The 49,247-nt window shown below is 64.2% G+C and carries 46 protein-coding genes and 1 tRNA gene; 29 read left to right on the top strand and 18 right to left on the bottom strand.

The features are described 5' to 3' along the window. A partial coding sequence (locus tag AC1D3B_RS33385) for a tripartite tricarboxylate transporter permease (protein ID WP_478194962.1) occupies positions 1-561 on the top strand: 561 nt, incomplete at its 5' end. Positions 562-636: 75 nt separating this feature from the next. On the opposite strand, the gene AC1D3B_RS33380 is transcribed toward AC1D3B_RS33385, so the two are convergent. After that, positions 637-1,545, bottom strand: coding sequence for a LysR family transcriptional regulator (locus AC1D3B_RS33380; protein WP_478194961.1), 909 nt, complete (start codon positions 1,543-1,545; stop codon positions 637-639). A 94-nt stretch (positions 1,546-1,639) separates the two neighbouring features. On the opposite strand from AC1D3B_RS33380, the gene AC1D3B_RS33375 reads away from it, so the two are divergent. From AC1D3B_RS33375 to AC1D3B_RS33355, 5 genes are read left to right on the top strand one after another with little or no spacing between them, the layout of a single operon-like run. Then, entirely contained in the window at positions 1,640-2,617 is a 978-nt protein-coding gene (locus AC1D3B_RS33375) for a Bug family tripartite tricarboxylate transporter substrate binding protein (protein WP_478194960.1), read from the top strand. Positions 2,618-2,619: 2 nt separating this feature from the next. Further along, the gene (locus AC1D3B_RS33370; RefSeq protein ID WP_478194959.1) at positions 2,620-4,233 is read left to right on the top strand and encodes a gamma-glutamyltransferase family protein; all 1,614 of its coding nucleotides are present in this window, start codon (positions 2,620-2,622) and stop codon (positions 4,231-4,233) included. A gap of 8 nt (positions 4,234-4,241) precedes the next feature. Further along, positions 4,242-5,162: a DMT family transporter gene (locus AC1D3B_RS33365; RefSeq protein WP_478194958.1), complete on the top strand. Its 921-nt coding sequence runs from the start codon at positions 4,242-4,244 to the stop codon at positions 5,160-5,162. 17 nt (positions 5,163-5,179) lie between these two features. Then, positions 5,180-5,980 carry an SDR family oxidoreductase gene (locus AC1D3B_RS33360; RefSeq protein ID WP_478194957.1) on the top strand — a complete coding sequence of 267 codons (801 nt, stop codon included), beginning with the start codon at positions 5,180-5,182 and terminating at the stop codon, positions 5,978-5,980. Positions 5,981-5,990: 10 nt separating this feature from the next. After that, positions 5,991-6,485, top strand: a complete 495-nt coding sequence (locus tag AC1D3B_RS33355; protein WP_478194956.1) for a GNAT family N-acetyltransferase — start codon at positions 5,991-5,993, stop codon at positions 6,483-6,485. A gap of 2 nt (positions 6,486-6,487) precedes the next feature. Here the strand turns inward: AC1D3B_RS33355 and AC1D3B_RS33350 are convergent, their stop codons facing one another. Beyond that, positions 6,488-7,387, bottom strand: coding sequence for a DMT family transporter (locus tag AC1D3B_RS33350; RefSeq protein WP_478194955.1), 900 nt, complete (start codon positions 7,385-7,387; stop codon positions 6,488-6,490). 133 nt (positions 7,388-7,520) lie between these two features. On the opposite strand from AC1D3B_RS33350, the gene AC1D3B_RS33345 reads away from it, so the two are divergent. After that, on the top strand, positions 7,521-8,501 hold the full coding sequence (locus AC1D3B_RS33345; RefSeq protein WP_478194964.1) for a quinone oxidoreductase family protein: 981 nt from the start codon (positions 7,521-7,523) through the stop codon (positions 8,499-8,501). Positions 8,502-8,514: 13 nt separating this feature from the next. Here the strand turns inward: AC1D3B_RS33345 and AC1D3B_RS33340 are convergent, their stop codons facing one another. The 5 genes from AC1D3B_RS33340 to AC1D3B_RS33320 form a co-directional block, all read right to left on the bottom strand. Further along, entirely contained in the window at positions 8,515-9,390 is an 876-nt protein-coding gene (locus AC1D3B_RS33340) for an N-acetylmuramoyl-L-alanine amidase (protein ID WP_478194954.1), read from the bottom strand. Between the two features lie 103 nt (positions 9,391-9,493). Beyond that, a complete protein-coding gene (locus tag AC1D3B_RS33335; RefSeq protein ID WP_478194953.1) occupies positions 9,494-11,149 on the bottom strand; it encodes a Na/Pi cotransporter family protein in 1,656 nt (551 codons plus the stop codon). A gap of 96 nt (positions 11,150-11,245) precedes the next feature. Next, a complete protein-coding gene (lspA, locus tag AC1D3B_RS33330; RefSeq protein WP_478194952.1) occupies positions 11,246-11,743 on the bottom strand; it encodes a signal peptidase II in 498 nt (165 codons plus the stop codon). Beyond that, positions 11,743-14,586, bottom strand: a complete 2,844-nt coding sequence (ileS, locus tag AC1D3B_RS33325) for an isoleucine--tRNA ligase (protein WP_478194951.1) — start codon at positions 14,584-14,586, stop codon at positions 11,743-11,745. The genes lspA and ileS overlap by 1 nt, the downstream gene beginning before the upstream one ends. 108 nt (positions 14,587-14,694) lie before the next feature. Next, complete coding sequence (locus AC1D3B_RS33320) at positions 14,695-15,732, bottom strand: bifunctional riboflavin kinase/FAD synthetase (protein ID WP_478194950.1); 1,038 nt, start codon at positions 15,730-15,732, stop codon at positions 14,695-14,697. A 164-nt stretch (positions 15,733-15,896) separates the two neighbouring features. Between AC1D3B_RS33320 and AC1D3B_RS33315 the strand changes: the two genes are divergently transcribed. After that, entirely contained in the window at positions 15,897-16,454 is a 558-nt protein-coding gene (locus AC1D3B_RS33315; protein ID WP_435518646.1) for an HNH endonuclease, read from the top strand. Positions 16,455-16,535: 81 nt separating this feature from the next. Here the strand turns inward: AC1D3B_RS33315 and AC1D3B_RS33310 are convergent, their stop codons facing one another. Together AC1D3B_RS33310 and AC1D3B_RS33305 are read right to left on the bottom strand one after the other, a co-directional pair. Then, positions 16,536-17,651 (bottom strand): acyl-CoA dehydrogenase family protein, encoded by a 1,116-nt coding sequence (locus AC1D3B_RS33310; protein WP_478194949.1) that lies wholly within the window; start codon positions 17,649-17,651, stop codon positions 16,536-16,538. 24 nt (positions 17,652-17,675) lie between these two features. Continuing rightward, positions 17,676-18,869: an acyl-CoA dehydrogenase family protein gene (locus AC1D3B_RS33305; protein WP_478194948.1), complete on the bottom strand. Its 1,194-nt coding sequence runs from the start codon at positions 18,867-18,869 to the stop codon at positions 17,676-17,678. A gap of 143 nt (positions 18,870-19,012) precedes the next feature. Between AC1D3B_RS33305 and purN the strand changes: the two genes are divergently transcribed. After that, the gene (gene purN / locus AC1D3B_RS33300) at positions 19,013-19,597 is read left to right on the top strand and encodes a phosphoribosylglycinamide formyltransferase (RefSeq protein WP_478194947.1); all 585 of its coding nucleotides are present in this window, start codon (positions 19,013-19,015) and stop codon (positions 19,595-19,597) included. Positions 19,598-19,618: 21 nt separating this feature from the next. Here purN and AC1D3B_RS33295 read toward each other — a convergent pair whose 3' ends face one another. Next, complete coding sequence (locus AC1D3B_RS33295) at positions 19,619-19,855, bottom strand: DUF1653 domain-containing protein (RefSeq protein ID WP_478194946.1); 237 nt, start codon at positions 19,853-19,855, stop codon at positions 19,619-19,621. A gap of 35 nt (positions 19,856-19,890) precedes the next feature. Here AC1D3B_RS33295 and AC1D3B_RS33290 point away from each other — a divergent pair, with 35 nt between their 5' ends. The 3 genes from AC1D3B_RS33290 (at position 19,891) to AC1D3B_RS33280 (ending at position 24,395) form a co-directional block, all read left to right on the top strand. Next, positions 19,891-21,801, top strand: coding sequence for a M48 family metallopeptidase (locus tag AC1D3B_RS33290; RefSeq protein WP_478194945.1), 1,911 nt, complete (start codon positions 19,891-19,893; stop codon positions 21,799-21,801). Beyond that, entirely contained in the window at positions 21,779-23,050 is a 1,272-nt protein-coding gene (locus tag AC1D3B_RS33285; RefSeq protein WP_478194944.1) for an RsmB/NOP family class I SAM-dependent RNA methyltransferase, read from the top strand. The genes AC1D3B_RS33290 and AC1D3B_RS33285 overlap by 23 nt, the downstream gene beginning before the upstream one ends. 130 nt (positions 23,051-23,180) lie before the next feature. Beyond that, complete coding sequence (locus tag AC1D3B_RS33280; RefSeq protein ID WP_478194943.1) at positions 23,181-24,395, top strand: DesA family fatty acid desaturase; 1,215 nt, start codon at positions 23,181-23,183, stop codon at positions 24,393-24,395. 152 nt (positions 24,396-24,547) lie between these two features. Here the strand turns inward: AC1D3B_RS33280 and rpmG are convergent, their stop codons facing one another. From rpmG to trxB, 3 genes are all read right to left on the bottom strand, one after another. Continuing rightward, entirely contained in the window at positions 24,548-24,721 is a 174-nt protein-coding gene (gene rpmG / locus AC1D3B_RS33275) for a 50S ribosomal protein L33 (RefSeq protein WP_007830291.1), read from the bottom strand. Between the two features lie 11 nt (positions 24,722-24,732). Then, positions 24,733-24,966, bottom strand: a complete 234-nt coding sequence (gene rpmB, locus AC1D3B_RS33270) for a 50S ribosomal protein L28 (RefSeq protein WP_007830293.1) — start codon at positions 24,964-24,966, stop codon at positions 24,733-24,735. Positions 24,967-25,144: 178 nt separating this feature from the next. Beyond that, positions 25,145-26,104, bottom strand: coding sequence for a thioredoxin-disulfide reductase (gene trxB / locus AC1D3B_RS33265; protein WP_478194942.1), 960 nt, complete (start codon positions 26,102-26,104; stop codon positions 25,145-25,147). Positions 26,105-26,267: 163 nt separating this feature from the next. Here trxB and AC1D3B_RS33260 point away from each other — a divergent pair, with 163 nt between their 5' ends. From AC1D3B_RS33260 to AC1D3B_RS33225, 8 genes are all read left to right on the top strand, one after another. Next, entirely contained in the window at positions 26,268-26,942 is a 675-nt protein-coding gene (locus tag AC1D3B_RS33260; RefSeq protein WP_478194941.1) for a Crp/Fnr family transcriptional regulator, read from the top strand. Positions 26,943-27,072: 130 nt separating this feature from the next. Next, the gene (locus AC1D3B_RS33255; RefSeq protein ID WP_478194940.1) at positions 27,073-29,457 is read left to right on the top strand and encodes a DNA translocase FtsK; all 2,385 of its coding nucleotides are present in this window, start codon (positions 27,073-27,075) and stop codon (positions 29,455-29,457) included. A 126-nt stretch (positions 29,458-29,583) separates the two neighbouring features. After that, a complete protein-coding gene (lolA, locus tag AC1D3B_RS33250; RefSeq protein ID WP_478194939.1) occupies positions 29,584-30,222 on the top strand; it encodes an outer membrane lipoprotein periplasmic chaperone LolA in 639 nt (212 codons plus the stop codon). Positions 30,223-30,271: 49 nt separating this feature from the next. Beyond that, positions 30,272-31,564, top strand: a complete 1,293-nt coding sequence (locus AC1D3B_RS33245) for a replication-associated recombination protein A (protein WP_478194938.1) — start codon at positions 30,272-30,274, stop codon at positions 31,562-31,564. Positions 31,565-31,789: 225 nt separating this feature from the next. Continuing rightward, complete coding sequence (locus AC1D3B_RS33240; protein WP_286602701.1) at positions 31,790-32,719, top strand: branched-chain amino acid ABC transporter permease; 930 nt, start codon at positions 31,790-31,792, stop codon at positions 32,717-32,719. Positions 32,720-32,729: 10 nt separating this feature from the next. After that, positions 32,730-33,911, top strand: coding sequence for a branched-chain amino acid ABC transporter permease (locus tag AC1D3B_RS33235; RefSeq protein WP_478194937.1), 1,182 nt, complete (start codon positions 32,730-32,732; stop codon positions 33,909-33,911). Between the two features lie 17 nt (positions 33,912-33,928). Further along, the gene (locus AC1D3B_RS33230; protein ID WP_286602697.1) at positions 33,929-34,699 is read left to right on the top strand and encodes an ABC transporter ATP-binding protein; all 771 of its coding nucleotides are present in this window, start codon (positions 33,929-33,931) and stop codon (positions 34,697-34,699) included. A gap of 1 nt (position 34,700) precedes the next feature. Beyond that, entirely contained in the window at positions 34,701-35,417 is a 717-nt protein-coding gene (locus tag AC1D3B_RS33225; protein WP_478194936.1) for an ABC transporter ATP-binding protein, read from the top strand. Between the two features lie 109 nt (positions 35,418-35,526). Here AC1D3B_RS33225 and AC1D3B_RS33220 read toward each other — a convergent pair whose 3' ends face one another. Continuing rightward, positions 35,527-36,498: a Bug family tripartite tricarboxylate transporter substrate binding protein gene (locus AC1D3B_RS33220; RefSeq protein WP_478194935.1), complete on the bottom strand. Its 972-nt coding sequence runs from the start codon at positions 36,496-36,498 to the stop codon at positions 35,527-35,529. A gap of 64 nt (positions 36,499-36,562) precedes the next feature. Next, positions 36,563-37,627: a CDP-6-deoxy-delta-3,4-glucoseen reductase gene (locus AC1D3B_RS33215; RefSeq protein ID WP_478194934.1), complete on the bottom strand. Its 1,065-nt coding sequence runs from the start codon at positions 37,625-37,627 to the stop codon at positions 36,563-36,565. Between the two features lie 38 nt (positions 37,628-37,665). On the opposite strand from AC1D3B_RS33215, the gene AC1D3B_RS33210 reads away from it, so the two are divergent. Next, on the top strand, positions 37,666-38,610 hold the full coding sequence (locus AC1D3B_RS33210) for an SDR family oxidoreductase (RefSeq protein ID WP_478194933.1): 945 nt from the start codon (positions 37,666-37,668) through the stop codon (positions 38,608-38,610). 126 nt (positions 38,611-38,736) lie between these two features. On the opposite strand, the gene AC1D3B_RS33205 is transcribed toward AC1D3B_RS33210, so the two are convergent. Beyond that, positions 38,737-38,821: transfer RNA gene (locus AC1D3B_RS33205), tRNA-Leu, on the bottom strand. Positions 38,822-38,861: 40 nt separating this feature from the next. Between AC1D3B_RS33205 and cysM the strand changes: the two genes are divergently transcribed. The 4 genes from cysM to AC1D3B_RS33185 are packed head-to-tail and all read left to right on the top strand — an operon-like array spanning position 38,862 to position 41,699. Next, positions 38,862-39,764 carry a cysteine synthase CysM gene (gene cysM, locus AC1D3B_RS33200; protein WP_478194932.1) on the top strand — a complete coding sequence of 301 codons (903 nt, stop codon included), beginning with the start codon at positions 38,862-38,864 and terminating at the stop codon, positions 39,762-39,764. Positions 39,765-39,769: 5 nt separating this feature from the next. After that, positions 39,770-40,324, top strand: coding sequence for an NUDIX domain-containing protein (locus AC1D3B_RS33195; protein WP_478194931.1), 555 nt, complete (start codon positions 39,770-39,772; stop codon positions 40,322-40,324). Between the two features lie 25 nt (positions 40,325-40,349). Then, positions 40,350-40,577 (top strand): sulfurtransferase TusA family protein, encoded by a 228-nt coding sequence (locus AC1D3B_RS33190; protein WP_286602683.1) that lies wholly within the window; start codon positions 40,350-40,352, stop codon positions 40,575-40,577. A gap of 48 nt (positions 40,578-40,625) precedes the next feature. Then, complete coding sequence (locus AC1D3B_RS33185; RefSeq protein WP_478194930.1) at positions 40,626-41,699, top strand: SGNH/GDSL hydrolase family protein; 1,074 nt, start codon at positions 40,626-40,628, stop codon at positions 41,697-41,699. On the opposite strand, the gene galU is transcribed toward AC1D3B_RS33185, so the two are convergent. Beyond that, complete coding sequence (galU, locus tag AC1D3B_RS33180; protein ID WP_478194929.1) at positions 41,680-42,570, bottom strand: UTP--glucose-1-phosphate uridylyltransferase GalU; 891 nt, start codon at positions 42,568-42,570, stop codon at positions 41,680-41,682. The genes AC1D3B_RS33185 and galU overlap by 20 nt on opposite strands. A gap of 94 nt (positions 42,571-42,664) precedes the next feature. Next, entirely contained in the window at positions 42,665-45,535 is a 2,871-nt protein-coding gene (locus AC1D3B_RS33175; RefSeq protein ID WP_478194928.1) for a valine--tRNA ligase, read from the bottom strand. A gap of 129 nt (positions 45,536-45,664) precedes the next feature. Here AC1D3B_RS33175 and yaaA point away from each other — a divergent pair, with 129 nt between their 5' ends. From yaaA to queF, 4 genes are read left to right on the top strand one after another with little or no spacing between them, the layout of a single operon-like run. After that, a complete protein-coding gene (yaaA, locus tag AC1D3B_RS33170) occupies positions 45,665-46,474 on the top strand; it encodes a peroxide stress protein YaaA (RefSeq protein WP_478194927.1) in 810 nt (269 codons plus the stop codon). Between the two features lie 2 nt (positions 46,475-46,476). Beyond that, entirely contained in the window at positions 46,477-47,316 is an 840-nt protein-coding gene (locus AC1D3B_RS33165; protein WP_478194963.1) for a 2OG-Fe(II) oxygenase, read from the top strand. Positions 47,317-47,338: 22 nt separating this feature from the next. After that, entirely contained in the window at positions 47,339-48,241 is a 903-nt protein-coding gene (locus AC1D3B_RS33160; protein WP_478194926.1) for an alpha/beta fold hydrolase, read from the top strand. Further along, a complete protein-coding gene (queF, locus tag AC1D3B_RS33155; protein ID WP_478194925.1) occupies positions 48,228-49,085 on the top strand; it encodes an NADPH-dependent 7-cyano-7-deazaguanine reductase QueF in 858 nt (285 codons plus the stop codon). The genes AC1D3B_RS33160 and queF overlap by 14 nt, the downstream gene beginning before the upstream one ends. The last annotated feature ends 162 nt before the right edge of the window (positions 49,086-49,247 follow it).

The raw sequence follows: 49,247 nt of genomic DNA, 5'->3' as shown, positions 1-49,247 counted from the left end.
CCGCTGCTGACGCTGGGCATTCCGCCCAACGCCGTGATGGCGCTGATGGTGGGTGCGATGACCATCCACAACATCCAGCCCGGCCCGCAGGTGATGACCAGCAACCCCGAACTCTTCTGGGGCCTGATCGCCTCGATGTGGATCGGCAACGCGATGCTCATCATCCTGAACCTGCCGCTGATCGGCATGTGGATCAAGCTGCTGTCGGTGCCCTACAAGTACCTCTTCCCGGCCATCGTGCTGTTCTGTGCGATCGGCGTGTACTCGACCAACAACAACACCTTCGACATCTGGATGGTGGCGATCTTCGGTTTCATCGGCTACAGCTTCTTCAAGCTCGGCTGCGAACCGGCGCCATTGCTGCTGGGCTTCATCCTGGGGCCGATGATGGAAGAGAACCTGCGCCGCGCGCTGCTGCTGTCGCGTGGCGACTGGATCGTCTTCGTCACCCGTCCGATCTCGGCCGGCCTGCTCGCCGCGGCACTGCTGCTACTGGTGATCGTGCTGCTGCCGGCGGTGAAGTCCAAACGCGAGGAAGCCTTCCACGAGGAAGAAGCCTGATCGCGGGCCTATAGCTTTCCTCATCAGCGGCACCTTCGGGTGCCGTTTCTTATTGGGGAAGGCAGTGGGGGCGAGTCAACCCCTCATATGCTGGCGCGCCATCGCCAGGAAGGCCATGGCCGCCGGGCTGAGTGGATGCTTGGCCAAGCGCACGGCGACGACCGGGTATTCGAGCGTGGGGCGCGTCACGGCCACCGCGCGCAGATTTGCTGGCATGAGCACCTCTACGTAGCGCGGCAGCAGGGCGACTCCCGCACCCGACTGGATCAGTCCGAAGGCCGTCGACAGCATCGACACGTGGTGCACCACCCGCGGATACACATTGGCCACGCTCGACAACTGACGGCTGACGGAACGCCATACGTTGGCGTCCGGATTGACGTGGATGAAGGGCAGCGCGTCCAGGTGCCTGGCATCGATCACCACCCGCCGCGCCAGCGGATGGTCGTCGCGCACGAAGAGGCTCATGCGCTCGCTGAACAGCGGCTCGGTCGCGAGTTCCGAATGCTTCTGCCCGATGTCCGAGCCGAAGCCCAGGTCGGCCTCCTGCGAGAGGATCCGCGAGATCATCTGTTCCGCCGTGCTATCGAGCAGTTCAGTCGCCAGCGAGGGATGGTGCTGCGAGAAGCGGCTCAGCAAGGGCGGCAGCAGCGCACCGGCAGTGAGGTGGCCCACCGCCAGCACCACGCGGCCCTCGCGAAGCTGCGACTGCGAACGGCAGGCATCGACGGATTCATCGATCAGCCGGAGCGCACGCACCGCGGTGTCCACCATCATCTCGCCCGCATTGGTCATTCGGATGCGGCGCCCGCGCACGACAAGCGGCTGGCCGAGATCGTGCTCCATGCGCTTGATGAGGTGGCTGATCGCAGGCTGCGTGAGCTGCAGGGTCTCCGCCGCCAGGGTGAAACTGCCCGATTCGGCGACCGCTGCCAGGGCACGGAGCTGCTGCAGCGAGATCTCTTCCGTGCCGCTCTTTGGCATAAGAAATGCTCATAGTTGGATAAGCTGGATTATCTGGCTTGATGCGCCGCTGCTGCATAGCATTCGAATTCCTCCACGGGGACAATCCAGCTCCATGAATCGAATCCAGTTTCTTCAAGCCATCGCCGCCACGCTGTGCATGGCTGCGACCTCCGCAACCCTGGCGCAGGGCGGCGCCTATCCGACCAAGCCGATCCGGCTCATCGTGCCGTTTCCGGCCGGCGGCGCGACGGACCTGTTCGCGCGCACCCTGTCCCAGAAGATGGGCGAGAAGCTCGGCACCACGCTGGTCATCGACAACAAGCCCGGCGCCGGCGGCGCGATCGGCTCCGACATGGCGGCCAAGGCACCGCCTGACGGCTACACGCTGCTGTTGGCCACGACCAGCACCCACTCGATCGGTCCCGCGATCACCGCCAAGCTGCCTTACGACACGGTCCGCGACTTCACGCCGATCGCCCACGTCGGCGATGCGCCTAGCATCATGCTCGTGCCCAACAGCTCGCCCGCCAAGACAGTGCGTGAGTGGATCGAGTACGCGAAGAAGAACCCGGGCAAGCTCAACTATGCGTCGAGCGGCAACGGCACGATCGTCCAACTCACGGCGGAGCTCTTCAAGTCGCAGGCCGACATCTTCGTCACGCACATCCCGTACAAGGGCACGGCGCTCGCGATTCCGGACCTGATCAGCGGCAAGGTCGACGTGCTGTTCGACTCGCTGCCCACCGGCATGCCGCACGTGCGCGACGGCCGCCTGCGTGCGTTGGGCGTGACGACGCTCAAGCGCAGCCCGCTGGCGCCCGAATTGCCGCCCATCGCCGATACGCTGCCGGGCTTCGAATCCAACACCTGGTTCGGGCTGTATGGTCCGAAGGGCCTTCCGGCGGACATGGTGACGCGCATCAACATGGCCGCCAACCAGGCGCTGGCCGATCCGGAAGTGATGGACAAGCTGGCACGACTGGGAATCTTGCCGACGACAAGTACGCCTGCGCAACTCGCAAGCATGGTGGCCGAGGATGCCGCCAAGTGGAAAAAGATCATCACCGAACGAAAAATCACGGGTGACTGAACATGAAATTTGACTACGCGAACCCCTATACCTCGACCCGCATTCCGGTCTTTGCGCGCAACGTCGTTTCGACTTCGCACCCGCAAGCTGCGCAGGCTGGTCTGCGCATCCTCTACCAGGGCGGCAATGCCGTCGACGCCGCGATCGCCACTGCGGCCGCGATGACCGTGTTGGAGCCCGTCAGCAACGGCTTGGGAAGTGATGCCTTCTGCATCCTGTGGGATGGGGAGAAGCTGCACGGCCTGAATGGATCGGGCTGCGCGCCGGAGGCCTGGTCGCCGGAGTACTTCCGCCGCAAGTACGGCGACGACGCCCGCACGCCGCCGCAGCGCGGCATCGATTCGGTCACGGTGCCCGGCGCCGTCGGAACCTGGGTCGCGTTGTCCGAGCATTTCGGCAAACTCCCCTTCGAGGACCTCATGGCCCCGGCCATCGAGATCGCCGAGCGCGGCTACCTGATGCCGCCGGTGGTGCAGCAGAAGTGGGCCGCCGCCACGCCCATCCTGCAATCGCAGCCGGGCTTCGCGCAGAGCTTCCTTCCGTGGGGCCGTGCACCCGAGGTCGGTGAACTCTTCCGCTTCCAGGCCGCGGCGCGCGCGCTGAAGGCCATTGCCGCGACCAAGGGCGACGCGTTCTACAGCGGCGAGGTCGCCGAGGCGCTCGAGAAGTTCTCCAACGCCAACGGCGGCAGCCTCAAGGTGCGCGACCTCGCCAACTGGCGGCCCGAATGGGTCGAGCCCATCGCGCAGAACTACCGGGATCACACGCTGCACGAGATCCCGCCCAACGGCCAGGGCATCGCCGCGCTGATCGCGCTGGGCATCCTTGAGCACTTCGACATCGGCTCCATTCCGGTCGATTCGGTCGCTTCGCAGCATCTGCAGATCGAGGCCATGAAGCTCGCGTTCGCCGACACCTACCGCTATGTGTCGGACCCATCGTCGATGGAGGTGACGCCCTTGCAAATGCTCGATGGGGCGTACCTCGCCTCGCGTGCCAAACTCATCGATGTGAAAAAGGCGCAGGACTTCAAGGCGGGCAACCCGGTCAAGGGCGGCACCATCTATCTCACCGCCGCCGACGAGAGCGGCATGATGGTGAGCTTCATTCAGAGCAACTACATGGGCTTCGGCTCGGGTTGCGTGGAGCCCGACTTCGGCATCAGCCTGCAGAACCGCGGCCACGGCTTCAGCCTCGACGCAAAGAGCCCGAACGTGGTCGAGGCGCGCAAGCGCCCCTTCCACACCATCATCCCGGCCTTCCTCACGAGGGACGGCAAGCCGGTGATGAGCTTCGGCGTGATGGGCGGCAACATGCAGCCGCAGGGCCACATGCAGACGCTGGTGCGCATGCTCGACTACAAGCAGAACCCGCAGGCGGCGTGCGACGCGCCGCGCTGGCGCTTCAACTCCGGCCTCGAGATCAACGTCGAGGCGGCCATGGATCCGAAAACGGTCCAAGGGCTGACCGAGCTCGGCCACAAGGTCGATGTCATCAACGACTCCTACCAGGACTTCGGCGCGGGCCAGTTCATCTGGCGCGCGGGCGATCCGGCAGTCGAAGGCTATGTGGCGGCAAGCGATGCGCGCCGCGACGGCCTCGCTGCCGGGTTCTGATCCCCTGGATGCAGTTGCAGGCCACGTCGGAGCACTCCGCTCACAAGAGTCTCGCGCCGGGCCTCGTCCTTGCCACGCTGGGCGCCATCGCGTTCAGCGGCAAGGCGATCATCGTCAAGCTGGCCTACCGGCATGGCGTGGACGCGGTCACGCTCATCATGCTGCGCATGCTGTTCGCGCTGCCGCTGTTCGCGGGCATGGCCTGGTGGGCCGGGCGCGGGAAGCCGGCGCTCACGCGGCGCGACTGGATCGGCGTCTTCGGGCTGGGGTTCTCGGGCTACTACCTGTCGAGCTTTCTCGACTTCGCCGGGCTGGCCTACATCACGGCCGGCCTGGAGCGGCTCATCCTGTATCTCAACCCGACGCTGGTGCTGCTGTTCGGCTGGATCGTCTACCGGCGGCGGATCACGCGCTGGCAATTCATCGGCATGAGCATCAGCTACGCCGGCGTGCTGCTGGTGTTCGGCCATGAAGTGCAACTGGGCCAGAGCGCATCCGCCGTCTGGGGCACCTTCCTGGTCTTCCTGAGCGCGGTGAGCTATGCCGTTTATCTGCTCGCCAGCGGCGAGTTCGTCAAGCGGCTCGGATCGCTGCGACTGGTGGGGCTGGCGACCAGCGTGGCCTGCGTACTTTGCATCGTGCAGTTCCTGCTGGTGCGACCGATGAGCAGCGCCTTCGACGTGGCGCCGCAGGTCATCTGGCTGTCGGTCCTCAATGCCACGCTGTGCACTGCGCTGCCCGTCCTTGCCGTGATGATGGCGATTGAACGCATTGGCCCCGCGATGGCGGCGCAAACGGGTATGGTCGGGCCGATGTCGACCATCCTGATGGGTGTGGTGATCCTCGGCGAACCCTTCACCGCGTGGATCGCGGCCGGGACGGCGCTGGTCATCACCGGCATCTTCGTATTCACACGCATGGGGCGCTGAGGCCCTGGGGAACAAGCATGGATCTGGGAATTTCGGGCAAGACGGCCCTGGTATGCGGCGCGAGCAAGGGCCTGGGCTACGGCTGTGCGGAAGCGCTGGTGCGCGAGGGCGTGAACGTGGTGGTCGTCGCGCGCGGCGCCGAGGCCCTGGAAGCCGCGGCGAAGACGCTGCAGGCTGCCGCGGCCGGTGCGGGTGCTGCCAGGCCTTTCGTGAAGCACGTGGCGGCCGACATCACGACCCCTGAAGGGCGCGCCGCCGCCTTCGCGTTGCACAAGGACTTCGACATCGTCGTCACCAACGCGGGCGGACCGCCCCCCGGTGATTTCCGCGAGTGGGACCGCGAGGCGTGGATCAAGGCGCTCGACGCCAACATGCTGACGCCGATCGAGCTGATCAAGGCCACGGTCGACGGCATGGCCGCCCGTGGCTTCGGCCGTATCGTGAACATCACGTCGAGCTCGGTCAAGGCGCCGATCGACATCCTGGGCCTGAGCAATGGCGCGCGCAGCGGGTTGACCGGCTTCGTCGCCGGCGTGGCCCGTTCGGGCATCGCGGGCAAGGGCGTGACGATCAACAACCTGCTGCCCGGCGCCTTCGACACCGACCGGCTCAAGGGCACGCTGGCGGGCGCGGCGAAGAAGTCGGGGCAGGACATCGATGCAATCCGCGCCGTGCGCCAGAAGAGCATTCCCGCAGGCCGCTTCGGCACGCCGGCCGAGTTCGGCGCCATCTGCGCCTTCCTCTGTAGCGTGCATGCCGCCTACCTGACGGGGCAGAACGTGCTCGCCGATGGCGGGGCCTACCCGGGGACCTACTGAAACCGGTCCGGTGCTGATTCGAGAGGCGACTCCCGCCGATTTCCCTCGCATCCTCGAACTCAACGAAGCTTGGGTGCACTTCCTGGCGCCGCTCACGCGGGACCGGCTGGTGCATCTGCATGCAGAGGCCGCGTACCGCCGCGTCGTGGAATGCGATGGCGCGGTCGCTGCCTTCCTGCTGGCATTCGCGGAGGGTGCGGACTACGACAGCCCCAACTACCGCTGGTTTGCGGCGAACTGCGAGCGCTTTGTCTACATCGACCGGGTCGTGGTTGCGGCGGAAAACCGGGGCAGGGGCATCGGGGAGTTGCTCTACAAGGATCTGTTCGACTTCGCGGCGAAGATCGGTGCCGTGCAGGTGACCTGCGAATTCGATGTCGATCCGCCCAACGATGCTTCACGCCGCTTTCACGAGCGCTTCGGATTCCGGGAGATCGGCGCCCAGCGCGTCGGCGCCAGCGAAAAGCTGGTGTCCTTGCAGGCCGTGGCGCTTTCGGGCTCCTGAGCCTACTGCCGCGAGGAAACCCAGATCCCTCCGACGATCAGGACGAACGCCGCGCCGTGGTACCACTGAGGAAGGTCGCCGAGGAATGCGGCTGAGAGCAGCGCGGCGAACAAGGGCGTGAGATTGGTGAAGAAGCCGGCGATTTGCGGCCCGGCTCGCTGCACCCCCGCCCCCCAGCACCGGTAAGCGACCAGCGCCGGACCGACCGTGATGAACGCCAGTGCAGCCGCGAGCGGCCAGCCCCAATCCACATGCGCGTCGGTCAGCGCCCATTCGCCCGCGGCAAACACGCCGGACCACGCGAGCCCGAACACCATCTGCGCCATCAACAACGACGACCAGTCGCGCCGCACTTCGGAAGGCTCGTGGGTGCGCGACAACATCCAGCTGTAGAACGCCCAGGAGATCGTGGCGAGCATCATGTAGATGTCGCCGACCACGAGTCGCAGCGCCAGCAACTGAGCCCATTGGCCGCGGCTGAGCACCAGCAGCACGCCGACCATCGAGAGGGCCGCGCCCGCGAGTTCGCGACCCGTCACCTTCGCGCCGAAGAAGAGGGTGCCGGTCGCCAGCATCCACAGCGGCATGCTCGAACCCACCAGCGTGACGTTGATGGGGGTCGAAGTCTGCAGGGCCAGGTACTGGAACGCGTTGTAGCAGCCGATGCCGAGCAGCCCGAGCACGGCGAATCGCTTCCAGTAGAGCCACAACGGGCTCTCGCGGCGCAGCACGGTCACCGCGAAGGGAAGCAGCACGATGAAGGCCAGCAGCCAGCGGATGAAGTTCAGCGACATCGGCGAGACCAGATCCCGCACGACACGGCCGACGACGGCATTGCCTGCCCACAGCAGCGGAGGCACCGTCAGAAGTAGGGCTGTGCCCGGTGTGAGTCGCTGCTGCATGGGGCTGAACTGTACCGGGCGGCGCGGCGCATTTCGCGGCGTGCGGATCATGAAGCGGCAGTCCGTGGCAGCATAGGCGCCGCGATTCGATCCAGTCGAATCTCCCGATCAACACCAGGAGCAACAACTCATGATGAGCAAAGCCGTCCGCATCGACCGCCATGGCGGTCCCGAGGAATTGAAGATCGTCGACGTCGAAGTCGGCGATCCGGGGGCCGGCGAGATCCGTATTCGCCACAAGGCGGTCGGCCTCAACTTCATCGACACCTACCAGCGCAGCGGCCTGTACCCGTTTCCGATGCCGCTCCAGCTCGGCATGGAAGCCTCCGGCATCGTCGAGGCGGTGGGCGAGGGCGTCACTCATCTGAAGGTCGGCGATCGCGCGGCGTACGCAAGCCAGCCGCCCGGCGCGTACGCCGAAGCGCGGGTGATGCCGGCCAAGTTCGTCTGCAAGCTGCCAGATGCGATTTCCTTTGAATCCGGCGCCGCGATGATGCTGAAGGGCCTGACTGCGCAATACCTCCTGAAGAAAACGCTGCCTGCCGAGGGCCTACAGCCCGGCGACTTCGTGCTCTTTCATGCTGCGGCGGGTGGCGTCGGGCTGATCGCGTGCCAGTGGGCCAAGGCGCTGGGATTGCAACTCATCGGCACCGCCGGAACCGATGCCAAGTGCCAGATGGCCCTTGCGCACGGCGCCGCGCATGCCATCAACTACAGCACCGAGAACTTCGCCGAGCGTGTGAAGGAGATCACTGGTGGCAAGGGCGTGAAAGTGGCGTACGACTCCGTCGGCAAGGACACTTTCGAAGGCTCGCTGGCCTGCCTACGGCCTTTCGGCCTTCTCGCTGTCTTCGGCAACGGCTCCGGTCCGGTGCCGGCCTTCAATCTCGGCATGCTGGCCAAGGGCTCGTACTACGTGACGCGGCCGACCTTGTTCACCCACATCTCGAGCCGCGAAAGCACGCAAGCGATGGCAGACGACCTGTTCTCGGTGGTGCTGAACGGAGCGGTGAAGATTCCGATCGACCAACGGTACGCATTGGCCGACGTGCAACAGGCTCACCGTGATCTCGAAGCGAGACAGACCACGGGCTGCACCATCCTGACCGTGTGAACGGTTTGCGCGCCTATTCTCTGTATTTCTCGACCAGGGCGAGGGCCAACGACTCGGTCAGCGCGTCGGGTTTGCCGGTTACGCCGCCCGGGTTGAAATGCAATTGAAAGGCGCGAAAAACCTGGCTTGTCTCGACATCGAGCGCCCCGTGTTGAGGGACTTGATATCCGTATTTCGCGAGTGTCACCTGCAATTTCAAGGTTGAAGTCGAATCCGTCGCGCGTCTGCCGGCAAGGAATTTTTCGACCGCTGTTTCGTTTGGCCATGCGCCAATTCCCTGCGCAGCCAGCTCCTTCCACGGGAAAAGGAGCCCGGGATCTGATTTTCTGGTGGGCGCTATGTCGCTGTGTCCCAAAACGCTGTCGGGTGTGATGTCGTAGCGTTGAATGATGTCTTGTGCCATGCGTGCGAGCAGATCAATTTGTTCTTTTGCGTAGGGGTACCAGCGCAGCCCGCCCGGCTCTTCGGTGAAGCCAGGATTCACGATTTCGATGCCGATCGACGTGTCGTTGATGTTGGTTCTGCCGTTCCACGTACTTACTCCCGCATGCCACGCTCGCTTCTCCTCGGGCACGAGCTGCAGGGCAACGGGCTTGCCATTCACCACGGGAGGCAAGGACGAAACCAAATAGTGGGAGCTCGTTTCGGCTTGAGTCAGGAATCTGAGCGAATCGACGTCGTTGGAGACGGTGTAGTGGAGAACGAGAAATCGAACTCTCTCATTCTGACTCACCGCCTTGTAAGTCGTCTCGACGGCATATTCACCTCTATCGACAATCGTTGACGAGGCGGCCGGCTCGCTCACCTTTTCCTGTGGCTTGTCATTCAATGGTGCGACAGAACAGCCAGTCAGTAAAAATCCGGTGACAAGGGAGGCGATGGATTTCATTGAATTTCACGAATAAATTATTGGAAATTCATGCTACGAATCGAATCTTCCCCTTTCTATAGGAATTTTCCTAAAGCCGAATGGAATTGATCCAAGACGAAAATCAAAGGGTGCCAAGACGCGATTCGCGCATTCGCGTGGGAGCCAAAGCGCCCGCCGATTCGAGAATCGGATAGGCAATCGAACAGATGTGCGAGTTGATGCGCTTCAATTCGCTGATCAGGTCGATGTGCAGCGAACTCGTCTCGATGCTCAACGTGGTCTGCTCGGTCAGCCGTTCCAGATGGGTGTTCGCGTAGGCGTGCTCGAGGTCGCGAAAGCGCGCCTTTTCCTGAAGCAGCTTCTGGGCGTCGCGCACATTGCCGTTGAGAAACACGCTCATGCTGAGCCTCAGGTTTGCCACCAGCCGCTCATGGAGTTCGACGATCTCGCGCATGCCCGCATCCGAGAAGTTGCGCTGCGGCCTGATCTTCTTGTCCTCGATGTCGATGATCACGCGCTCGATGATGTCGCCGATCTGCTCCATGTTGATGGTGAAGCTGATGATGTCGGTCCAGCGACGGCTCTCTTCTTCGCCCAGGGCCTCGCGCGAGATCTTCGTGAGGTAGTACTTGATGGCTGAATACAACTCGTCGACCGTGTCGTCGAGGTTTCGCAGTTCCTGCGCGAGACGAAGGTCGTTGTTGCGGATCACGTTGAGCATGCCGATCAGCATCGTCTCGACGATATCCGCCTGGTGCAGTGCCTCGCGCGCGGCGTTGGAGATGGCGAGCGTGGGCGTCGACAGGGCCGATGGATCCAGGTGGTGCGGCCTGCGGGTCGCTGTCGGTTCCTGAGGCACGGGCAGCAGTCGCGTGACCATGCGGGCCACCGTATTGGTAAGGCCGATGAAGCCGACGCTCACGATCACGTTGAAGGCCAGGTGATAAAGAACGACCAGCTGCGTGGCGTCCGAAATGTAGGGCCTGACCTCGCGCAGATACAGCCCGATGAAGGGCGCCGCGATGGCGACGCCGAGAAGCTTGAAGACGAGGTTGCCGACGGTCACCTGCCGCACCGGGACCGGCGACTTCGCCGTGGTCAGCACCGCGAGCAGCCCGCTGCCGAGGTTGGCACCGAGCACCAAACCCAGCGCGACGTCAAGCGGCACGACGTTGGAGCTCGCCATGGCGGCGACCAGGAGTACGACGGCGAGACTCGAATACGCCAGGATCGCGAGCCCGGCCCCGATGGTGATTTCAAGCAGGACGTCGCTGTTGATCGATGCAAGCACCGCGCGCATGGCCGGGCTTTCGAACAAGGGGCCGGTGGCCGCGACCACGAGCTGGAGCGCGAGGAGCATCAGGCCCAGGCCGATCAGCACCCGGCCGACGCGACCGGCCGCACTGGACGGCCGCGTGATGAACAGCACCACGCCGACGAAGATGAAGAGGGGCGAAAGCCACGACAGGTCCGCGGAAAAGAGCACCGACATGAGCGCGGTGCCGATGTCCGCGCCGCGCATCACCGCGAGCGCGGCAGGCAGGGTCACCAGGCCCTGGCCGACGAAGGACGAAGTCATCAGCGACGTGGCCGTGCTGGACTGCACCAGGGCCGTCACGCCAATCCCCGACAGGGCCGACGTGAACCGGTTGCGCATGCTGTGCACGAGGATCCTGCGCAGGTTGGCACCGAAGACGCGCAGCACGCCGGTACGAACGAGATGGGTACCCCACACCAGCAGCGCGACGGCCGCCAGCAGATTCAACAAGTGCTTCATGGATCAGAGGCACTATAGAGCACGTGAAGGCGCTCCCAACGAGATCGCCTGCGACACCTCGGAACGGCTTCGCAGTGGGTGAGGCTGGGCGAGAGCCTACTTGCCCCGCTTCACCCGTCTCAGCTCGTCGAGGATCAGGCAGATTGCCCCGATGGTGATCGCGCTGTCCGCCACGTTGAAGGCCGGGAAGTGCCTCCCGGCCAGGTGGAAGTCGAGAAAGTCGACCACGTAGCCATGCATCATCCGGTCGATCACGTTGCCGATGGCGCCGCCGAGGATCGCCGCCATCGAGAAGCAGAACAGCTTCTGCCCCGCATGGGACTTGAGCATCCAGATGATGAACACCGCCGCGGCGATCCCGATGGCCATGAAGAACCAGCGCTGCCATCCCGCCGCATCGGCCAGGAAGGAGAAGGCCGCACCGGTGTTGTGAGCGCGAACGACATTGAAGAAGCTCGTCACGTAGGTCGCATCGCCGAGCTTGTAATAGCCGAGGATCAGCGTCTTGGTGAACTGGTCGATGATGACAATCACGAGCGCGAGGCCAAGCCAGGGCCAGATGCCGAGGCCCGAGGCGGAAGCACGGCGGGCCATCAGGCGACAGTCCTTGCTTCGCCCGCACCGTAGAGGTTGCTGGTGCAACGGCCGCAGATGGCCGGATGCGCCGGGTCGTGGCCCACGTCGTCGCGCCAGTGCCAGCAACGCTCGCATTTCTGCGCGGTGCTTGCCGTGACGCTCGCCTTCAGGTCATCGCCGACGACCAGGCCGACCGCCGAGGTGATGAAGACGAACTTGAGGTCGTCGCCGAGCGACGCCAGCAGCGCGTGATCTTCGGCGGGGGCGGCGAGGGTCACGTTGGCCTGCAACGATGAGCCGACCTGGCCAGCGGTGCGAACGGTCTCGATCTCCTTGTTGACGGCATCGCGGATCTCGCGGATGCGGGTCCACTTGCCGAGTAGTGCCTCGTCGGGGGTGCCCAGATCGCTGTAGGTCTGCACGAAGATCGACTGGCCGTCGCCGCAGAACTTCCAGGCCTCTTCCGCCGTGAAGCTCAGGAATGGCGCCATCCAGCGCAGCATCGCCTGCGTGATGTGCCAGAGGGCCGTCTGGGCGCTGCGTCGCGCATACGAGCCGGGCGCGGTCGTGTAGAGGCGGTCCTTCAGCACGTCGAGGTAGAAGGCGCCCAGGTCTTCGGAGCAGTACACCTGAAGCTTGGCCACCACCGGATGGAATTCGTAGACCTTGTAGTGCGCAAGCACCTCGGCCTGGAATTGCGCGGCGCGGCTCAGCGCGTAGCGGTCGATCTCGAGGAGTTGATCGAGCGGCACCGCGTCCTTCGCGATGTCGAAGTCGCTGGTGTTGGCGAGCAGGAAGCGCAGCGTGTTGCGGATGCGCCGATAGGCATCCACCACGCGGGCGAGGATCTTGTCGTCGCCCGCGATGTCGCCGGAGTAGTCGCTCGCGGCCACCCAAAGGCGGGTGATCTCGGCGCCGAGCTTCTTGTTGACGTCCTGCGGATCGATGCCGTTGCCGAGCGACTTGCTCATCTTGCGGCCCTGGCTGTCGACGGTGAAGCCGTGCGTGAGCAGGCCGCGGTAGGGCGCCCGGCCTTCGAGCGCTGCGGCGATCAGCAGCGACGAATGGAACCATCCGCGATGCTGGTCGTGGCCTTCGAGGTAGAGGTCGGCCTCGGGACCGGTCTCGTGGTGCACGTTGGGATGCGTACCGCGCAGCACGTGGAAGAAGGTCGAGCCGGAGTCGAACCACACTTCGAGGATGTCGGTGCTCTTCGTGTAGTGCGGCGCGTCGGCGTCGCCGAGGATTTCCTCGGTGGTGACGCGGCTCCAGGCCTCGATGCCGCCCTTCTCGACGATGTCGGCGGCCAGGTCGAGGATCTCCATCGTGCGCGGATGCAACTCGCCCGAATCCCTGTGCAGGAAGAAGGGGATCGGCACGCCCCAGCTGCGCTGGCGGCTGATGCACCAGTCGGGCCGGTTGGCGATCATGTCGTGCAGGCGCGCCTTGCCGTTCTCCGGGTAGAAGCTCGTCTGATCGATGGCTTGCAGCGCGGTCTGGCGCAGGGTCTGGGGCGCCTTGTCCTTGGTGAACACGCCCTCGCCTTCGTCCATGCGGATGAACCACTGGGCCGCGGCGCGGTAGATCACCGGCGTCTTGTGGCGCCAGCAGTGCGGGTAGCTGTGCGTGATGGTCTCGGTCGTCATCAGCCGACCGGCATCGCGCAGCGCCTGGATGATGACCGGCACGGCCTTCCAGATGTTCTGCCCGCCGAAGAGCGGGAAGTCGGGCGCGTACGAGCCGTTGCCCTGCACCGGGTTCAGGATGTCGTCGTAGGACAGGCCGTGCGCCACGCAGGAGTTGAAGTCGTCCACGCCGTAGGCGGGCGAGGAATGGACCAGGCCGGTGCCGTCGTCGGCTGTCGCGTAGTCGGCGAGGTAGATCGGCGACAGGCGGCGGTAGCCCGCATCCACGTCGTACAGCGGGTGCTCGAACTCCAGACCGCCCAGCTTCTCGCCCTTGACGGTGGCCAGCACCTTGCCGTCGAGCGCGTAGCGGTTCATGCACATTTCGACCAGCGAGGCGGCGAGCACCAGCAGGCCCCGGTCGGTATCTACGAGGGCGTAGTCCAGCTCGGGGTTCAGGTTGATCGCCTGGTTCGCCGGGATGGTCCAAGCGGTGGTGGTCCAGATGACCGCGAACGCGTCCTTGGTGAGTGCGGGCAGGCCGAAGGCGGCCGCGAGCTTTGCCGGGTCGTGCGCCTTGAACGCGACGTCGAGCGTCTGCGACTTCTTGTCGGCGTACTCGATCTCGAATTCGGCGAGCGAGGAGCCGCAGTCGAAGCACCAGTACACCGGCTTCAGGCCCCGATAGACGAAGCCACGTTCGATCACGCGCTTGAAGGCGCGGATCTCGCCAGCCTCGTTGGCGAAGTCCATCGTCTTGTAGGGATGGTCCCATTCGCCCAGCACGCCGAGGCGCTGGAAGTCGACCATTTGCTGTGCGATCTGCTCGGTCGCGTAGGCGCGGCTCTTGGCCTGCATCTCGTCGCGGCTGAGGTTGCGGCCATACTTCTTTTCGATCGCGTTCTCGATCGGCAGGCCGTGGCAATCCCAGCCGGGCACATAGAGCGCGTCGAAGCCCTCGAGCTGGCGCGCCTTGGTGATCATGTCCTTCAGGATCTTGTTGACGGCGTGACCCATGTGGATCTGCCCGTTGGCATAGGGCGGGCCGTCGTGCAGGATGAACTTGGGTGCGCCGTGGCGTGCGTCGCGAAGACGGTGGTAGAGGCCTTCGTCGTTCCATTCCTTGACCCAGCCGGGCTCGCGCTTGGGCAGGTCGCCGCGCATCGGGAAGGGGGTGTCGGGCAGGTTCAGCGTGGCGCGGTAGTCGGTGCCGCCGTCAGTCTTGTTGTCAGCCATGGAGGTTCCAGAAATCTGCGCTGCCTTGCAACGCTCGAGGGATCGATGGGGCGTGCGGCCCTTGCAGGCAAGGTGCGGCCGGACGCGGCGGAAAGCGAAGGTTCCGCTCTAAATTCGGTCGCGCGTGGTCTGGCGATGGGTCTCGGCGTGGGTGGAGGCAAAGAACGCACGCGCGTCACGGCCATCCTTCGCGATGCCCGCAGTGAGGGCCTCGAGGCTGGTGTAGCGCAATTCGTCGTGCAGTTTGTGCAGCAGTTCCACGCGGACGATTTTACCGTAGGCCCCTTCGGTGCCGAGGTGGGCTGGCCAATCGAGGCAATGGGTCTCCAACAGGACGCGGCCGGCGTTGACGTCGTTGGCGTCGAGCGACGGGCGCACGCCCAGGTTGGCGACGCCTTGCAGCGGGGTGTCGGTCAGGCCATGCACGAGCACCGCGAAGATGCCGCTGGCGGCGGGTTTCCAGTGCTTGAAGCGCAGGTTGAGCGTGCGAAAACCGTCGTCGCGGCCGGGCGACGAGGCGCCCAGGGCGCGGCCCAGCTTGCGCCCGTGCACCACATGGCCGGAGATGGCGTAGGGCCGGCCGAGCAGGGACTGCACGTCGTTCATTCGGCCTTCGGCCAGCGCCTCGCGGACCGCGGAACTCGATACGCGCAGCCCGTGGACCTCGTAGCTGTTCATCCGCGCGACGTCGAATTCGTGCGCGTCGCCGGCGCGGTCGAGCATGGCGTAGTCGCCGGCGCGCTTGGCGCCAAAGCGGAAATCGTCCCCGACCAGCACGTAGCGCGCGCCGAGGCCTTCGATCAGCACGTGCTGGATGAAGTCTTCGGGCGTCTGGGATGCCAGCCGCCCATCGAAAGGCAGGACGATCGTCTGTGCCACTCCGCCGGCTGCGAGCTCGGTGAGCTTGTCGCGCAAGGTGCCGATGCGGGCGGGGGCGAGTTCCGGCCGCTTGGTGAGCGCAGCGAAGTAGTCGCGCGGATGCGGCTCGAAGGTCAGCACGCAACTAGGCAGCCCGCGCAGGCGCGCCTCGGTGTTGAGCAGCCCCAGCATGGCCTGGTGGCCGCGATGGACACCGTCGAAGTTGCCGATGGTCAGGGCGCAGGCCGGAGCCACGCCCGGATGCCGAAATCCCCTAAAGACCTGCATGGGTTGATATCTTTTTGATAGCACTTCGTGCCCACGGAATGGGCATGTCAGGGCGTTTTGTCATAAAGCCGGTATATTGTGACGCAGTGCGTCATGTGCAAGCCCAACGGGCGCGCATCATGTCCTGGTCTTTCCGTGGTTCTCTTTTCTCGAGGAGGCGTGTGGTGAAGGTCTTGAAGCTGTCGGCCCAAGGGCTGCCCCAATCGTGGATTTCGCTTGAACAGGCGGTGATCCACTACGCCTCCGACGAGGTTCGCTGGGAGGTGGGCGCACAGGTCGCGGTGTTCCGGGGTGGGCACAACGCCGTCACCGGGCAGCAGTCGCAGATCGCCATCAACAGCATCATCGGCACCAAGGGCGTGCCACGCATCAATCCCTTCACGCAGCGGCCGGGGCTGACCAACAGCAAGTTGTTTGCGCGCGACCGCAACGTCTGCGCCTATTGCGGCGGCCACTTCCACGAAGAAGAGCTCACGCGCGAACACATCATCCCGTTCGCGCAGAAGGGCGTCGACACGTGGATGAACGTGGTCACGGCCTGCCGGCCCTGCAACCATCGCAAGAGCAGCCGTACGCCGGAGCAGGCCGGCATGCCTCTGCTTTACGCGCCTTACGTGCCCAGCCTGTGGGAAGACTTCATCTTGCGCAATCGCCGCATTCTGGCGGACCAGATGGAGTTCCTGATGGCGCATTTGCCGCAGAGTTCTCGCCTGCACGGCTAGTTGTCCCGTTCCAAGGCGAAACGCCCGCCAGCTTGATGCCGGCGGGCGCCTTGTGCTATCGGAGGCGACAGCGGTGCAAGGTCAGGCGAACACCCCCGCCGTGTCCTGCATGCGCGCCGACACCTCGCCCAGGTGATGGAGGGTGTCGCCGAAGGTCATCTCGAGCTGCGTCAGCTTCTTGAAGTAGTGGCTCACGATGTACTCGTCGGTCACGCCGATGCCACCGTGCAGTTGCACCGCCTGCTGGCTGATGAAGCGCATCGACACACCCAACTGGTATTTCGCGCGGGCCATCGCCTGGCGACGCTCGGCCGCCGGCGCGTTGAGCTTCAAGCTTGCGTAGTAGCTCATGGAGCGTGCGAGTTCGAGCTGCATCTTCATGTCCGCGATGCGGTGGCGAAGTGCCTGGAAGGTGGCGATCGCCACGCCGAACTGCTTGCGCGTGTTCATGTACTCGACGGTGATCGCGAGCGTCTTGTCCATCACGCCCACGGCTTCGGCGCAGGTGGCTGCGATGCCGATGTCGACCGCGTGCTCGAGCGCTGGCAGGCCATCCGTGGTGATGAGGGTGGCGGCCGCCTTGTCGAACACGACCTCGGCTGCGCGGCTGCCGTCCTGGGTGCCGTAGCCTCGTGTGGCGACGCCGTCGGCAGCGCGCTCCACGAGGAAGAGGGCGATCTTGCCGTCGACCTGGGCGGGGACAATGAAGGCGTCCGCCTCATCGCCGGCCGGCACGAGGCTCTTGCTGCCGCTCAGGGCCCAGCCGTCACCCGCCTTGGCGGCCTTCGCTTCGCACGCGTCGAGGCGGTAGCGTGCCTTCTTCTCCTGGTACGCGAGCACCACCAGCGCTTGTCCGCCCGCGATGCGCGGCAGCCAGGAGTCCTTGGTGTCCTCGTCGGCGTGGCCGGCCAGCATCGCTCCCGCGATGAAAGATTGCGCCAGCGGCTCCAGCACGATGCCGCGGCCGAGTTCTTCCATCACGACCATGCCCTCGACCGGGCCCATGCCCAGGCCGCCCTCGTCCTCGGGGATATACAGGCCGCCCAGGCCGAGTTCGGCCAGTTCATCCCACGCTTCGCGGGAGAAGCCGCCCGCTGCCTCGGTCGCCTGGCGGCGCTCGAAGGTGTAGCCCTTTTCGACCCACTTGGCGACCGCGTCGCGAAGTTGTTGCTGGTCGTCGCTGAAATTGAAGTCCATTGCTTGATCCTTGTTTGCCTGCGCTCAGCCCAAGACCGTCTGGGCGACGATGTTGCGTTGGACTTCGTTGCTGCCGCCGTAGATGGTGGTCTTGCGCATGTTGAAGTAGGTCGACGACAGGGGAGCGAGTTGCGGGTTGCCGCCCGGGAAGTTGCCTTGCCAGCCGGCTTCCATCGCCTCGCGGACCAGCGGCAGCGAGAAGGGGCCGCCGGCCAGCATCATCAGTTCGGAATAGCGCTGCTGGATCTCGCTGCCCTTGATCTTCAGCAGGCCCGCGATGTCGAGTGAGTTCTTGCCCGAGGTCGCGGCGGAGAGCACGCGCAGCACGAGCATTTCGAGCGCGACGACGTCGACCTCGAGTTTCGCGATCTCGTCACGGAAGCGCTGGTCTTCCCACACGCCTTCGCTCTTCGCGATGCGCTTGAGGCGTTCCAGTTCGCGCTTGGCGCGGTTCACGTCGGCGATGTTGGTGCGTTCGTGCGAGAGCAGGTGCTTGGCGTAGGTCCAGCCCTTGTTTTCTTCGCCGATGAGGTTCTCAGCCGGTACTTCGACGTTGTCGAACCAGACTTCATTGACCTCATGCCCGCCGTCGAGCAGCTTGATCGGGCGAACCGTGACGCCAGGCGACTTCATGTCGATCAGCAGGAAGCTGATGCCGGTCTGCGGCTTGCCTTCATTGCTGGTGCGCACCAGGCAGAAGATCCATTCGCCGAACTGGCCGAGGGTGGTCCATGTCTTCTGGCCGTTGACGATGTAATGGTCGCCCTTGGCGTCCTTGACAAGTTCGGCCTTGGTCTTGACGGAGGCGAGGTCGGAACCGGAGCCCGGTTCGCTGTAGCCCTGGCTCCACCAGACTTCGCCGCTCGCGATGCCGGGCAGGAAGCGCTTCTGCTGTTCGGGATTGCCGTAGGCCATGATCACCGGAGCGACCATCACCGGGCCGAAGGGAATGATGCGAGGCGCGCCGGCGAGGGCAGCCTCTTCCTCGAACAGATGCTTCTCGACCGCGGTCCAGCCCGGGCCGCCGAATTCCTTGGGCCAGCCGTAGCCCAGCCAGCCTTTCTTGCCGAGGATCTTGGCCCAGCGCTGCAGATCATCGCGCGTGAGTTCGAGTGCGTTGTGCACCTTGTGGGAAATTTCTGCGGGAAGGTTCTCTTTGACCCATGCGCGAATCTCTTCGCGGAACTTCTGTTCTTCGGGCGTGAAGCTCAAATCCATGCGTGCCTCGCTGTGTTGATCGACCGCCGCGGGCGCGGCGTCTCTACGGAACCGGCATTTTTAGCACGGTCGTGCTAGTCCGGGGTGTCCGCGCCGCGACAAACCGGGCCTCGGGGAAACGAGCACAGATAATCCCGCGTCCCATGAAAAACATTGTGATCCTGATCTCGGGCAGTGGCTCGAACATGGCGGCCATCGTCCGGGCTGCCGAGAAAGAGCGATGGGCCGTGCGCTTCGGTGCACGCGTTGCTGCGGTCATCAGCAACAGGGCGGATGCACAGGGGCTGGGCGTCGCGCGCGAGTACGGTATTCCGACGGCCGTGGTTTCGCACAAGGACTTCTCGACGCGCGAGGACTTCGATGCGGCGCTGGCCGAAGCCATCGACGCGCATTCGCCGGCGCTCGTGGTTCTCGCGGGGTTCATGCGCATCCTGACCCCCGGCTTCGTGGCCCGCTACGAGCGCCGGCTATTGAACATCCATCCTTCGCTGTTGCCTGCTTTTCCGGGGCTTCACACACACCGGCGCGCCATCGAGGCGGGCTGCCGCGTGGCCGGCGTTACCGTGCACGAGGTGACAGTCGAACTCGACCATGGTCCTATCCTGGCGCAAGCGGCTGTCCCCGTCATGGCCGACGACACCGAAGAAACCCTCGCCGCGAGGGTTCTGGCACAAGAACATAGGGTTTACCCGCGTGCCATTGCAACATGGTTTATAGAAACAAACTGACACAATCTGCGCTTTGAATCTCTAGTCGAGTTTGACGAAGCGCAACTGTGACGAGCCTCCGATCTCCACGGTCTCCCCGAACATCGCCGCAGGTCGCACCCAAAGGCCGCGCTGACCGTAGAGCGCGCGATAAAGCGTCATCGGCTCCAGGGTTTCGCTGTGTCGCACCGTGCCGAGGACCTCGTACTCGCCACCCTTGTAGTGGCGGTAGCGGCCGGGTGGCGTTTCGATCAGGGGCGGGAGGTGGTTGTCTGTCACGCTGGGTGTTTCCTTCAAAAGGGTGAAAGGTCGGGATGGATCGGGCTGATTTTGTTCATCTCGTTCGCTTGAGCGAGCATGCCAGCGCGGACGACAGTACCGGCTATCGCCGCGGCGTCGCGGCCTTTGCCGCATTGGGCTATCTCTGGGTGTTCGCCTGCCTGGCGCTGGCCATCGGCATCATCTTGTGGATCATTTCCTCCACAGGCCAGGGAACCCGTTTCAGCGTCACCCGGGGATGGCTCCTGCTGTTCGCGCTGGGCCTGCTGTGGGCCACTCTGCGTGCCCTCTGGGTGCGCTTCGACGAACCCGAGGGCGTCGCGCTGGAACGCGAGGATGCGCCGGCCCTGTTCGAGGCCCTCGACCGGATCCGGAACAAAATCGACGGGCCGCCCGTCCATCGCGTCTACCTCGACAGCGATTTCAACGCGAGCATCCGGCAACTTCCGCGCTTCGGGCTCTTTGGTGGGGCTGTGAACTACCTCAGCGTGGGACTGCCGCTCCTGATGGCGCTCGACCGGCGCCGTCTCTTCTCGGTGCTGGCCCACGAGTACGGCCATCTGCGTGGCAACCATGGGAAGCTGAGTGCCTGGATCTACCGGACCCGGCTGTCCTGGCTCAAGCTGGACGCTAGCTTCCAGCGCGACGACGGCGTGATGGCGTTCGCGTCGCAGGCCTTCTTTCGCTGGTACTTTCCGCGTTTTGCCGCCAAGACCTTTGCGCTGGCGCGACAGGACGAGTACGAGGCGGATCGCGTCGCTGCGCGGCTTCTCGGCACGCGTGTCGTTGCGGGCGCCCTGACGGAGATCGCGGTCAAAGGCTCCTGGTATGCGGAGGAATTCTGGCCGTCGCACTGGTCGCGTGCCGTCGACGAGCCGATGCCGGCGGGTCCGTTCTCGGCCATGGCGCCCAAGCTTTGCGCCCCTGTCGACACCGAGTTTGCACGCACGGCCTTGCGCGGTGCGCTCCGCAGCGTCAGCGATGTCGACGACACCCATCCCGTGCTCCGCGATCGACTGGAAGCGTTGGACGAAAAGGCTGCACTGCCATCCTGGTCCGCGAAATCCGCGCTCGCGCTCCTGGGCGACCCCGAGAAATGGACCGCCCATTTCGACGAGGAATGGTGCCGGGCGCATGCCAATGACTGGACTCAGCACCACGCCTACCTCGTGCGTGTGCGCGAGCGGGTCGCTGCGCTGGCGGCCAGCGCCGGGCGCAACAACGCCGACGAGATGGTCGAGTGGGCCGACTGCTCGCGCCGTGTCGAGGCCACCGCAGATGTGCGTGCCATCTACGAACGCGCGCTGCAGATGACCGCGAACCACCCCGGCGCATTGCGCGGACTCGCGCAGATGCTGCCGGCCAATGACCGGCCGGCGCGTCTCGCGGTACTGGAGAAACTGCACGAATCGAGCGCGGCCAGCCGGTGGTGGGCGGCCAAGACCGCAGTGTCGCTGCTCGAGGATCCCGATACCGGCGCACACGACGAGCGGGCACTCAAGCTCTGGCGCGACAGGGCAAAGACAGCGGAAGAGGCGGAGCAACGTGCGTGGGAGGAGATCACCGAGACGCCCTTCTTCAGCCAGATCGCTCGCCACGACCTGAGTGACTTCGAACTGGGTGAACTGCGCGCCGATCTCGTTCGCTGCAGTGCAATCTCCCGGGCATGGGTCGTTCGCAAGAACCTTCGCGAATTCCCGTGGCGACGTGCCTACGTCGTGTTCCTGGAACTGCCAATGCTGGCGGACGAAGAGCGCTGGAATCTTTGCCGGCAACTCGAGCACACCTTGAGCATTCCAGGTGCCGCGCTGGTGCTTTGGGCAGGGCATTCGCCAACGCTTGCGGAGATCGAGCGCCAGGCATTCGGGCCGGTCTGGGCGCGCAGCGCCATCTCGAGTCGGCTGGCGACTGAGACAATGGGGGATGCACCCCAAAGCCCTTCTTGAGGCCAGCGCCGATCTGGTCGGCCTCGTCCTGAAATTCGATCACCCGGCCGATCAGGTCGTTTCACGCTTCTTCCGCGACCATCGCGAACTGGGGCCGCGCGAGCGCGCCACGCTGGCCGAGACGGTCTACACCGTGTTGCGGAAGAAACTGCTGTTCGACCATCTCTCGCCGTCCGGCAGCGGGCCGAAGGAGCGGCGGATGGCGATCCTGGGTTTCCATGGTCCCCGCGACTTCCTGAAAAGCGCGCTCAACGACACGGAAAAGCGCTGGCTCGACAACTGCGACGCCGTCAAGCAGGACGACCTGCTCGAACGGCATCGGCACAACCTGCCTGAATGGTTGGTCGCGCCGCTGAAGGCGCAACTTGGCGACCAGTTCTGGCCGTTGGTCGAGAGCCTGCAGCAGCCGGCACCGCTGGACTTGCGGGTCAATGCAGTCACGGACAAGCGGCCCGAAGTGCAAAAGGAGTTGGCGCTGGCCGCCATCAAGGCAGTCCCCACGCCGTTTTCGCCCTGGGGCCTTCGCATCGACGGAAAGCCAGCGCTCACCAAGCTCGACGCATTCGCGCGCGGCGCGGTCGAGGTGCAGGACGAGGGATCCCAGTTGCTGGCCTTGCTGCTCGATGCCAAGCGGGGTGAGATGGTCGTTGATTTCTGCGCTGGCGCGGGGGGAAAGACTTTGGCCATCGGGGCAACGATGCGGAACACCGGCCGCCTCTACGCGTTCGATACGTCTGCACACCGCCTGGACGCGCTCAAGCCGAGGTTGGCACGCAGCAAACTGTCCAACGTGCATCCGGCGGCGATTGCGCATGAGCGGGATGATCGCATCAAGCGGCTCGCCGGCAAGATCGATCGAGTGCTGGTCGATGCGCCTTGCTCGGGCCTTGGCACGCTGAGGCGCAATCCGGACCTGAAATGGCGCCAGTCGCCCCAATCGGTTCAGGAACTCACGGTCAAGCAGACGGCGATCCTTCAGAGCGCGTCGCGCCTGGTGAAGTCGGGCGGTCGCCTGATCTACGCCACTTGCAGCGTGCTGCCAGCGGAAAACGAAGCCATCGCGGAGGCGTTTGGCGCGGCCAATCCTGATTTTGAGGCGCTCGATGCGTCAGATGTGCTGGACGCCTTGAAGGTCCCCCGTGCTGAATCCCTGTGCGCCGGTGGCGAGAACGGCAAGCACTATCTGCGCCTGTGGCCGCATCGCCATGCCACCGACGGCTTCTTCGCCGCGGTGTGGAGTCGCAAGTAGGTGCAAAGCTCCAAAGAAAGGGATAACTTGCGGTGTATCAAGGATTTAACCCCCTTTTGAGGGCCAAACCTTTAAAATCACGGGTTACCTGAAGGCTGCACCTTCGTGCGGCCATGGAGTACCGAATTCAATGTTGCTTCCTGACTCTGCCGTACTGAGCGCGGCCATCGACTGGCTCGGAAACGGCTTGTGGGACCTCACGTGGTGGCAAGTCGTGCTGTACACGCTCGTCACCACGCACATCACGATCGCGGCCGTCACGATCTTCTTGCACCGGACGCAAACGCACCGGGCCATGGACCTGGGCCCTGTCCCGTCGCATTTCTTCCGCTTCTGGCTCTGGCTCGGCACCGGCATGGTGACCAAGGAGTGGGTGGCCATCCACCGCAAACACCACGCCAAGTGCGAAACCGAGGAAGACCCGCACAGCCCGCAGGTCAAGGGCATCGACGAAGTCATGTGGCGCGGCGCGGAGTTGTACCGCAAGGAATCGAAGAACAAGGAAACGATGGAGCGTTTCGGCCACGGCACCCCCAACGACTGGCTCGAGCGCAACCTGTATTCGCGGTTCAGTTGGCAAGGCGTCGGCCTGATGCTCATCCTGAACGTTGCCTTGTTCGGCGGCTTGGGCCTGACTGTCTGGGCTGTCCAGATGCTGTGGATTCCGTTCTGGGCTGCCGGCGTTGTCAACGGCATCGGCCATTTCTGGGGCTATCGCAATTTCGAGGCAACGGATGCAAGCACGAACCTGATTCCGTGGGGCATCATCATCGGCGGCGAAGAACTGCACAACAACCACCACACCTATCCGACCTCGGCCAAGTTCTCCGTCAAGAAGTACGAGTTCGACATTGGCTGGGTCTACATCAGCATGATGCAGAAGATCGGCTGGGCCAAGGTCAAGAAGGTGCCGCCGAAGATGCAAATGGGAGACGTGGTCCCCGTCGCCAACGAGAAGACGCTCGAGGCCCTGATCGCCAATCGCTACGAAGTGATGGCGGGTTACGCGCGCGAAATGCGCCGCGCGACCCGCGACGAACTCGCGCAACTCAGGGCCAAGGGCGCGGATCTGTCGGTTCTGAAGGCTTCCAAGCGCTGGCTGCATCGTGACGACGACAAGGTGCCCGCTGCCGCACGCTCGCACCTGGTGCAGGCCCGTGCTGCGCATCCTGTTCTCGACAAGATGGTGACGATGCGAGAAGAGCTGCGCCAGCTGTGGCTCAACACTTCCCAGTCGCGCGAGCAGCTTGCCGCTGATCTCGCCGCCTGGTGTCATAGGGCGGAGGCCAGCGGCATCGCAGGTTTGCGCGAGTTCTCGACGCGGCTGCGCGCGGCACGAGCCTGACGCAAGCGATCTGCTCGTTACCTGAGAAGCCGGCTATTTGCCGGCTTTTTTGTGTCCGAAGGGACTCTCTTGATCGCTCACCATCATCTCAATAAGGCAGGCAACAAAAAACCCGCTGGATCTCAGCGGGTTTTTTGTGGCTCTGAGCTGAATTACTTCAGCTTGATTTCCTTGTATTCGACGTGCTTACGCGCCTTCGGGTCGAACTTCATGATCGACATCTTTTCGGGCATCGTCTTCTTGTTCTTGCTGGTCGTGTAGAAATGGCCGGTACCCGCGGTGGATTCCAGCTTGATCTTTTCGCGTCCGCCTTTGCTCGTTGCCATGATTCAGCTCCTTAAGCTTGGCCGCGTGCACGCAGGTCTGCGAGCACGGCGTCGATGCCGTTTTTGTCGATCAGGCGCAGGGCAGCGCTCGAAACACGCAGGCGAACCCAACGGTTTTCCGTTTCGACCCAGAAACGACGGTATTGCAGGTTCGGCAGGAACCGGCGCTTGGTTTTGTTGTTGGCGTGGGAAACGTTGTTTCCGACCATCGGGCCTTTGCCCGTTACGTCGCATACGCGTGCCATGTGGACACTCTTTCTTGAACAGCTGGCACCTGGACGCAATCGAATTGCGAGGTGGTTTGCAGCTTGACCTCGCCAGAAACGGGTGGCGGTACCCCGGCTTGCCGCAAGAACCCGACCCCAAGAGGGGCTGGCCGATTCGGCAAAGCCTGAAATTATAGCCTTTTCGCCCCGACGTCGGTCAGAGCGCGCCGTCTTGCTCCAGAAAGCGCTGCGCATCCAATGCCGCCATGCATCCCGTGCCGGCACTCGTGATCGCCTGGCGATAAACGTGGTCCTGAACATCGCCGGCCGCGAAGACGCCCGGGACGCTCGTCATCGTCGCGAAGCCTTGCAGACCGGAGCGCGTCATGATGTAGCCATCCTTCATTTCCACCTGCCCCTGAAAGATGTCCGTGTTCGGATGGTGTCCGATCGCGATGAAGCAGCCCTTGAGATCCAACTGCTCTGTGGCGCCTGTCTGCGTGTTCTTCAGGCGGATGCCGGTCACGCCGGAGTCGTCGCCGACCACTTCGTCCAGGGTGTTGTGCACCTTGAGTTCGATCTTGCCTTCCTTGACCTTTTCGTGGAGCTTGTCGATCAGGATGGGCTCCGCCCGGAACTTGTCCCGGCGGTGTACAAGGGTGACCTTGCTGGCAATGTTCGAGAGATACAGGGCCTCCTCGACGGCCGTGTTGCCGCCACCGATCACGCAAACTTCCTGGTCGCGGTAGAAGAAGCCGTCGCAAGTCGCGCAGCCCGAAACGCCGCGGCCCATGAAGTGCTGTTCGGAGTCGAGACCGAGGTACTTGGCGGACGCACCGGTGGCGATCACCAATGCGTCGCAGGTGTAGATGCCGCTGTCGCCAGTCAGCGTGAAGGGTCGCTTGCTCAGGTCGACCTTGTTGATGTGATCGAACACGATCTCGGTCTTGAAGCGTTCGGCGTGCTCCAGGAAGCGCTGCATGAGATCGGGTCCCTGCACGCCGTGGACGTCAGCCGGCCAGTTGTCGACTTCGGTCGTGGTCATGAGTTGGCCGCCCTGGGCGATGCCGGTGATCAGCATGGGTTGGAGGTTGGCGCGGGCCGCATAGACTGCGGCTGTATAGCCGGCAGGGCCGGAGCCCAGAATGAGAACCTTGGCGTGGCGTGGGGAGGACATGAGTAGAAAACCTAGGATTGGCGCTGCGGCAGCGTGTACATTTTCAGGGTGATAGATATGGAGTATCACCGTACGGTTCAAGACCGGCCGGGGGCTGTTTTCAATGCGCGCGATTGTATTAATCCATCGATTTGAACGTCGCGCTGAATCCGGGGATTGATGAATGTCGATGCTGTCCAATCTTGAATTGCTTCGCCGCGTGCCGTTGTTCGCTGCGCTGACACCAACGCAGTCCGCGAGCATTGCCGACGCGATCGTCAAGAAGCGCTTCAAGCGCGCCGAGGTCGTGGTCGAACAAGGCAAGAAGTCAGATGCCCTCTACATTATCCTGACCGGGCGCGCCCGGGTCATGAGCACCGACAGCCGGGGCCGCGAGGTCATCCTCGCGACGCTGCAACCCGGCGACTACATCGGTGAGATGAGCATGATCGACGACGAGCCTCACTCTGCGACCGTGCGCACCGAGATCCAGACCGACGTGCTGATGCTTGGCCGCGAAGCATTCGCGCGCTGCCTGCCAGAGAACTCCTCGATGTCCTACAACATCATGCGGGGGCTCGTCGCGCGTCTGCGGCACGCGGACCGCAAGATCGAGTCCCTGGCGCTGATGGACGTCTACGGCCGCGTGGCGCGCTCGCTGCTCGAATTCGCGGTCGATGACGGCCAGGGGAACCTGAGGGTGAAGGACAAGATTTCACGCCAGGATCTGGCCAAGATGGTCGGCGCTTCGCGTGAAATGGTGAGCCGCGTCATGAAGGACCTGGAGGAGCGCGGGTTCGTGCAGACCCAGCCGGACGGCTCGATGATCGTCAAGGAACGACTCTCATCGCTCACCTGATCGTCTGGCCGGGCGCGCAACCGCGCACTGGCCCCCACGTTGCCGGCCCTGACAACGCGGCCGCGATCGTTTTCGTTGTAGTTTCTCTGGGCCACCGGACCGATGCTGCGTATCGGTGGTTGTGCCGTTCATGACTTATTCGCTCAACACCCTCCAATCGTCTTCGTCGAACGAGGCGCAGCCGGCGCGCCTCCGCGCCATGCGATTTGCGCACGAAATCACCCTGATTGCAGGTTTCGTTGCGCTGTTGTTCTGGCTGTTGTCGATGCTGAGCTTCACGCCTTCCGATGCGGCCTGGTCGACATCCGGCACTGGCGGCGAGATCAAGAACTGGGGCGGCCGGATCGGCGCCTGGCTGGCAGATGCGAGCTATTTCCTGGCCGGGTATTCGGTCTGGTGGTGCCTGGCGGCCGGCCTGCGCGTGTGGCTTTCCTCGCTGGCCGGGTGGATGCGAGGCGGAGACGCCGCCTCGGGCGACCAGCCCCCGCGCGGCCCGTTCAATCGCAGCCGGCTGGCTTTCTGGTTCGGTCTGATCCTGCTTCTGTGCGCCAGCGCCATGCTCGAATGGTCGCGTCTCTACCGTCTCGAGTTTCGCTTGCCTGGACATGGCGGCGGAATTCTGGGGTACCTGGTCGGTCCCGCGAGCGTGAAGTGGATGGGGTTCACCGGGTCCGCGCTGATCGCCATTGCCGCCGGCGTTGTTGGCTCGGCGCTCGTGTTCCGGTTTTCGTGGGGCCAGATTGCCGAACGCATTGGCTCGCGTCTTTACTCGCTGTTCGAGTCACGCCGCGAAAAGCGCGAGATCGCCCAGGACATCGCGATGGGCAAGCAGGCGGTGCGCGAACGCGAAGAACTGGCGTCGACGGACCAGGAGCCGGAACTCGACGCACCCGACGAAGAACTGCGCATCGTCCCGCGCGCCAAGCGCAAGGCGCCTTCTCCGCCGGTGCAGATCGAACCCGCCCTCGCCGAAGTGCCTCGCAGCGATCGCGTGGCCAAGGAGCGCCAGAAGCCCCTGTTTCGTGAGTTGCCTGACAGCAAGCTGCCGCAGGTCGACCTGCTCGATGCGGCACAGGCACGGCAGGAAACCGTCTCGGCCGACACGCTCGAGATGACATCGCGCCTGATCGAAAAGAAACTGAAGGATTTCGGCGTCGAAGTGCGCGTCGTGCTGGCCTCTCCGGGACCGGTCATCACCCGCTACGAGATCGAGCCGGCCACGGGTGTGAAGGGTTCGCAGATCGTCAATCTCGCGAAAGACTTGGCGCGCTCGCTGTCGCTGGTCTCGATTCGTGTGGTCGAGACGATTCCCGGCAAGAACTACATGGCGCTCGAATTGCCGAACGCCAAGCGGCAGTCGATCAAGCTCAGCGAAATCCTCGGTTCGCAGGTCTACAACGAAGGCAAGTCGATGCTCACCATGGGCCTCGGCAAGGACATCGTCGGCAATCCCGTCGTGGCCGATCTGGCCAAGATGCCGCACGTGCTGGTGGCGGGTACCACCGGCTCGGGCAAGTCGGTCGGTATCAACGCCATGATCCTCAGCCTGCTCTACAAGGCCGAGGCGCGCGATGTCCGCCTGCTGATGATCGACCCGAAGATGCTCGAAATGTCGGTGTATGAAGGCATCCCGCATCTGCTGGCGCCGGTGGTGACGGACATGCGCCAGGCAGCCCACGGCCTCAATTGGTGTGTCGCCGAGATGGAACGCCGCTACAAGCTCATGAGCAAGCTGGGCGTGCGCAATCTGGCGGGCTACAACACCAAGATCGACGAGGCGAAGGCGCGCGAGGAGTTCATCTACAACCCCTTCAGCCTCACGCCCGACAGTCCCGAGCCGTTGGCGCGCGAACCGCACATCGTCGTGGTGATCGACGAACTCGCTGACCTGATGATGGTCGTCGGCAAGAAGATCGAAGAGCTGATCGCCCGGCTGGCCCAGAAGGCGCGCGCGGCCGGCATTCACCTCATCCTGGCGACGCAGCGGCCCAGCGTGGACGTGATCACAGGCCTGATCAAGGCCAACATCCCGACCCGCATCGCCTTCCAGGTGTCGAGCAAGATCGACTCGCGCACCATACTCGACCAGATGGGCGCCGAGGCGCTGCTGGGCATGGGGGACATGCTCTACATGCCCAGCGGTACCGGCCTGCCGGTTCGTGTCCACGGCGCCTTCGTGAGCGACGAGGAAGTGCATCGCGTGGTGGCTTACCTCAAGTCACAAGGGGAGCCGGACTACATCGAAGGGGTGCTCGAAGGCGGTACCGTCGATGGCGAAGGCGACTTGCTGGGCGAAGGCGGCAGCGAGGGCGGCGAGAAGGATCCGATGTACGACCAGGCGGTCGAAGTCGTGCTCAAGAACCGCAAGGCCAGCATTTCGCTGGTGCAGCGCCATTTGAAGATCGGCTACAACCGCGCCGCGCGTTTGGTCGAGGACATGGAGAACGCGGGTTTGGTTAGTGCCATGAGTGGGAGCGGGCAACGCGAAATCCTGGTTCCCGCAAGGACGGAATGACCCCCAGGCTTGCCCACTTCGTGTGGCCGTCCACCCCCTGAAGGGGGCAACACCGGCGGCCCGGCGGAGCCGGTTCCGCGGTGTTCTACGAAACGGGCCAGGCTTTGCCGGCCTTGGAGATTTGACATGGTTTTGAAGAGACTGTTGGTGGGGGCTTGGCTCATTGCTTGCGCGAGTGGCGTTTGGGCCGGTGGGATGGAGAGCCTGGAAGCCTTCGTCAAGTCGGTGAAGTCCGGCCGTGCCGAGTTCACGCAGACCGTGACCTCGCCGCCCAAGGACGGGCAGGCCTCGCGCGCCAAGGTTTCGACTGGGACCTTCGAGTTCCAGAGACCCGGCAAATTCAGGTTCGACTACAAGAAACCGTTCGTCCAGACCATCGTCGCCGATGGCGAAATGCTTTGGCTCTATGACGCCGACCTGAACCAGGTCACGCAGCGCAAGCAGGCGCAGGCATTGGGGTCGACCCCGGCGGCGCTGATCGCAGCGGCCCCTGACCTGAAGGCGTTGCAGGCCGACTTCGCGTTGGAGGCCGCTCCGGATCGCGATGGCCTGCAATGGGTCAAGGCGAGCCCAAGGAACAAGGATGGCCAGCTGCAGAACGTGCAGATTGGTTTTCAGGGCGAAGCACTCGCAGCGCTCGAAATCCTCGACAGTTTCGGGCAGCGCTCGGTGCTGAAGTTCGACAAGGTCGAAGTCAATCCCGCGCTCCCTGCAAGCACCTTCGTGTTCAAGACGCCGGCGGGCGCGGACGTCATCCGCCAATAGGCTGATCGCGCGGGCGGCTTAGGATGCCGGGCGACACTACCTGCTTCCGATGACGACCACCAATCATCAGCCTCTTGCCGAACGCCTGCGACCCAAGAATCTGGGCGAGGTCATCGGCCAACAACATTTGCTGGGCCCCGGCATGCCGTTGCGCATCGCCTTCGAATCGGGCCAGCCGCACTCGTGCATCCTCTGGGGCCCTCCGGGCGTCGGCAAGACCACCATCGCACGGCTCATGGCCGATGCCTTCGATGCGCAGTTCCTGAGCATCAGTGCCGTGCTCGGCGGCGTGAAGGACATTCGCGATGCGGTCGAGCGTGCCACCGCAGCGCGCGACGGTCTCGAGCAACGTCGCACGATCGTCTTCGTCGACGAGGTTCACCGATTCAACAAGAGCCAGCAGGATGCTTTCCTGCCGCATGTGGAGTCGGGCCTGTTCACTTTCATCGGCGCGACCACCGAGAACCCTTCGTTCGAGGTCAACTCCGCACTGTTGTCCCGGGCTGCGGTCTACGTGTTGCAGCCCCTGGGCGAGGACGATCTCAAGCAGATCGTCGCGCGTGCGCAGGGCATCCAGGCCGTGCCGGCCATCGAGGCGAAGGCCGTGGACCGTCTCGTGGCCTACGCCGACGGCGACGCCCGGCGGCTCCTCAACACCCTGGAAACCCTGTCCGTCGCGGCCGGTGCCGAGAAGCTGGACAACATCACCGACGAGTGGCTCCTGCGTGTGCTGGGCGAGCGCATGCGGCGTTACGACAAGGGAGGAGAGCAGTTCTACGACACGATCTCCGCGCTGCACAAGTCCGTACGCGGCAGCGATCCGGACGCGTCCCTCTACTGGTTCGTACGCATGCTCGACGGTGGCGCCGATCCGCGCTACATGGCGCGTCGCCTGGTTCGCATGGCCAGCGAAGACATCGGACTGGCCGACCCCCGCGCGCTTCGTCTTGCGCTCGACGCCGCCGAGGTCTACGAACGTCTGGGCTCGCCCGAAGGTGAACTCGCATTGGCCGAATGCGTGGTCTATCTCGCGATCGCGCCCAAGTCGAACGCGGTCTACAAGGCCTACAACGAGGTCCGTGCATTGATCAAGTCCGATGGCACCCGTCCGGTGCCGATGCATCTGCGCAATGCACCGACACGGCTCATGAAGCAGCTCGACTACGGAAAGGGCTATCGATACGCCCATGACGAGGAGGGCGGTTTCGCCGCCGGCGAGACGTACATGCCCGAGGGCCTCGACCCACCACCGTTCTACAGGCCGGTGGAGCGTGGACTTGAAATCCGCATCGCGGAAAGGCTGCGCGAGCTACGCAATCGAAACCGCGACGCTTCGCGCTGAAAAACAGGAAACTTCACGCTCGCCTTCCCTTGCACGCCAGCGGGAAAACCCCCGTCGGAAACGCACCGGAATGGGGTCCCTGCGTGACTACAATCCCGCCCACAAACCCGCCGTCGACACATGCTGGCGGGTTTTTTGCTAAGTGAAACCAGGCGTCAATCCGGTACGCCGGGTCAGCTGAGGCACCTCTCAAGGGCGCCGCCACAAAAATAGGGAACTCTCGATATGGACATCTTGCTGCAGCAGATCATCAACGGTCTGGTTCTCGGCAGCATGTACGCCTTGATAGCCTTGGGCTATACCATGGTGTACGGCATCATCAACCTCATCAATTTCGCGCACGGTGAAGTGCTCATGGTCGGAGCGCTCACGAGCTGGACGATCATCGGCCTCATGCAGGAGTCGATGCCGGGCACGCCGGGCTGGATCATCCTGATCATCGCGCTGCTCATTGCCTGCGTCGTCGCCGCTACGCTGAATTTCGTCATCGAAAAGGTGGCCTATCGGCCGCTGCGCAACAGCCCCAAGCTGGCGCCGTTGATCACCGCGATCGGCATGTCGATCCTGCTCCAGACGCTCGCGATGATCATCTGGAAGCCCACCAACAAGGCCTATCCCAACCTGCTGCCGACGACTCCGATCCACGTGGGCGGCGCGGTGATCTCGCCGACGCAGGTCATGATCCTGAGCGTCACGGCGATCTGCCTGGCCATCCTGACCTGGCTGGTCAACTACACGAAGCTCGGCCGCGCGATGCGCGCCACCGCCGAGAATCCGCGGGTCGCTGCGCTGATGGGCATTCGGCCCGACATGGTCATCTCGGCCACCTTCATCATCGGCGCGGTGCTCGCCGCGGTGGCCGGCGTGATGTACGCCTCCAACTACGGCATCGCGCAGCATGCGATGGGCTTCATTCCCGGCCTGAAGGCCTTCACGGCGGCTGTGTTCGGCGGCATCGGCAACCTCGCCGGCGCGGTGGTCGGCGGCATCCTGCTGGGGCTGATCGAAGCCATCGGCTCGGGCTACATCGGCGCGCTCACGGGCGATGTGCTGGGCAGCCACTACAGCGACATCTTCGCGTTCATCGTGCTGATCATCATGCTCACGCTGCGGCCCTCCGGCCTGCTTGGCGAGCGTGTGGCGGACCGGGCTTGAGGAGCGCACCATGAAGAACAGCAAGTCCATTGTCTATTTCGTCCTCGCGGCCGTCGGCCTGCTGGTGCTGCCGCTGCTGCTGCAAAGCCAGGGCAACGCCTGGGTTCGCATCGCGGACATCGCACTGCTCTACGTCATGCTGGCGCTGGGCCTGAACATCGTGGTGGGTTATGCCGGCCTGCTCGACCTCGGCTACGTCGCCTTCTTCGCCATCGGCGCGTACCTGTATGCGCTGTTGGCGTCGCCGCATCTGACCGACACCTTCCCCGCCGTCAAGGCCATGTTCCCGAACGGGCTGCACAGTTCGCTGCTGCTGGTGATTCCGGCGGCGCTGGGACTGGCGGCGCTGTTCGGCGCCTTGCTGGGCGCGCCCACGCTCAAGCTGCGCGGCGACTACCTGGCCATCGTGACGCTCGGCTTCGGTGAAATCATCCGCGTGTTCCTGAACAACCTGGACCACCCGATCAACCTCACCAACGGACCGAAGGGCATCACCGCGATCGACCCGGTCCATTTCTGGGGGCTGAACCTGGGCAAGCCCCTGAAGTTCGATGGCTTCACCATCTCGTCGGTGACGTTGTACTACTACCTTTTCCTGGCGCTCGTGATCTTCACGATCGTCATCTCGCACCGCCTGCAGGTGTCGCGCATCGGTCGCGCCTGGATGGCGATCCGCGAGGACGAGATCGCGGCCAAGGCCATGGGCATCAACACCCGCAACATGAAGCTGCTGGCCTTCGGCATGGGTGCCAGCTTCGGCGGCGTGTCGGGTGCGATGTTCGCGTCGTTCCAGGGCTTCGTGTCGCCCGAGTCCTTCAGCCTGATGGAGTCGGTGATGATCGTGGCGATGGTGGTCCTGGGCGGCATCGGCCACTTGCCCGGCGTGATTCTCGGCGCGGTCCTGCTGGCTGCGCTCCCCGAAGTGCTGCGCTACGTGGCGGGCCCGCTGCAGGCCATGACCGACGGTCGCCTGGACGCCTCGATCCTGCGCCAGCTGTTCATCGCGCTGGCGATGATCATCATCATGCTGGTGCGTCCGCGAGGCCTCTGGCCTTCTCCGGAGCATGGGAAATCGCTGGCGCGCAAGGGAATGGCCCCCGCGTCCGGCATGCCGGCGGCGGCGCCGGGTATCGAGGTCCCGGCCGATGAAGTGCCGGGTGCCGCGTCGCGTCCCATGTCGATCAATCCGTGAGCGAGGGGAGCACGACAATGACTGAAACCATCCTCAACGTTCACGGCATTTCGAAGCGCTTCGGCGGCCTGCAGGCTCTCTCCGATGTCGGCATCAAGATCCAGCGCGGCCAGGTCTACGGCCTGATCGGTCCCAACGGCGCGGGCAAGACCACCTTCTTCAACGTCATCACGGGGCTCTACACGCCCGACAGCGGCACCTTCGAACTGGCCGGCAAGCCCTACCAGCCGACGGCAGTGCACGAAGTCGCCAAGGCGGGCATTGCACGCACCTTCCAGAACATCCGTCTTTTCTCGGAGATGACCGCGCTCGAGAACGTGATGGTCGGACGCCACATCCGCACGCATTCCGGCGTGTTCGGCGCCATCTTCCGCACCGGCGGTTTCAAGGCCGAGGAAGCGGCGATCGCCGATCGCGCGCACCAATTGCTCGACTATGTCGGCATCGGCAAGTTCGCCGACTACAAGGCGCGCACGCTGAGCTACGGCGACCAGCGCCGCCTGGAGATCGCTCGCGCGCTGGCGACCGACCCACAGCTCATCGCGCTCGACGAGCCCGCGGCCGGCATGAATGCCACCGAGAAAGTCCTCCTGCGCGAGCTGATCGACCGCATCCGCAAGGACGACCGCACCATCCTGCTGATCGAGCACGACGTGAAGCTCGTGATGGGCCTGTGCGACCGCGTGACGGTCCTGGACTACGGCAAGCAGATCGCGGAGGGAACGCCCGCCGACGTGCAGAGAAATGAAAAGGTGATCGAGGCCTACCTCGGCACGGGAGGACACTGAAATGGCACAAACTCTTTTGAAAGTCACCGGCCTGAAGGTGGCTTACGGCGGCATCCAGGCGGTCAAGGGTGTCGACTTCGAGGTGCACGAAGGCGAACTCGTGTCGCTGATCGGCTCCAACGGCGCCGGCAAGACCACGACGATGAAGGCCATCACCGGCACGCAGCCGTTCCTCGGCGGCAACATCGAGTTTCTCGGCAAGAGCATCAAGGGCCGGGGTGCCTGGGACCTGGTCGGCGAAGGCCTGGTAATGGTGCCCGAAGGCCGCGGCGTCTTCACGCGCATGACCATCACCGAGAACCTGCAGATCGGCGCCTACATCCGCAAAGACAAGGCCGAGATCGCGAAGGACATCGATCGCGTCTTCGCGACCTTCCCGCGCCTGAAGGAGCGTGCGACGCAGCTTGCTGGCACCATGTCCGGCGGCGAGCAGCAGATGCTCGCCATGGGCCGCGCGCTGATGGCGCGCCCCAAGGTGCTGTTGCTCGACGAGCCGTCGATGGGCCTGTCGCCGATCATGGTCGACAAGATCTTCGAAGTCGTGAAGCAGGTCTACGACCAGGGGGTCACCGTGCTCCTGGTCGAACAGAACGCCAGCCGTGCGCTGCAACTCGCGGATCGCGGCTACGTGATGGAGTCCGGCCTCATCACCATGAGCGGCGACGCCAAGGTGATGCTGAGCGACCCCAAGGTGCGCGCCGCATACCTCGGCGAATGATCGGACCGGGAGACTGAATCCAGGAATGCCACGGAACCGGCTTTGCCGGGCCGTAGGCATTGCCCCCTGGAAGGGGGTGGAGGCTACGCGGAGCGAGCAAGCCTGGGGGTCAGTCCACCCTTGCTCCGGTGGCCTTGACGACCTTTTCGTACTTGGCGAGTTCGCTCTTCATGAAGGCGCCAAACTGCTCCGGCGTGTTGGCGACCGGCTCGGCCAGCAGCGTCGCGAATTTCGTCTTCGTCTCAGGCGCGTTCAGCGCGGCGACGAAGGCGTGATTGAGCTTCGCCACGACGTCGGGAGGCGTGCCGGCCGGCGCCACCAGTCCCCACCAGGTATCGATCGAAAAGCCCTTCAACGTTGCCGCGACGGTCGGTACGTCCGGCAGCGTGCTGCTGCGCTCCGCTGTGGTCACGGCGATCGCCTTCAGCTTGCCTGAGCGGATGTTGGGGGCAGCCGTCGCGAGGTTGTCGAAGTTGAAGTCGACCTGGCCGGACAGCAGTGCGAGTTGCGCGGGATTGCCGCCGTTGTACGGAATGTGCACCGCGAAGATACCCGCTTCCTTCTTGAACAGCTCGCCGGCGAGATGCCCCGCACTGCCATTGCCGCCGCTGCCGTAGTTGAGCTTGGCCGGATTGGCCTTGGCGTAGGCAATGAGATCGGGCAACGTGTTGATCTTCAGACGCTGCGCGGTCTCGGCATTCATCACCAGCACGTTGGGCACGCGGACCATCTGTGTGATCGGCGCGAAGTCTGTCGCGGCATTGAAGGGCATCTTGGCGTAGAGCCACGGGTTGACCGCGTTCGTCGCCGTCGCGGCGATGCCGATCGTGAGCCCGTCCGGCGCCGCCTTGGCCACGGCATCCGCGCCGATGTTGCCGCCCGCGCCGGGCTTGTTGTCGATGATGACCGTACCCAGAGAATCCTTCACGCGTTCGGCCAGGACGCGGGCCGTGACATCGATGGGGCCGCCCGCTGCGTAGGGAACGACGAGGCGAATGGGACGCTGCTGCGCTGCCACTGGCACGGCGACGAGGACCGTGGCAATGGAAAGAATACTGAGGAGGAAATGTCTGGCGTTCATCTTTCCAATTGTGCTGGCTCCGGATCTTCCGCCGGACGATGGCTATCCCTGAGCCCGCGCGACATCAAGGCAGAGCCTTGTCGGCTTCGGTGGTGAACGCATCGGCGAAGAACTCTTCTTCGGGCAGGCCGCGCTCAGCGATGTAGTCCCGCTTGGCGGAATCGACCACGATGGGCGCGCCGCACGCATACACCTGATAGCCAGAGAGGTCGGCGAAGTCCTCCATCACCGCACGGTGAACAAAGCCGGTGCGCCCGCGCCAGTTGTCTTCCGGCACGGCATTCGACACCACGGGCACGTAGCGCAGGTTCGGCATCTCCGCGAGTTGCCCACGTACCCAGTCGTCCATGTAGATGTCTTCGGGACGCCGACCACCCCAGTACAAGGTCGCGGGCCGTTCGATGCCCTTGAGCTTCATGTGCTCCAGCAGGGCCTTGATCGGCGCGAAGCCGGTGCCCGAAGCAAGCAGGATCAATGGCTTGCCGGACTCCTCGCGCAGGAAGAAGCTGCCGTATGGGCCTTCGACGCGGAGGATTTCCTTTTCCTTCATCGCACCGAAGACGTGATCGGTGAACTTGCCGCCAGGGAGGTGCCGGATGTGCAACTCGATGCCCGTGCCGGGCTCCAGCAGCGTGTGTGGGGCGTTCGCCATGGAGTAGCTGCGCCGCGTGCCGTCGCGAAGAATGAACTCGATGTACTGGCCCGCGTGAAACTGCAGCGGCTCGCCCGCCGGGAGTTGCAGGCGCAGCATCACGACGTCGTGCGACTGCCGTGTGAGGGCCTGGACGCGGACCGGCATCTTTCGGATCGGGAATGCGCCGGCCTCGGTGACCTGGCGCGATTCCAGCACCACGTCGCTCTCGGGCCGTGCGCAACAGGTCAGGATGTAGCCCGCCAACTCTTCATCGGCGCTCAACGCCTTGCTCTGGTGCAGGCCGAGCGTCACAGTACCCGACAGCTTCTTGCATTTGCAGGAGCCGCAGGCGCCGTCCTTGCAGCCGTAGGGAAGGCCGATGCCCTGGCGGATGCCCGCCGCGAGAATGGTTTCGTCCGCATGCGCGCTGAAATGGCGCCCACTGGGCTCTACCGTGATGTGAAAGCCCGCTTCGCCCGGCGCTGCGCTCGTCATGGTTATTCTTCAGGTCTGCTTCAAAAGGGAGATGGATTTTGCCCTCAATCAACAGCCCTCTCGGTGCGAGGCCCTCGCGCTTCCGGCGGGAGCGCGTGCTCATCGTCGGCTGTGGTGATGTGGGGCTGCGGGCTGCTCGACTGCTTCGCGGGAATGTGCGCCTGATAGCGCTGACGTCGTCCCCGGCGCGCGCGCCGGTGCTGCGCCAGGCGGGTGCCACGCCGATCATTGCGGACCTCGATGCGCCAGCGACGCTGCGGCGCATTTCCGGCCTCGCGACCCGTGTGCTGCACCTCGCGCCACCGGCTCGCGTGGAAGGGGCGCGATGGTGGCGTGATGCGCGCACGCTGGCCTTGGCGCGTGCGCTCCGCTTGCGCTCCCTGCCTTCAGCGTTCGTCTATGGCTCGACCAGCGGCGTCTATGGCGACTGCGGCGGCGATCTGATCAGTGAAACACGCGCCCTGCGGCCCGACACGCCTCGCGCCCATCGACGCGTCGACGCGGAGCGAACCGTCCGCTGGCTGGGTCGCGCGGGCGTGTCCGTCCGTATCCTGCGAATTCCCGGCATCTACGCGCCGGACCGCGAAGGGGGCACCCCGCGCGAGAGGATCAAGAAGGGGACGCCGGTGCTTCGCGCGGAGGACGACGTCTATACCAATCACATCCACGCCGACGACCTCGCGCGCGCCTGCGTGACCGCACTGTGGCGTGGCGGACCCCAGCGCATATTCCATGCGAGCGACGACAGCGACCTCAAGATGGGCGACTACGTCGACCTTGCTGCCCGCCTGTACGGCCTCCCGCTGCCGCCACGCATCGCGCGGGAGGAAGCGCAGACGCAGCTTCCGCTCTCGCTGCTGAGCTTCATGGGTGAATCGCGGCGGCTCGACAACGCCCGGCTGAAGCGCGAACTGCGCGTGCGCCTGCGCCATCCGACGGTGGAGACGGGGCTTCGGTCGGGTTCCTCAACGCCTGTGGGCTGATGCTTCCTGCGGCTGCAGCGACCAGTCGGCCATTGCCTTCTCCGCATCGCGTTGCGGATTGATCGCGCGACGCAAGAAGGTACGTCGTCATTGCGTGCTTCCGTTGAATCCACGGCATGGGAGCCGTGGTGCCCGGGGCCGGAATCGAACCGGCACGCCTTGCGGCGGGGGATTTTGAGTCCCCTGCGTCTACCAATTTCACCACCCGGGCACGGAAGGAAGGCAGCCCAAAATTATGGCACAGTGGGACCATGCAATACCCGACGATTGAAGACGCGATCGGCAAGACGCCCCTGGTCGCGCTGCAGCGCATCGATGCGGCTGCCAACGCGAAGCGCGGCAACGTGATTCTTGGCAAGCTCGAAGGCAACAACCCTGCCGGCTCAGTCAAGGACCGGCCGGCCCTCTCGATGATCAAGCGTGCCGAGGAGCGCGGCGAGATCAAGCCCGGCGATACCTTGATCGAGGCGACCTCGGGCAACACGGGCATCGCCCTCGCCATGGCCGCGGCCATCAAGGGCTACCGCATGGTGCTGATCATGCCGGAGGACCTTTCCGTCGAGCGTGCCCAGACCATGAAGGCCTTCGGTGCCGAACTGGTGCTCACACCCAAGAGCGGCGGCATGGAATACGCCCGGGACCTGGCCGAGCAGATGGTGCATCAGGGCAAGGGCCGCGTACTCGATCAGTTCGCCAACCCTGACAACCCCCGCATTCACTACGAAACCACCGGTCCCGAGATATGGGCCGATACGCAGGGGCGCATCACGCACTTCGTGAGTGCCATGGGCACCACCGGGACCATCACAGGCGTCTCGCGCTTCCTCAAGGAAAAGAATCCTTCAGTGCGCATCGTCGGCGCGCAGCCGGACGAAGGGTCGCGCATACCGGGCATCCGGAAGTGGCCTGAGGAGTACTTGCCCAAGATCTACGACCCCAGCCGGGTCGACCAGGTCGTGAACGTCAGCCAGGACAACGCCGAAGAAATGTGCCGCAGGCTGGCCCGCGAAGAAGGCATCTTCGCCGGCATCTCCGCTGCGGGCGCGCTGTGGGTGGCGCTGGAGATTGCCAAGACCGTCGAGAACGCGACCATCGTCTTCGTCGTGTGCGACCGTGGCGACCGTTACCTGTCGACCGGCGTGTTTCCCGCCTGATCACCATGAGCAACTACAAGTTCTGCACTGTCTGCGCGACGCCGCTGGCCCATATCGAACTGCAGGAAGACGGCGGTCCGAAGTCGCGCCTGCGCTGCACTTCCTGCGGCTGGACGCACTGGAACAATCCGACGCCCGTGCTGGCCGCGATCATCGAATACCGCGGTCAGGTGCTGCTGGCACGCAATGCCGCCTGGCCGCACAAGATGTACGCCCTGATCACCGGCTTCATGGAGGCCGGAGAAACACCCCAGGAGGGCATCGCGCGCGAGATCAAGGAGGAAACGAACCTCGATGCGAGCGCCTTGAACCTCGTCGGGGTCTACGACTTCCAGCGCATGAACCAGGTGATCATTGCCTACCATGCGGTCGCCGACGGCGAAGTGAAACTCTCGCCCGAACTGGTCGACTATCGGCTCTACGACCTTGAAGCGCTCCGGTGCTGGCCGGCCGGCACGGGCTATGCCCTGGCCGACTGGCTGCGCACGCGCGGCCACGAGCCCCAGTTCATGGAGTGGCCGCGTCCGGCCGCGCCCATGCCCGACGCGGCAGCCACCTAGAATTCCTGCCCGCGAGGAACACGCAATGCACATCCACAAAGAAATCGACACGCGCGGCCTTAATTGCCCGCTGCCCATCCTGAAGGCCAAGAAGTCGCTCAATGAAATGCAGAGCGGCGAATTGCTGAAAGTGGTGTCCACGGATGCAGGGTCGGTCCGCGATTTCCAGGCCTTCGCGCGACAGACCGGCAACGATCTGGTGGAGCAGCAAACCATCGGCACCGATTTCATCCACGTTCTTCGCCGTCGCTGACGATTTGCTGTCATGAAACGACGCAGCCGCACTGCCGCCGTGGCTGTTGTGCTGGCCGCGATGGCCGTGGTTTTCACGTTGACGATCTGGAGCGATGGAATGGGTTCGACCCCGAAGAATCCCAACCCGCCTTCGGCTTCGATTCCGCTCGCGGTATTGGGGGACTCCAACAGCCAGTCATACCAGGACTACGACTGGTTCCCGGCAACCTCGAACGAGCGCGGTGGCCCTCGGCGTGCACGCACCTTCCAATGGACGGAGGTGCTGGCCCGCCTGAGAGGCCAGGAGTTGGATTTGGGGCCTTGGGTTCGCTGGGGCCGCGCGGGCGTCGTAGCGCGCGCGCGCGAATGGCTGGGCCTGAATGGCGGTCGAGCGCCACGGAAAGAGGACTACCTCTACAACTTTGCGAACTCAGGTGCCGCCTGCAAGAACCTCATGGGCGGTCGATTCCGCCAAGCCCCCCGTCTCGTCGAACTGATGAATGAGGATCCTGAGCGATGGACACGCGGCGTCGTGGTGATTCGAATCGGCGTCAACAACTGGGCCGGCCAGTTGGATACGCAGGCGAAAGATCCGTTGGCCCCTGAAGTGCTCGAGACTCTCACCTATTGCACGGGCGAGATTCGCAAGGCTGTCGAACTGATCCACGCCTCACATCCGTCGACGCGCATCCTGCTGGTGGGCATCCCGAACGAAGCGGACGACCCGGCCAATTTCAACCGCTGGCGGTCCGCAAAGGACACGGCCAACATCCGGGCCGCCCTTTTGAGGTTCAACTCGGCGATTCGCGAAATTGCCGCGGGCAACCCGCGCTTGGCGTTTTTCGATGACCTGGCTTGGTTCGAGAGGCGATGGGGCTCACGCGATGCGTCTGGCGCGCCCGCCTACAAGACCTTCGCCGTTGGGCCGAAGCTTCGCATCACGAATACAGCCGGGGACGAGCCCAACAATCTCCTCCTCGGCGATCACCATCTTGGCGTCGTAGTGAACGCCCTGTGGACTCAGGCGCTGATCGCCTCCCTGAAGGATGTGTTCGGCCTGCCGCTCACACCCATCAGCGACGAGGAACTCCTTCGCTTCCTCGATCCGCTGGTCGACTCGCCTACAGCTCCAGGCTCTTGAGGTAGTCGCGGAACTGCCCGCCGACCTCGGGGTGGGCCAGCGCCAGTTCGACGGTGGCCTGCAGGAAGCCTTCCTTGCTTCCGCAGTCATAGCGGATGCCCTTGTAGGAATAGGCGTAGACCGATTCCTTCTTCATCAGCGCGGCGATGCCGTCGGTCAGCTGGATTTCGCCGCCGGCGCCCTTGGGCTGATTCCGGATTTCGTTGAACACACCGGGTGTGAGGATGTAGCGGCCGGCGACCCCGAGGCGGGAGGGCGCGTCTTCCGGCTTCGGCTTCTCGACCATGCGATTGACCTTCACCAGGCCGTCCTCGACGACATCGCCGGCCACGATGCCGTAGCGCTTGACCTGCTCCAGCGGAACCTCCTGCACCGCCAGCACGGAACTGCCCAGCTTGGCGAAGGCGCGCGTCATTTGCGCGAGGATCGGCTCGCCGCCGTCCGGGCCGACCATCAAGTCGTCGGCCAGCAGCACCGCAAAGGGTTCGTTGCCGACGAGATGCTCCGCACACAGAACGGCATGGCCCAGGCCGAGCATGCGGGGCTGACGCACGTAGGAGCAGGTCATGTCGTCGGGCATGACCGAGCGGGCGATGTTGAGCAGTTCGCGCTTGCCGCTGGCTTCGAGCTGCATTTCGAGCTCATAGGCGGTGTCGTAGTGGTCCTCGATCGCGCGTTTGTTGCGCCCGGTCACGAAGATCATGTCGCGGATGCCCGCGGCATAGGCTTCCTCGACCGCGTACTGGATCAGGGGCTTGTCCACCACCGGGAGCATTTCCTTGGGCTGCGCCTTGGTGGCGGGCAGGAAACGGGTACCAAAGCCGGCTACGGGGAACACGGCCTTGCGAATGCGCGTCGGGGAAGTGGACATGGGCTTTTCGTCAGATCAAGGGAGGTGAATCGGAAGAGTGCGGCGTACCGAACGCCGGACTCCGCATACTAAAGGCCACCGGGTTCGCCGTCTGTCAGCCGAGCCTCACAAGCTGGTCGCGCAACCGCTCGACGGTGGCGCTGAAGTCTGCCAGGCGCTTGCGTTCCTGCTCGATCACTGCCGGCGGCGCCTTGGCGACGAAGGCATCGTTGCCGAGCTTGCCGTTGACCTTGACGATCTCCCCTTCGACGCGCGCGAGCTCCTTGCCGATGCGGACCTTTTCCGCGGCCTTGTCGATTTCCATGTGCAGGCAGACGCGGACGTCGCCGACCACGGCCACCGGTGCAGCTTCGGCGGCCGCAGACCATGCGGCTTCATCGTCAAAGACCTTCACTTCCTTGAGCTTCGCCAGCGCCTGGAGCACAGGGGCCGCATCGCGAAGGAAGGCGCCGCTCGCCGCATCGTCGGCGACTGCGTAAAGCGGCAGACGCGTCGCGGGCGAGACGTTCATCTCGCCGCGCAACGTGCGGCAGGCGTCGACCAGCGACTTGAGCCGCGCGACCTGCGTTTCGGCGGCCTCGTCGATCTTGTCCGGTTGACTCTTCGGGTAGGCCGCAACCATCACCGACTCGCCAGCGCGGCCGGCGACTGGCGCGACCTTCTGCCAGAGCTCCTCGGTGATGAACGGAATGACCGGATGCGCCAGTCGCAGCAGGGTTTCGAGCGTGCGGATCAGCGTACGGCGCGTGGCGCGCTTCTGCGCGTCGTCGCCTTGCTGGATCTGGACCTTGGCGATCTCGAGGTACCAATCGCAGAACTCGTCCCAGGCGAACTGATAGATGGCATTGGCGACGTTGTCGAGGCGGTATTCCTCGAAGCCCTTCGTCACCTCGGCCTCGACGCGCTGCAGTTGCGAGACGATCCACCGGTCGGCCTGGCTGAACCTCAGATAGCCATGGGCCGGCCCGCCGACGGCGCATTCTTCCTTCGTGTGTTCCCGCACGCCACAGTCCTGGCCTTCGCAGTTCATCAGCACGAACCGGGTGGCGTTCCAGAGCTTGTTGCAGAAGTTGCGGTAGCCCTCGCAGCGCTTGGGGTCGAAGTTGATGCTGCGGCCCAGCGAAGCGAGCGACGCGAAGGTGAAGCGCAATGCATCCGCACCAAAGGCGGGAATGCCCTCGGGAAACTCCTTCTGCGTGTTCTTGCGCACGGCATGCGCCGTCTCGGGGCGACGCAAGCCCTGGGTGCGCTTCTCGAGCAGTTCGGGCAGCGCGATGCCGTCGATCAGGTCGACCGGGTCGAGCACGTTGCCTTCGGATTTGCTCATCTTCTTGCCATGCGAATCCCGTACCAGGCCGTGGATGTAGACATGCCTGAAGGGCACCTTGCCGGTGAAATGCCTGGTCATCATGATCATCCGGGCGACCCAGAAGAAGATGATGTCGTAGCCCGTGACAAGCACGCTCGAAGGCAGGTAGAGGTCGAGTTCCTGCGTCTTCTCGGGCCAGCCCAGGGAAGAGAAGGGCACCAGCGCCGACGAATACCAGGTGTCCAGCACGTCCTCGTCACGCCGGAGCGACTTGCCCGGCGCCTGTGCCTGGGCCTCCGCTTCGCTCTGCGCGACGTAGACCTTGCCGTCCTCGTCGTACCAGGCCGGAATCTGGTGGCCCCACCAGAGCTGCCGGGAGATCGTCCAGTCCTGGATGTTTTCCATCCAGTGGTTGTAGGTGTTGACCCAGTTCTCGGGGACGAAGCTCACTTCGCCGGAGCGGACCGCATCGATGGCCTTCTGCGCGATGGACTGGCCGTTGGCATCGGGTTTGGTCATGGCGACGAACCATTGATCGGTCAGCATCGGTTCGACCACGGCACCAGTGCGCGCGCAGCGCGGCACCATGAGCTTGTGCTTCTTGGTTTCAGTCAGCAGGCCGAGCGCTTCGAGGTCGGCCACCACCGCCTTGCGCGCAACGAAGCGGTCGAGACCGCGGTACTTTTCGGGGGCGTTGTCGTTGATGGTGGCGTCGAGCGTCAGCACACCGATCACCTGGAGGGCGTGGCGAAGGCCCACGGCATAGTCGTTGTGGTCGTGCGCCGGCGTGACCTTGACCACGCCGGTGCCGAATTCCTTGTCGACATAGTCGTCGGCGATCACGGGGATCAACCGGTCGACCAGCGGCAGTTTCACGCGGTGGCCGACCAGGTGCTTGTAGCGCTCGTCTTCCGGATGCACCATCACGGCGACGTCGCCGAGCATCGTCTCGGGCCGGGTGGTGGCAACCGTCAGCGAACCCGAGCCGTCTTCGAGCGGATAGGCGATGTGCCAGAGGAAGCCGTCTTCCTCCTCGCTCTCGACTTCGAGGTCGCTCACTGCGGTCTTGAGCACCGGGTCCCAGTTCACCAGGCGCTTGCCGCGATAGATCAGGCCCTCTTCATAGAGCTGCACGAAGGTCTGGGTGACGACCTTCGAGAGCTTGTCGTCCATGGTGAAGTATTCGCGGCTCCAATCCACCGTATCGCCCATGCGACGCATCTGGTTGGTGATGGTGTTGCCCGACTTTTCCTTCCACTCCCAGACGCGGGCGACGAAATTCTTGCGGCCCAGGTCGTGGCGGCTGGTCTTCTGTTCCTGCAGCTGGCGCTCGACGACGATCTGCGTCGCGATCCCGGCGTGGTCGGTGCCCGGCACCCAGAGGGTGTTGTCGCCCGCCATCCGGTGGTAGCGCGTGAGGCTGTCCATGATGGTCTGGTTGAACGCGTGTCCCATGTGCAGCGTGCCGGTCACGTTCGGTGGCGGCAACTGGATCGCGAAGGAGGGCGCGCCGTCCTTGGCCTCCTGCGTTCCGCGGAAACCGGCGGCCGAATAGCCGCGCCGCTCCCACTCGGGCCCCCAGTGCGCCTCGATGGCAACGGGTTCGAAGGATTTGGAAAGGCTTTCGAGGCCGGGTTGGGGCAGGGTGTCGCTCATGGCGGTACAAAGACGAACGGCATCCCGCAGGATGCCGCTTGGGGGGTGGAGGTGGCAATGATTTTATTCGACTGTGGAAGGCCACGCCCGGCTCGCTGGGGCGGACGCCTTGCCGCAGATAATTCAACGATGCTCTTTCTGCTTTCACCTGCCAAGTCACTGGACTACGACACCGCGGTGCCCGAAACGGTGCCTGCCACACGTCCCCACTTCGAGGGCCCGAGGGGTCCGTCTGTCGAATTGATCAAGATCCTGCGCGAGAAGTCGCCCCAGCAGATCGCCGAACTCATGCACCTTTCGGACAAGCTGGCGTCACTCAATGTGGCGCGCTATGCCGTCTGGGCCTCCAAAGGCACGGCGAAGAACGCCAGGCAGGCAGTCCTGGCCTTCGACGGTGACGTCTACGGAGGTCTCGACGCCAAGACGCTGAGCGCGGCGCAATTGGCGTGGGCGCAGGACCACATCTGCATCCTGAGTGGGCTTTACGGTCTGTTGCGACCGCTCGACCTCCTGCAGCCTTATCGTCTGGAGATGGGGACGCAACTCGCCAATCGACATGGCAAGGACCTTTATGCATTCTGGGGCCCGCGCATTGCGGGGCACCTCAACGATCGGCTGGCCGCCGACCGCACGCCCGTGGTCATCAACCTGGCCTCGCAGGAATACTTCAAATCCGTCGACCAGTCGGTGCTCAAGGCGCGCGTGGTCGAATGCGTGTTTCAGGAATGGAAGGGCGGCACAGGCGTCAAGGGCGATGCGAGCGGCTACAAGATCGTGAGCTTCTTTGCCAAGCGGGCGCGCGGTCTGATGGCGCGCTGGGCTGTTCTGCACAAGGCCGTCACGCCCAAGGCGCTGGAGAAGTTTGACCTTGAGGGCTACAGGTTCGATGCGAGTGCGTCGAAGCCCGAGCGCCTCGTATTTCGACGGAGATCCGCATGAGTCTGGGTCAGGAAATCAGTCCCGAATTGCGCGAGTGGGTCGTGGCCCAGCTCGCGGCCGGCCATTCGGTGCCGAGCCTTCGCGCATCGATGCGCGCAGCGGGTTGGCACGACAACGTGGCGGATGCTGCCCTGGCCGAGATCGAGGCAAGGGCGGCAGGCATTGCCGCTGTCGCAGAGCCGCAAAAGACCATGCCTGGCCCGGACCTGTCGGGCTCGCCGCTCTACATCGATGTCGGCGATCGCCGGGTCCAGGTGCTTCAGACGATGCGGCACCCGCGTGTGATCGTTTTCGGTGATCTTGTCTCCGACGAGGAATGCGAGGCGCTGATCGCCGCCGCGCGCCTGCGACTTGCACGCTCGCTTACGGTCGAAACGCAGACGGGCGGAGAAGCGCTCAACGTCGACCGGACCAGCGACGGCATGTTCTTCGAGCGCGGCGAAAACCCGATCGTCGCGCGGCTGGAGCAGCGCCTGGCCACCCTTCTGCAATGGCCACTCGAGTTCGGCGAAGGATTGCAGATATTGCGCTATTCGCCAGGCGCCCAATATCGCCCGCACTACGATTACTTCGACCCGGGAGAGCCTGGCACGCCGACCATCCTGCGTCGTGGCGGCCAACGGGTGGCGACGCTCGTCATGTACCTTCAGGAACCCGAGCAAGGCGGAGGGACCACCTTCCCAGACGTCGGGCTCGAAGTCGCCCCCAAGCGAGGAACCGGCGTGTTCTTCAGCTACGACCGGCCCGATCCTGCGACGCGCACGCTGCATGGCGGAGCACCGGTGCTTGTGGGCGAAAAGTGGGTCGCGACGAAGTGGCTCCGCGAGCGCGAGTTCACCTGAATCTCATCAGTCCGGAAGCCCCATGAAGATCACCGCCAACGGTATCCAGATCGAAGTCGAGGACAGCGGCGGCGAAGGCCGGCCGGTGATTCTTCTCATCATGGGCCTCGGCATGCAACTGATCGCCTGGCCTGCCGAGTTCGTGCAGGCGCTGATCGACGCCGGATTCCGCGTGGTGCGTCATGACAACCGGGACATCGGCCTGAGCCAGAGTTTCGACGAAGCGGGCACCGGCAACCTCATCTGGCAGAGCGTGCGGCAGCGCATCGGCTTGCCGGTGCGTTCAGCCTATACCTTGCAAGACATGGCAGACGACGCACTGGGTGTCTTGGACGCATTGGGCATCCGTCGCGCCCACGTGGTCGGCGTCTCGATGGGCGGAATGATCGCGCAGAGGCTTGCCGCCAGTGCGCCCCAACGGATGGCGAGCCTGGTCAGCGTCATGAGTTCGAGCGGCGCGCGCCATCTGCCGGGGCCACGGCCCGACGTGGCGGCGGCCCTCATCCGGCGGCCACCCAGCAGAACCGAGGCGGCGCTCGTGGCGCATGGCCTTGGTTTTGTCCGGTTGATTGCCAGCCCGGCCTATCCTCAGGACGACAAGGTACTGGCCGATCGCATCACCCGCGCGTTGCGCCGTGCGTATCGTCCCGCAGGGGTCGTGCGTCAGATATTGGCCATCGGCGCGGACAGCGGCCGTGCGTCGGTGCTGGAGCGGATCGCCGCTCCAGCATTGGTGGTGCACGGAGAAGCCGATCCACTGGTTCCCATGGCCTGCGGCCAGGACACTGCACGGCGCATCCCAGGTGCACGCTTTGTCGCCGTGCCGGGCATGGGCCACGACTTGCCACCCCAGGTGGTCCAGATCCTTCTTCACCATATGGTCCCCTTCCTGCAGACTGCCGAAAGCGCGCATGAGCCTCGATAACACTCCCGAACAGTCGCAACTGGGACGAGCTTCGGCTTATGTCGACCACTACGACGCCAGCCTGCTGTTTCCCATTCCGCGCTCGACGCAGCGCGCAGCCATGGGCATCACTGGGACCGCGCTGCCATTCTTCGGTGCGGACCTCTGGACAGCCTTCGAGTTGAGCTGGCTCAACGCGCGCGGGAAGCCTCAGTTGGCGATCGCGCACTTCACCGTGCCCTGCGAGACGCCCAACATCGTGGAGAGCAAGTCGTTCAAGCTTTATCTCAACAGCTTCAACAGCACGGTCTTCGCCGATGCGGAGGCCGTGCGCGAGCGCCTCCGCGCGGATTTGAGCGAGGCGGTCTGGCGCGGCAGCGATCGGTCGGCGAGCGTTGGCGTCAAGCTCGTCGCGCCGAGTGATTTCGATCGCGAATCTGTTCACGAACTCGATGGCCTGGATCTGGATCGCCTCGACATCGAGTGCACGCGCTATCAGCCCGCGCCCGAACTGCTCTCGAGCGATGCTACGCAGGCGCCCGTGACGGAGACCCTGACCAGTCGTCTTCTCAAGAGCAATTGCCTGGTGACCGGGCAACCTGACTGGGGGAGCGTGCAGATCCGCTACAGCGGTCCGCAGATTGATCAGGCGGGCCTGCTTGCGTACATCGTCAGCTTCCGCAATCACAACGAGTTTCACGAGCCCTGCGCGGAACGCATGTTCATGGACATCTGGCGCCACTGCCAGCCGACAAAGCTGGCAGTGCATGCGCGTTACACGCGTCGTGGCGGACTTGATATCAATCCGTTCCGTACAAGCTGGCCTCAGGGACTCCCTGCAAACATCCGCACGGCGCGTCAATGAGACTGGTACGAAAAAAAGTTTGCCAGGGTTGATGAAGGCGCCAAAAACGCGTCATAATCCAAGGCTCAGCTGAAAACGACTCGTCGTGCTGCTTCCCTGGTGGGGTGGTGAGGGGGGGTCGGAGGAGGCGGAGAAAAAGGTCTTCGGACTTGGCGGGATTGA

The organism is Variovorax sp. P5_A3, assembly GCF_056400665.1.
The sequence above is the reverse complement of the archived record's forward strand: the minus strand, read 5'-3'. Positions and strand labels throughout refer to the sequence as shown.

What these genes read in the sequence shown, in the direction of transcription:
- AC1D3B_RS33160 (WP_478194926.1), top strand. Translation starts at nt 47,339, where the DNA reads ATGAAGATCACCGCCAACGGTATCCAGATCGAAGTCGAGGACAGCGGC.
- AC1D3B_RS33310 (WP_478194949.1), bottom strand. Translation starts at nt 17,651, where the DNA reads ATGGACTTCAATTTCAGCGACGACCAGCAACAACTTCGCGACGCGGTC.
- AC1D3B_RS33225 (WP_478194936.1), top strand. Translation starts at nt 34,701, where the DNA reads ATGGCACAAACTCTTTTGAAAGTCACCGGCCTGAAGGTGGCTTACGGC.
- cysM (WP_478194932.1), top strand. Translation starts at nt 38,862, where the DNA reads ATGCAATACCCGACGATTGAAGACGCGATCGGCAAGACGCCCCTGGTC.
- queF (WP_478194925.1), top strand. Translation starts at nt 48,228, where the DNA reads ATGAGCCTCGATAACACTCCCGAACAGTCGCAACTGGGACGAGCTTCG.
- AC1D3B_RS33285 (WP_478194944.1), top strand. Translation starts at nt 21,779, where the DNA reads ATGCACCCCAAAGCCCTTCTTGAGGCCAGCGCCGATCTGGTCGGCCTC.
- AC1D3B_RS33350 (WP_478194955.1), bottom strand. Translation starts at nt 7,387, where the DNA reads ATGCAGCAGCGACTCACACCGGGCACAGCCCTACTTCTGACGGTGCCT.
- AC1D3B_RS33380 (WP_478194961.1), bottom strand. Translation starts at nt 1,545, where the DNA reads ATGCCAAAGAGCGGCACGGAAGAGATCTCGCTGCAGCAGCTCCGTGCC.
- lspA (WP_478194952.1), bottom strand. Translation starts at nt 11,743, where the DNA reads ATGGCCCGCCGTGCTTCCGCCTCGGGCCTCGGCATCTGGCCCTGGCTT.
- AC1D3B_RS33340 (WP_478194954.1), bottom strand. Translation starts at nt 9,390, where the DNA reads ATGAAATCCATCGCCTCCCTTGTCACCGGATTTTTACTGACTGGCTGT.
- AC1D3B_RS33375 (WP_478194960.1), top strand. Translation starts at nt 1,640, where the DNA reads ATGAATCGAATCCAGTTTCTTCAAGCCATCGCCGCCACGCTGTGCATG.
- AC1D3B_RS33360 (WP_478194957.1), top strand. Translation starts at nt 5,180, where the DNA reads ATGGATCTGGGAATTTCGGGCAAGACGGCCCTGGTATGCGGCGCGAGC.
- AC1D3B_RS33215 (WP_478194934.1), bottom strand. Translation starts at nt 37,627, where the DNA reads ATGACGAGCGCAGCGCCGGGCGAAGCGGGCTTTCACATCACGGTAGAG.
- AC1D3B_RS33190 (WP_286602683.1), top strand. Translation starts at nt 40,350, where the DNA reads ATGCACATCCACAAAGAAATCGACACGCGCGGCCTTAATTGCCCGCTG.
- AC1D3B_RS33220 (WP_478194935.1), bottom strand. Translation starts at nt 36,498, where the DNA reads ATGAACGCCAGACATTTCCTCCTCAGTATTCTTTCCATTGCCACGGTC.
- AC1D3B_RS33240 (WP_286602701.1), top strand. Translation starts at nt 31,790, where the DNA reads ATGGACATCTTGCTGCAGCAGATCATCAACGGTCTGGTTCTCGGCAGC.
- rpmB (WP_007830293.1), bottom strand. Translation starts at nt 24,966, where the DNA reads ATGGCACGCGTATGCGACGTAACGGGCAAAGGCCCGATGGTCGGAAAC.
- trxB (WP_478194942.1), bottom strand. Translation starts at nt 26,104, where the DNA reads ATGTCCTCCCCACGCCACGCCAAGGTTCTCATTCTGGGCTCCGGCCCT.
- AC1D3B_RS33235 (WP_478194937.1), top strand. Translation starts at nt 32,730, where the DNA reads ATGAAGAACAGCAAGTCCATTGTCTATTTCGTCCTCGCGGCCGTCGGC.
- AC1D3B_RS33245 (WP_478194938.1), top strand. Translation starts at nt 30,272, where the DNA reads ATGACGACCACCAATCATCAGCCTCTTGCCGAACGCCTGCGACCCAAG.
- AC1D3B_RS33260 (WP_478194941.1), top strand. Translation starts at nt 26,268, where the DNA reads ATGTCGATGCTGTCCAATCTTGAATTGCTTCGCCGCGTGCCGTTGTTC.
- ileS (WP_478194951.1), bottom strand. Translation starts at nt 14,586, where the DNA reads ATGGCTGACAACAAGACTGACGGCGGCACCGACTACCGCGCCACGCTG.
- rpmG (WP_007830291.1), bottom strand. Translation starts at nt 24,721, where the DNA reads ATGGCAACGAGCAAAGGCGGACGCGAAAAGATCAAGCTGGAATCCACC.
- AC1D3B_RS33365 (WP_478194958.1), top strand. Translation starts at nt 4,242, where the DNA reads ATGCAGTTGCAGGCCACGTCGGAGCACTCCGCTCACAAGAGTCTCGCG.
- AC1D3B_RS33280 (WP_478194943.1), top strand. Translation starts at nt 23,181, where the DNA reads ATGTTGCTTCCTGACTCTGCCGTACTGAGCGCGGCCATCGACTGGCTC.
- lolA (WP_478194939.1), top strand. Translation starts at nt 29,584, where the DNA reads ATGGTTTTGAAGAGACTGTTGGTGGGGGCTTGGCTCATTGCTTGCGCG.
- AC1D3B_RS33255 (WP_478194940.1), top strand. Translation starts at nt 27,073, where the DNA reads ATGACTTATTCGCTCAACACCCTCCAATCGTCTTCGTCGAACGAGGCG.
- AC1D3B_RS33305 (WP_478194948.1), bottom strand. Translation starts at nt 18,869, where the DNA reads ATGGATTTGAGCTTCACGCCCGAAGAACAGAAGTTCCGCGAAGAGATT.
- AC1D3B_RS33370 (WP_478194959.1), top strand. Translation starts at nt 2,620, where the DNA reads ATGAAATTTGACTACGCGAACCCCTATACCTCGACCCGCATTCCGGTC.
- AC1D3B_RS33335 (WP_478194953.1), bottom strand. Translation starts at nt 11,149, where the DNA reads ATGAAGCACTTGTTGAATCTGCTGGCGGCCGTCGCGCTGCTGGTGTGG.
- yaaA (WP_478194927.1), top strand. Translation starts at nt 45,665, where the DNA reads ATGCTCTTTCTGCTTTCACCTGCCAAGTCACTGGACTACGACACCGCG.
- AC1D3B_RS33320 (WP_478194950.1), bottom strand. Translation starts at nt 15,732, where the DNA reads ATGCAGGTCTTTAGGGGATTTCGGCATCCGGGCGTGGCTCCGGCCTGC.
- AC1D3B_RS33290 (WP_478194945.1), top strand. Translation starts at nt 19,891, where the DNA reads ATGGATCGGGCTGATTTTGTTCATCTCGTTCGCTTGAGCGAGCATGCC.
- AC1D3B_RS33175 (WP_478194928.1), bottom strand. Translation starts at nt 45,535, where the DNA reads ATGAGCGACACCCTGCCCCAACCCGGCCTCGAAAGCCTTTCCAAATCC.
- galU (WP_478194929.1), bottom strand. Translation starts at nt 42,570, where the DNA reads ATGTCCACTTCCCCGACGCGCATTCGCAAGGCCGTGTTCCCCGTAGCC.
- purN (WP_478194947.1), top strand. Translation starts at nt 19,013, where the DNA reads ATGAAAAACATTGTGATCCTGATCTCGGGCAGTGGCTCGAACATGGCG.
- AC1D3B_RS33345 (WP_478194964.1), top strand. Translation starts at nt 7,521, where the DNA reads ATGAGCAAAGCCGTCCGCATCGACCGCCATGGCGGTCCCGAGGAATTG.
- AC1D3B_RS33195 (WP_478194931.1), top strand. Translation starts at nt 39,770, where the DNA reads ATGAGCAACTACAAGTTCTGCACTGTCTGCGCGACGCCGCTGGCCCAT.
- AC1D3B_RS33230 (WP_286602697.1), top strand. Translation starts at nt 33,929, where the DNA reads ATGACTGAAACCATCCTCAACGTTCACGGCATTTCGAAGCGCTTCGGC.